Raw genomic sequence first — 53,546 nt, forward strand, 5'->3', positions numbered from 1 at the left:
TCGGACTTGCCGGCCTCGGTCTTCACTTCAAAGCCGTCGATGTAGCCTTCGTCCTTCAGGACCTGTGCAATCGCAGCCTTCACCTTGGAAGACGGGATCGACACAGTGGGCTTCGCCACCATCTGCGCGTTACGGATACGCGTCAGCAGGTCGGCAATGGGATCACTCATGCTCATGTTGTTTGCTCCTGCCTGGCTTACCAGCTGGCCTTGGTGACACCAGGGATGTCGCCATTGAAAGCCAGTTCGCGGATCTTGGCGCGGGCCAGACCGAATTGACGGAAGGTGCCACGAGGGCGACCGGTGATTTCGCAGCGGTTGCGCTGACGCGTGGGGTTCGCGTTGCGCGGGAGCTTTTGCAGGCCCAGGCGGGCAGCAGCGCGCTCTTCGTCGCTCTTCTTCAGGTCGTTGGAAATTGCCTTCAGTTCCGCGTGCTTCGCAGCGTACTTGGCGACCAGCTTGTCGCGCTTGAGTTCGCGTTGGATCAGGGATTGTTTAGCCACGGTTCGCCTCAGTTCTTGAACGGGAAACGAAAACCAGCGAGAAGCGCCTTGGCTTCTTCGTCGGTCTTGGCCGTCGTCGTGATGCTGATGTTGAGACCGCGCAGGGCATCGACCTTGTCGTATTCGATCTCGGGGAAAATGATCTGTTCCTTGACGCCGATGTTGTAGTTGCCACGGCCGTCGAACGCACGGCCGGAGATGCCGCGGAAGTCGCGAACACGCGGCAGCGCGATGGTCACGAAACGGTCCAGGAACTCATACATCTGCACGCCACGCAGCGTGACCATGCAGCCGATGGGCTGGTTTTCGCGGATCTTGAAACCGGCGATAGCCTTCTTCGACTTGGTGACCACGGGCTTCTGGCCGGCGATCTTGGTCAGGTCGGCGACAGCATTGTCGAGAACCTTCTTGTCGGCGACAGCTTCACCCACACCCATGTTCAGGGTGATCTTGGTGAGGCGGGGGACCTGCATCGGCGACTTGTAGCCGAACTTTTCCGTCAGGTCTTTCGCGATCTTTTCGCGATAGTGTTGTTGGAGACGTGCCATGTGAGTACCTCTTAGGCGAACTTGATTTCGTCGCCGCTGGACTTGAAGACGCGAACAGCCACGCGCTTGCCGTCAGCACCCTGGGTGATCTTGATGCCCACGCGATCGGCCTTGCCGGTCGCGGCATTGAAGATCGCCACGTTGGATTGGTGGATGGGCATGGTCTTCTCGACGATGCCGCCGGTCGTACCCTTGAGGGGGTTCGGCTTGGCGTGCTTCTTGACGATGTTCACGCCCTCGACGACGAGGTGCGAATCGTCCTTGCGCAGCGAGACGACGCCGCGCTTGCCCTTGTCGCGCCCGGCCAACACGATGACCTGGTCGCCTTTGCGAATCTTGTTCATGGCGTTGTTGTCCTTACAGAACTTCGGGGGCCAGCGACACGATCTTCATGAACTTTTCGGTGCGCAACTCGCGCGTCACCGGTCCGAAGATGCGGGTGCCGATCGGCTCCAGCTTGGCGTTGAGCAACACGGCTGCGTTGCCATCGAATTTGACGAGGGAGCCGTCGGCGCGACGGATGCCCTTGGCGGTGCGGACCACCACTGCACTGTAGATCTCGCCCTTCTTGACGCGACCACGCGGAGCGGCTTCCTTGATGCTGACCTTGATGACGTCGCCCACGCTGGCATAACGCCGCTTGGAGCCACCGAGCACCTTGATACACAGGACGGACTTCGCGCCTGTGTTGTCGGCCACTTCGAGCCGGGATTCAGTTTGGATCATTGCTAGTAGTTCCCAACTTGTACCGATGCGCCTCCAGGAGGGAGACGCTGCGGTCAGTCTTGGGCCCGTCGTCTGCACCTCGAACCACTCGAGGCACTTCCGCTTTGGGCTGAAAGCTTCGCCTTTTTGAAGCGAAGCCAGCGATTGTGGCACGCAGGCAAAAGGCTGTCAACTGCCTTGTGGCCCGGAAATGCGCTGGAACTAGACTTGGCGGCGTGCGCACCTTTATTCCAGAGCTCCAGGAAACTACGTCGGCCGGGCGGCGCCGGCTGCTGCTGCTGGCTGGCGCAGCCGCCGCTTTGGCAGGCTCGGGACTGGGGGGCTGCGGAAGTCCGGCAGCGCCGCTGCCGGGGGCAGGACGACTGCGCCGCATCGCGGAGGCCCAGTGGCTGCACCGGCTGAATATACAGGGCACCACGGCGGGCGGCCTTTCCGGTGTGGACTACGACGCAGAAAAAAGCGAGTACTTGCTACTCAGTGATGACCGATCAGACTTGAGCCCCGCACGTTTGTACACCGCCTCTTGGCCCGCGCCTTGGGCCTAGGCGCCCGCCCCGCGAGATGTGGTTCAGCTGCAACGACCCTGCGGCGGCCCTTGGTCCGATCAGCGCCGCGCCGGGCGGGGCACCCCTGTGGCAGACCCCGAATCGCTGCGCCTGCGGCCAGGGGCCGGCACCCTGCTCTGGGTGAGCGAAGGGGAGGTGCTGCGCGGATTCGGTCCCGCCCTCTATGAATCGGCACGCGATGGCCGCCTGGTGCGCGAATTCGCGCTGCCGGCCATGTTCACCCCCGATCCGGCCCGGCAACGCGGTCCGCGCGACAACCTGGGTTTCGAAGGCCTCGCGGTGACACCGGACGGCCGCCATGCCTGGCTCGCGATGGAGAACGCCCTGATCCAGGACGGCCCGGCTCCCACCACCCAGGCGGCCGGGGGCCCCTGCCGCCTGATGCTGGTCGACCTGGAAACCGGCCGAGCCGTTCGCCAGATCGCCTACACTCCCGACCCGATTCCGCTGCAACCGCTCCTCCCCGGGAGCCATGCCGACAACGGCATCAGCGAGATCCTGATGCTCGATAGCAACCGCATGCTGGTGCTCGAGCGCGCCTACGCCACCGGCGCCGGAAACTCGCTGCGCCTCTACGAGATCGAAACCCGCGACGCGACCGATGTGCTGAATACCAGCGTGCTCGCGGCGGGCAATCACCGGCCCGCCGCGAAAACGCTGGTTGCCGACTTCGCCTCGCTCGGCCTTTCGCGCCTGGACAACACCGAAGGCCTTTGCTGGGGCCCGGCCTTGCCGGACGGCAAGCGCATGCTGGTCGTGGTGAGCGACGACAATTTCAACCCGCTGCAGACGACCCAGTTCGCGGCATTCGAATACACCGACCGACCATGACCATCGCCGTCACTTTCCTGCCCCGCACCGCGCCGGCACCGCTTCCTCCCGTCGCCTTCATCGGCGGCGGCAACATGGCCAGCGCCATCATCGGCGGCCTCATCAAGCAGGGCACGCCGGCCGACGCGTTCGAGGTGGTCGAACCCTTCGAAGAAGCCCGCCAGAAGCTGGCGCAGTCCTTCGGCATTGCCGCGAAGGCCGAGGCGAGCGAAGCCCTTTCGCGCTGCGCGGTGGTGGTGTGGGCGGTCAAGCCGCAGACCTTTGCGGAAGCCGCCCGTCCGGTGCGCGCCTTTGCCGAAGACGCCTTGCACTTGAGCGTTGCGGCGGGCATTCCTTCGGACAGCATCGCACGCTGGCTCGGCAGCGAGCGCGTGGTGCGCGCCATGCCCAATACGCCGGCGCTGGTTGGCCAGGGCATGACCGGTCTCTACGCGCGGCCCGGCGTGGACGCTGCCGACCGCGCACTGGTCGCGCAATTGCTGGCGCCCACCGGCGAGCTGCTCTGGGTCGACGACGAAGCCGCGCTGGACGCGGTCACGGCCATGTCCGGTTCGGGTCCGGCCTATGTGTTCTATTTCATCGAGGCGATGGCCGAGGCCGGCCTCGAAATGGGCCTTTCGTCCGACCAGGCCCTGCGGCTGGCAGTCGGCACCTTCACCGGCGCCTCGGCGCTGGCGCACAGCGCCACCGAGCCGCCATCGGTGCTGCGCGAGCGCGTGACGTCGAAGGGCGGAACCACCTATGCGGCCCTCACGTCGCTCGAGGCAGCCGACGTCAAGGCAAAGTTCAAGACCGCCATTCGCGCGGCCCAGCAGCGCGCAGCTGAGCTGGGCGAAGAATTCGGCAAGGCCTGAGCGGCCCCGCTTAACGATCGCGCTATCTCAGCGCGTAGCCGGCCGCGATGCCGGCGAACACCGTGAAGCCGAGCCAGTGGTTCAACCGGAAGGCCTTGAAGCAGCCGTCGCGGGTGCGGTCGCGAATCAGCCGCCAGTGCCAGCCCGCCTGCGCCGCGGCAATGGCAATGGCTGCGAAAAACACCGCGCCCAGCCCCCGGCTGGCACCGGCCCAGGCCCAGACCGCCAGGAACAGGCCGTAGCTCGCCATGACCGCGGCCACGTCGAAGCGGCCAAATGTGATGGCCGAGGTCTTCATGCCGATCTTGAGGTCGTCGTCGCGGTCGACCATGGCGTATTCGGTGTCGTAGGCCAGCACCCAGAACAGGTTGCCGGCGAGCAGCCAGGCGGCGAACACCGGCACGGTGGACTGCACCGCCGCAAACGCCATCGGAATACCGAAGCTGAAGGCAATGCCGAGCACCGCCTGGGGAACCGAGACGAAACGCTTGGCAAACGGATAGGCCAGCGTGATGGCCAGCGCCGCGAACGACCACAGCACCGTCACGCGGTTGGTCGTGAGCACCAGCGCAAAGGCCAGCAGCGCCAGCACCGCGCCCAGCACCAGCGCCTCCCTGACCGAGACCGCCCCGCTGGTCACCGGCCGCTGCGCGGTTCGCTTCACATGGCGGTCGAAGTCGCGATCGGCCACGTCGTTGACGCAGCAGCCTGCGCTGCGCATCAGGATGGTGCCCAGCACGAACACGGCCAGCAGGTGCCAGCCCGGCCACCCTTCGGCCGCAAACCAGAGGGCACCCAACGTGGGCCAGAGCAGCAGCAGCCAACCGGCGGGGCGGTTCCAGCGAATCAGGTCGAGATAAAGCGCAAAACGGCGGGCGAGCATGCGGCAGGCAAAAAAAGAGCGGCCATTGTGCCGCTCTCGGGGTTCGGGTTTGCGTGCCCGCTCAGTCTTCGAGCAGCGAACGCAGCATCCACGCGGTCTGGTCGTGCACCGTGCAGCGCGCGGTCAGCATGTCGGCCGTCGGGTCGTCGCCGGCCTCTTCCGCCACCGGAATGAACTCGCGCGCAATGCGCGACACGGTTTCGTGGCCCTTCACCAGGATGCGCACCATCTCCATTGCCTTGGGCGGGGTCAGCGGCACATCGGGCACGGTGGCGATCTTGCTGAATTCGGCATAGGAGCCCGGCGCATAGTGGCCGAGCGCGCGAATGCGCTCGGCAATGATGTCGGTTGCGCCCCAGAGCTCGGTGTACTGCGTCATGAACATGGCGTGCAGCGAGTTGAAGTGCGGGCCCGTCACGTTCCAGTGAAAGTTGTGCGTGGTGAGATAGAGCGTGTAGGTGTCGGCCAGCACGCGGCTCAGGCCCTCGGCAATGGCGGCGCGGTCCTGGCGCTCGATGCCGATGTTGATGATCGGCGCATTGCGGCTGCCCGACTCCTGGGCCACCAGGGCGTCTCCCTTCTTGGGCACCTTGCCCGATGAAGAGGACGACGACGCTTTCTTCGAATCTTTTGCCATGGCGTGAAACTCTTTCTTCAAGTTTTAGGGACACCGTTATTCTGAAAGCCGGCCCGCGGCTTCGCAACAGCGTCACTCTATCCCAGCGATGAATGAATTCGAATGGCCTCCACGTAGGCCAAGTTCGCGAGTTTGCTCTCTCTTGCGGCAGGCTTACGACAGCCGCTTGACGCCCGGCAGCTCGCACGCATAGATGGCATTGCGCAATGCGGCGATGGCCTCGTAGCGCGTGAACGTGCGGCGCCATGCCAGCACCACGCGGCGCGTGGGCGGGTCGCGGTCCTGCGCGTCGCGCACCGGCAGGTAGCGCACCATCTGTTCGGGCTCCTTGCGTCCCTTGAGCTTGGGCTTGAGCGCTTCGGCCGGCACCGAGAGGCGCGGCACCAGCGTCACGCCCATGCCGGACGCCACCATGTGCTTGATGGTTTCGAGCGACGAGCCCTCGAAGCTTTTACGGATGCCCTCGGCATTGCTTGAGAAGCGAGCGAACTCGGGGCACACCTCCAGCACATGGTCGCGAAAGCAATGGCCGGTGCCCAGCAGCAGCATGGTTTCGTTCTGCAGCTCGTCGGAGGTCACCGATTCCCGGTCCGCGAACTTGTGCTTCACGGGCAGCGCCGCCATGAACGGCTCGTCGTAGAGCGGTGCCATGGCCAGGCCTGTATCGGGAAATGGCTCGGCCATGATCGCGCAGTCGATCTCGCCGGCGCGCAGCATTTCGAGCAGCTTGGCGGTGAAATTCTCCTGCAGCACCAGCGGCATCTGCGGCGTGCGCGCAATCACCTGGCGCACCAGATCGGGCAGCAGGTACGGGCCGATGGTGTAGATCACCCCCAGGTTCAGGGGCCCGGCCAGCGGGTCTTTTCCGCGCTTGGCAATTTCCTTGATGCTGGCGGCCTGGTCGAGCACGCTTTGCGCCTGCTGCACGATCTGCTCGCCCAGCGGCGTGACGGTCACTTCGCCCGCGCTGCGCTCGAAGAGCTTGACCTCCAGCTCGTCCTCGAGCTTCTTGATGGCCACCGACAGCGTCGGTTGGGAGACGTAGCAGGCCTCTGCCGCCTTGCCGAAGTGCCGTTCGCGGGCTACTGCAACGATGTATTTGAGTTCTGTGAGAGTCATAGCTTGCGTCAATTATGCGCAAGGGTCTGTGACCAGGCACTGTCTGGGGTCGCCTTTCGGGCGAGCAGGCGCCACCGGCTGCCCCGCCGGCGCCATAAGCTGGCCTATGCCTTCAGGTACTCGGCCTTGGTGCCGAGCCAGCGGTCGATATGCCGCTGCGCCAGGTCCGGGTGCTTTTCAAGCATGACGGGCGCGAGTTCGCGCGCCCAGTCGAGCAGCATCACATCGGTGGTCAGGTCGGCAAAGCGCAGCAACGGCGCGCCCGACTGGCGCGCGCCCAGGAACTCACCGGGGCCGCGAATCTCGAGGTCGCGGCGCGCTATCTCGAAGCCGTCGCTGGTTTCGGCCATGGCCTTGAGCCGGGCGCGCGCCGCCTCGCCCACGCGCCCGCTGTCGCCCGGCGCATAGAGCAGCACGCAGGCCGATGCCGCGGCGCCACGTCCCACGCGGCCGCGCAGCTGGTGCAGCTGCGAGAGGCCGAAGCGCTCGGCGTGCTCGATCACCATCAAAGAGGCGTTCGGCACGTCCACCCCCACCTCGATCACCGTGGTGCTGACCAGCACCTGGATTTCGTTGACCGTGAAAGCCGCCATCACCGCTTGCTTCTCGGCGGTGGGCATGCGCGAATGCAGCAGCCCGACGTTGACCGCCGGGCCCAATGCATCGGCCAGCTCGTCGCGCGTCTCGGTGGCGTTGCGCAGGTCGACGGCTTCGCTCTCCTCGATGAGCGGACACACCCAATAAACCTGCCGCCCCTGTTCGACCTGGGCCTGGATGCGATCGATCACCTCGTCGCGCCGGTGGTCGGCCACCAGCTTGGTGACGATGGGCGTTCGCCCCGGCGGCAGTTCGTCGAGCGTGGACACATCGAGGTCGGCGTAATAGCTCATCGCCAAGGTGCGCGGGATGGGCGTGGCGCTCATCATCAGCAAGTGAGGTTCGAGGTGCCCGACTGCCTTGCCGCGCAGCGCGAGCCGCTGAGCCACGCCGAAGCGATGCTGCTCGTCGATGATCGCGAGCGCCAGGTTCTTGAAGCGCACCTTTTCCGAAATGACGGCATGCGTGCCGATCACCAGGGCCGCCTCGCCGCTTTCCACCGCGGCCGACATGGCGTCGCGCTCCTTCTTTTTCTGGCTGCCCGTGAGCCAGGCCACGCGCAAGCCCCGCTCCGCCAGCAGCGGATCGAGCCAGCCCACCAGCTTGCCGAAGTGCTGGGCCGCAAGGATTTCGGTCGGCGCCATCAATGCGCACTGAAACCCCGCGTCGATGGCCCGCGCTGCGGCAAGCGCCGCCACCACCGTCTTGCCCGAGCCCACGTCGCCCTGCAGCAAGCGGTGCATCGGAATCTCGCGGCCCAGGTCGCGCGTGATTTCTTCTCCCACGCGCTGCTGAGCGCCGGTCAGCCCGAAAGGCAGCACCGCGAGCAATTGCGCATGCAGCGAACTCGGCTCCGGCTCGGTCGAAGAGGGCAGCGCCGGTGCGCGCTGCGCCGCCCGCTCCAGCCGCGCCTGCAGCTGCGAAAGCTGCTGCGCCAGCAGTTCCTCCGCCTTGATGCGCTGCCAGGCGGGATGGCTATGGTCTTCGAGCGTGGCCATGGCCACGTCGGGCGTGGGGTAGTGCAGAAAGGTCAGCGAACTGCGCAGATCCCAGGCGCCTCGCAGGCCGATCTGCACCGGAACCGTCTCGTCGAGCACCGCGCGCGCCAGGCCCGAACGCACCTCGCGCCGGAGCACCGGCTGCGGGAGTCCGGCCACGGTCGAATACACGGGCGTGAGCGCCTCGGGCAGCGAAGTGCCCGCCGCCTTGACGGTCGGATGCATGATCTGCCGCCCGACAAAGCCGCCGCGCACCTCGCCCCGCACGCGCACGCGCGCACCCACCGCAAGCTGCTTCTGCTGCGAAGGATAGAAATTGAAGAAGCGAAGCTGGCAGGTGTCGCTGCCGTCGTCAATGGTGGCAATCAATTGCCGGCGGGGGCGAAACACCACCTCGCACTCGGTCACCACGCCTTCGACCTGCGCCATGTCGCCGTCGCGCGTGTCGGCCAGCCGCACGATGCGGGTCTCGTCCTCGTAGCGCATCGGCAGGTAGAGCGCAAAGTCGATGTCGCGCACCAGGCCGAGCTTGCGCAGCGCGCGCTGCACGGCGCTCAGGCCGGCGCCGGGCGCGGCTGGGGCGGCGGCGGGCGGGCTGGAGGCCTTTTCGGTCGGCACTGACTTCGCGGAAGCGGGCATGGGACAATTCTGCCCGGCTCCGGCCACGCTTTTACTCATCTTCCACGCCTTCTTGGCACGGGCCCGTCCGGCCCTCAAGCACCATGCGCGCCTTCACGCTTTCCGATTTCGATTTCGACCTGCCCACCGAGCTGGTGGCGCAGCACCCGGCCGCCGAACGCACTTCGTCCCGCCTGCTCGACGGCACCGGCAGCGAGCCGGCCGATCGCATCTTCAAGAGCCTGCCTTCGCTGCTGCGTGCGGGCGACCTGCTGGTCTTCAACGACACCCGCGTGGTCAAGGCACGCCTCTTCGGCGAGAAGCCGACCGGGGGCAAGCTCGAACTGCTCGTGGAGCGCGTGCTGCAGGGCCACGAGGTGGTTGCGCACATGAAGGTCAGCAAGAAGCCGCCCGTGGGCACCACGCTGCAGATGGTGGGCGGCTTTCGTGCGACGCTTCTGGGGCGCTGGCCGGAAGAAGACGGCGCGCTGTTCCGGTTCGGCTTCGAAAGCGACGCGGGCGAAGACCCCTATGCGCTGATGGCCCGCTGCGGCCACGTGCCGCTGCCGCCCTACATCACCCACACCGATTCGGCCGACGACGAGAGCCGCTACCAGACCGTGTTCGCGCGCGTGCCCGGCGCCGTGGCGGCACCGACGGCGGCGCTGCACTTCGACGAAGCGCTGCTCGACGAGCTCGAAGCCCGCGGCGTGCAGCGCGCCAACGTCACGCTGCACGTGGGCGCCGGCACTTTCCAGCCTGTCAAGACCGAGAACATTGCCGAGCACACGATGCACGCCGAGCGCTACGAGGTGCCCGAAGCCACGCAGCGCGCAATTGCCGAGTGCAAGGCACGCGGCGGCCGCGTGGTCGCGGTCGGCACCACCACCGTGCGCACGCTCGAGTCGTGGGCCAAGAGCGGCGAGTCGAGCGGCGACACGCGCATCTTCATCACGCCGGGTTTTGCCTTCGAGCATGTCGACCTGCTGGTCACCAACTTCCATTTGCCGAAGAGCACGCTGATGATGCTGGTCTCGGCCTTTGCGGGCTACGAGCGCGTGATGGCGCTGTATGCCCACGCCATTGCCCATCGATACCGCTTCTTCAGCTATGGCGACTCCATGCTGCTTAGGCGCAAGAATCCCCAGTTTAAGCAGTCAGAATAGATCGCAAATCATTTGATGCAACTTCGCATGCGCCCAAAATTGGCTGAACAGCCTAGGAGAACGAGATGCTCACCCGCTTAAGAGTCGCAGGATTCAAGAATCTGCGTGACGTCGATGTTCAATTCGGCTTGTTCACCTGCATCGCTGGCGCCAATGGCGTCGGAAAATCTAACTTGTTTGACGCCATCACTTTCCTCAGTGATCTAGCGTCGATGCCAATCATCAAAGCCTGCAGCAACGTGCGCGGAACGCATGGTCGTGCATCGGATTTTGCAGCCCTGTTCTTTCGAGATAAAAGCTCGAAAGACTTACGCATGGAATTTCTCGCGGAGCTGATCATTCCTAATGAAGTAGTTGATGACTTTGATCGCAAAGCGCGACCAACTGCAACCTTAGTTGAATATTCACTAGTCTTGCGATTGAATCTCGACGCAACGTCAGGGCCCTCGAAAGATCCGGTTTACATTGAGAAGGAAGAGCTCCGCGCCAAACCATCCAGTGAGGCGCAGAAGTTTCTGCAGTTTGATGGGGGTAGCGAGCTTGCAAAAAACAAGAAGATTATCTTCGGCCCTGGGCCTCGCACCTCTCCGTTTATCGAAACGGACGATAAAGGCTCAGATGTCGCAATTCTTCTGCGCGGAGACGGCGGTGGGCGAGGCAATCCACAACGCATCTCCGCCCATAAAAGTCCGCAAACAGTGCTCTCCGGGGTTAACTTATCCTCTCATCCCACAGCTTTGGCCGTGCGACGGGAGATGCAATCTTGGCGAATGCTGCAGTTGGAGCCCACTGCGCTACGTGCTCCTGATGACATTTTTGGAGAATCCTCGTTGTCTCCAACTGGCGAGCACTTACCCAATACTCTGTTTCGGCTTGGTCGCTACGGTGACATTGCAAACAGACTTGCAGATCTGATCCCCGGGGTCGAGGCACTTGACGTTGATACAGATCAGACCAGACAACAGCGCACGCTATCTGTGACGATGAGCGACAAGCGCCCCTACTCGGCGAGTTCTCTTTCCGACGGAACATTGCGCTTCCTTGCACTAGCTGTGTTGTCGAGTGACCCAGATGCAAGCGGACTCGTTTGCTTGGAAGAGCCTGAAAATGGAATTCATCCACAGCGGATTCCCGAAATGCTGCGCCTTGTGCGCGAGTTGTCAGATGCTGACCTGTCATCGCAAGAGCTAGCAGATCAGCTAAAGCTCCGACAAGTCATCATCAACACGCACTCTCCATTGGTTGTGGCGGAGTTGCTTGACGACGAACTTTTATTTGCCGAAACGATCCGCTTAAGAGGTCAATCTTTTGCGAACTTCAAACCTATAAATGGCACGTGGCGAACAAAATCCGCTATTACGCCCCCGTCGAGCATCATCACTCGCGGAGAGCTGCATGCTTATTTGTCGGGCAATCGGCTTCCAACGAAATCCAAAGGGTCTAGGCTGGTTAGAGACCACCTTCCTGAAACGGCTGACTTGCTCCAAGGCTCTTGAAGAGCGAAGCGCCCTCAATGAAAATTCTTACTGCAACGTTGGTTGCCGATGGAACATCGGATCGAACACTGCTACCTGTTGTTCAGTTCTTGCTCGATGAATGGAGCCCTTGGCCGCATCGCATTTTGTTCGCCGAAGGTGTGCACAACGGACCTTTGGCAGTACGGCTACCGCGCGCGTTGCAGCTCTACCCCTGCGATCTTCTATTCGTCCATCGAGACGCGGAGTCAGCCGCAGCTGCGACTCGACAGCAAGAGATCGAACTAGCAAAAAGGACGATTGCAGAACCACCTTCGCACATTTGTTTGGTACCAATTCGGATGACTGAGAGCTGGTTGTTACTCGACCAGCAGGCGATACGGACAGCTGCTGGAAATCCTCACGGGACGACAGCCCTACAGCTGCCACCTGCCAAATCGATTGAAAAGCTCGTTGATCCCAAAGCCAAGCTTTTCGAAGCCTTGATCGCGGCATCGGATCGGGCAGGAAGGCGAAAACGCCAGTTCAAGCCAGAAGCTGCGAGGCATCGCGTCGCCGAACTGATGGACCTCTCAAGCCTTCGACAGATTTCGTCTTTCGCCCATGCAGAGACACAGGTCAAACAGTTTTTTGAGAATCATGAATAACGGGCTGAACTTCGAACTTCTCAAGACCGACCCCGACAGCCACGCGCGCCGGGCCACGCTCACGCTCAACCACGGCGTGGTGCAAACGCCGATCTTCATGCCCGTGGGCACCTACGGCACCGTCAAGGGCGTGATGCCGCGCAGCCTCGAAGAGATGGGCGCGCAGATCATCCTGGGCAACACCTTCCACCTGTGGATGCGGCCCGGCCTGGACGTGATGGCGAGCTTCGGCGGGCTGCACCAGTTCGAAAAATGGAACAAGCCCATCCTCACCGACTCGGGCGGCTTCCAGGTCTGGTCGCTGGGCGCAATGCGCAAGATCAGCGAAGAGGGCGTCAAGTTCGCATCGCCCGTCAATGGCGACAAGCTGTTCCTCACGCCCGAGGTCTCGATGCAGATCCAGACCATTCTCAACAGCGACATCGTGATGCAGTTCGACGAGTGCACGCCCTACGACACCAAGGGCCACATCACGACGGAGGCCGAGGCGCGCATCTCGATGGAGCTGAGCCTGCGCTGGGCCAAGCGCTGCCAGCATGAATTTGCGCGGCTCGAAAACCCGAACGCGCTCTTCGGCATCGTGCAGGGCGGCATGTTCGAGAACCTGCGCGAAGAATCGCTCGCCGCGCTGGTGGACATGGACTTTCCGGGCTACGCCATCGGCGGCGTGAGCGTGGGCGAGCCCAAGGAAGAGATGCTGCACATCATGGGCCACACGCCGCACCGGCTGCCGGCTCACAAGCCGCGCTACCTGATGGGCGTGGGAACGCCCGAGGACCTGGTGCAGGGCGTGGCGGACGGCGTCGACATGTTCGACTGCGTGATGCCGACCCGCAACGCGCGCAACGGCACGCTGTTCACGCGCTTCGGCGACCTGAAGATGCGCAATGCGCGCCACAAGAACGACCCGCAGCCCATCGACCCGAGCTGCACCTGCCATGCCTGTGCGGGCACGTCGGGCGTGAGCTGGAACGACGGCGGACGCGAGGGCTTCAGCCGCGCCTACCTGCACCATCTGGACCGCTGCGCCGAGATGCTGGGGCCGATGCTCACCACCATCCACAACCTGCACTACTACCTGAACTTGATGCGCGAGATTCGCGAATCGCTCGAGGCGGGCACTTTCACGGCTTTCAGGGCCCGCTTCAAGGCCGACCGCTCGCGCGGCGTGTAGCCGCCGCACCGGGCCCCGGTCGAACCGGCTCGCTCTACTTTGCAGCGGCGGGCGCCTTGACGGCAAGCGGCGTGGCGTACGGCTCGATGCGCAGCAGATCGTTCTTGAAGACGGCCACCTGGCGCAGCGGCGCCTGCACCAGCGCACCTGCGGCATCTTTCTGCGATGCGTATTGCCAAAGCGTGAGCTGCCCCTTGGCCGCCAGCAGTTCGGCCAGGCCCTGCACGCCGGGGCCGGCCCCGGTGCCGAGTTGCGCCGCCTCCACCCCGACGATGATTTCGTCTTTGGGCGAAACCAGCTTGAAGAGCTGGATCGGCGCCGGCGCTTGCGCGCGGGCGGGCCGCACGGCGGCTGCCAAGGGTAGAAGCGCCAGAGCGGAAAGGCCGCTCAGCGCGCGGCGACGGTAGGAAATGTTCATGGGCGACAAGCCTACCCACGCAGGCGCCCGCTGCCCACATGCCGGAAGCCATACGCCACGTACACCGGAGGTACGCAGGACTAAACCGGGTTCGCCTGCAGACGTACATCCGCTACGCTCAACGCCATGACCACCGCTTCTTCATCACCACCTACCGCATACACCGCCCGCTATCCCTCGCTGGCCGGCCGCACCGTGTTCATCTCCGGCGGCGCCACCGGCATCGGCGAAGCGCTGGTGCGGGCCTTCCACCACCAAGGCGCGAGGGTCGGCTTCTGCGACCTCGATGCCGCAGCGGGCCGTGCGCTCGCGGCCCAGCTCCAGGGCGGCAACCCGGTGCTGTTCTGCGAATGCGACGTGACCGACACCGCGGCCCTCAGCGCCGCCATTGCCGCGGTGCGCGCGCAGTTCGGCCCCATCGGCGTTTTGCTGAACAACGCGGCCAACGACCGCCGCCATGAAATGGCCGACGTGACCAGCGAAGATTTCGACCGGCTCGTGGCCGTCAACTTCAAGCACCAGTTCTTCGCCGCGCAGGCGGTCGCGGACGACATGCGCGCGCTGGGCGGCGGCTCGATCATCAACTTCGGCTCGATCAGCTGGATGATCAAGGGCCGGGGCTACCCCGTGTACCAGGCCTGCAAGGCAGCCGCGCGCGGGCTCACGCGGTCGCTGGCGCGAGACCTGGGCAAGGAGAACATCCGCGTCAATTCGATCGTGCCGGGCTGGGTCATGACCGAGCGGCAGATCAAGCTGTGGGTCAAGCCTGAGTCCGGGGCCGAGATCGATGCCGCGCAGTGCCTGCCGGGCCGCGTGATGGCCGAGGACATTGCCGCCATGGCCCTGTTCCTGGCGGCCGACGACTCGCGGATGTGCACCGCGCAGGATTTCGTGGTGGACGCCGGGTGGACCTAAGCCCTGTTGCTGATTCTTCAAAGCAAAAAGCCCGGCATGCCGGGCTTTTTGCTGGGTTGACGACGATGCTCAGTCGCGCAGTTCGGCCGGCACCTTGCCGCCGTTGGCAGCCAGCTTGGTCATGACCTGGCGGTGCAGCCAGATGTTCATCTTCGCGCTGTCGCTGGTGTCCGGGCCATAGCTGAGTTCGGCCGCGAGCTGCTTGCGCGCGTCGAGGCTGCTGTCCAGGCCCAGCAGCTTCATCAGGTCGACGATGGAAGTGCGCCAGTTCAGGCTGCTTGCGCCGGGCATGCCGTCGAGCAGTGCCTCGACGTCGACCACGGTGATGGCCGGCGGCGGTGCCGCGGCGGCGGGTGCGCCTGCGGGCGTCGGTGCTGCCGGAGCAGCAGGGGCGGTGGCGGCGTTCGCGGAGGGGAAGATCTTGGAAAGAATGCTGCCGAAAATGCTCATGCGTGTGCTCCGTCAATGTTGAGGACTGAAAACCTGCGGCCACAGTTGTGTCGCCGCCGGACGTTGTAGCACGGCCCTGCGGCGCGCCCGCTACACGGCAGGCCGAACCGCCGCGCCGGATGTGAACGAATCCGCAGAGTCCGCGGCCGATGCGAACGGCACCCGCGGCGCGGCGGAAGTACCGCAGGCATGGCAGAACTTCGAGAACGCGCTCTTGCGGGTTTCGCACTGGCCGCAATGGTCGAACAGGCCGATGCCGCAATGCGGGCAGAAGTCGATCTCGTTGTTCTTCAGGTCCACCGGCCGTTCGCAGCCGGGGCACACGTTCTTGCCGAGCCGCGTGAGCGCGGTGTCGTAGCTGAGCTCTTCTCGCCGCACCTGGTCGGGCTGCTGCTCGGCCAGCTTCTGGCGGGCAAGGTAGCGGTTCAGCGCGACGATGGCGTAGCGCCCCACGAGCACCGTGACCAGGATGCCCACCACGTAGCGCACGTAGCCGCCGTAGCTCGGCATGTAGGGCACCAGCTCGACGAAGAAAGCGAACAGCGCAAAGAAGATGAAGCCCCAGACAAAGGGCCAATAAGTGCCCTTGCGCTTCTTCACGAACAGCCAGCCCGCCACCGCCAGCAGCGGCAGCGTGAGCGCAAGCCGGTAGCCGAACACACGCAATTCGACGCGCCGGTACTCGGCGTCCAGCTTGTCCTGGGCGTCGCGCTCCAGCACCGCGAGCGATTCGCGGGCACGCTGCTCGCCCTGCCGCGCATCGACCACGATCTGGTGCTGCGCATCCACCTTGCGCTGCACGGCGTCTTCCTTGTTCTTGAGCGCGTCGAGCGCCTTGGTGCGCGCGATGAGCTCGGTGTCCTGGTCGGGCTGCGCGGTGGCGCGCCGCGTGGCAATCCAGTTGCCGAAGGTCTCGCGGGCATTGGCGCTGGCTTGCTGCGCGGCACTGAGCTGCAGGCTGATCTGCTCGAGCTCCCGCGACGCGGCCAGTTCGGTCTTTTCCGCCGCCTTGATCGTCTCGCGCAGCGGCGCGGCCGCGGCGCGGTCGATGAAGTCGTCCAGTTCGAGCGCCCGCTCGACCCGCGGCAGGTCGCCCACGACGGTGCCGCCGAGCCCGATCAGGAAACTCGCGAACACCAGGGCCACCAGCCACAGGCCGCGGCGAAACCACTTCTCGGACAGACGCAATGACTTGCTCATTTCTTTTTTCCTCTTTTTTCTTCTGAAGCGCGCACGCTCCCGTTGCAACTACAGCTTGAAAGCCACCGGCGCCGCACCCAGCCCCGCGCGCGGCAGCCATGCGAACACCGAATCGACCGTGACCGTTTCGATGCGGTCCGAGAACCGCTTGTCGTTCGGGTGATCGTCGAAGGCCACATTGGCCGACCCCACGCGGCCGCCCAGGCGAGTGAGCGGGCCGAGCCGCAGTGTCGTCGGTTCGTAGCCCTTGAACTGCATCCACGCCTGCGCCTGCCCGCGGCTGCCGATGGTGGCGGGCTCCATGGCCGCGGCCAGCGCCTCGACGGCCCACTGGTTCGACTGCTGGTACTTCTGCCCCCACACGTAGCTCACGATGCTGTAGGGCGCCGCGTTCAGCCGCACGATGCGGGGCGGCGGCTCTTGCAGCGCGGCCAGCAGCTGCGCCTGCACCTGCGGCGTGGGCACCACCCAGGCCGCCTCATAGCGCCAGAGGTCGTCCAGAAAGAACTCGCCGAGCCCCTGCCGGTACACCGCGGCCACGGCCGTGCCGCACTGGTTGAGCTTGTGCACCACGCGCCACGGGCCTTGCTCGGTCTTGTAGGCGATGCCCAGGTGCGAATAGCGCAGGCCGTACTTGCTCAGGTCTTGCCCGGCCCGCGCCAGCAGCACGACGCGGGCGCCGCTCGCATCCAGTTGCTGCGACGTGCGCTCGGCCAGCTGCATACCCTTGACGATCAACTCTGCCGTCGGCTTGGCCTGCTCGCAGGAGCGGCCGGCCTGCGCTTGCAGCGGCAGCGCCGCTGCAAGCGCCAGGAGCGCCGGAAAGAGCGCCTGGACGAAGGCGCGCTTCATGACAGCCTCTCGCTGTACAACAGGGCGCGGCCGATGGCATTGGGCACAAAGGCCAGCACCTCGCCCGCGGCCGACAGCACGATGCCGCTGCCGATCACGCTGACCAGCACACCCGTGCCGACGGAGGCGGACACGCCATTGGCGGCGCGGCCCATGACCTTGACGCTGGCGCGTGCGCCGTCCGAAGCGCGCTCCAGCACGTAGACGGTGCCGTCGGCCGAAGCCTCGACCGCCACCACGGTGAGCACCGAACCGCCCACCGAAAGCGCGGCCGGCACCGCGACCACCGCCGTGGCGGAAGCTCCCACGGCGGATGCGGCTCCCACCACCGAGGCCACCGGCAGCAGCGAGAGGGCGGCCGAAGCCTCGGAAGCGTGGTTCTGGGCCCGGGCATGAAGGGGAAGCGCGGCACCTGCGAACGCGGTGCAGGCAGCGACGATGAGAGCAGCAATCGACTTTTTCATGACGATCTTTCGTTGGTTGAAGTGCGGGTCAAGGCAAAGTGACGGAGCCGCGCTCATTCGGCCGAGCCGGCGGCGGCCGCTTCCTGGCGCGCGGCACGGCGGCCTTGCAGGCGCGCTTCGACAAGGTCGGCCTCGTGGCGGTCGCGCAGCGTCTTGGCCAGCGTGAAAGCCGAGCTGATCAGGAACAACCAGCTCACACCCAGGAAGGCCTTGTAGGCGTCGTTGATCTCCATGCGGATCAGACCCCAGCCGGTCAGGCCCATGGCCGTGAAGAAGCTGCCCCAGACCACCAGGCGCCACATCGGCACGTCGCGGCCTGCGGTGCCGCCGGCGTCCGCGTGTTGGTTGTCGCGAATGAACTTGGCCAGCATGAAGGCGGTGCTCAGGCAGAACACATAGCCCATCACCATGAACGCACGGTCCAGTGCCTCGCCCGGCAGCCAGCTCAAGCCGGTGGCGCACAGGAACACGGCAATCGCGAAAGAAGCCCAGACCTGGAGCTGCCAGGCCCGCGTATCGCGCTGGATCGAAACGGTGGTGGAAGGGAAGGGTTGCATGAATGCCTCGCGGCGTAGTGAAGGTGGGCGAATGATGGTTCGCCCCCGCGCCGCGAGGATCAAATGCTTCGACCAGTTCTGGTTTGAGCCGCTTCCGGTATCCCTAAAAGATACTTTCCGGCGCCTTGCGCGCCGGCGAGGCCGTCCTCTGCGTGTCAGGCGGCCAGCAACCCGCTCACGCGCTGCTGCAGCGCCTCGGGCTGCACTTCGACCGGCGGCACCGCATGGCCCACGTTCAGCCCCACGCGGCTGAAGAAACCGCGGCGGAAGGGCTTGGCCATGGCCACGTTCTGTCCGCCGCGCAATTCGATGCGGCTGAAGTACGAGCCCCAGAGATTGGTCAACGCCATGGGAATCACCGGCGGCTCGATGCCTTCGGCGCGCGCGCTTTCGATGATCTTCATCACGCCGCCCTTGAACGGCTGCAGTTGGCCGTCGCGGGTGATGGCGCCCTCGGGAAAGATCGCGAGCAGGTCACCCTCGCGCAGCACCTGCAGTGCGCGGGCAAAGGCGGCTTCGTAGGCGGCCGGGTCTTCCTTCTGCGGCGCGATGGGGATGGCCTTGGCCAGCTTGAACAGCCAGCCGAGCACCGGCACCTTGAAGATCCGGTGGTCCATGATGAAGCGGATCGGCCGCGGGCTTGCGGCCATCAGCAATATCGCGTCGATGAAGCTCACGTGGTTGCACACCAGCACCGCCGCGCCTTCGGTGGGAATGTGCTCGTCGCCCTTGATCTCGAAGCGATAGACGAAGTGCGACAGCATCCACGCGATGAAGCGCAGCAGGTACTCCGGCACCAGCATGAAGATGTAGAACGCCACGAGTGCGTTGGCAATGCCGGTGAACAGGAAGATCTGCGGAATGGTGAAGCCGGCGCCCAGCAATGCGCCCGCGAGCACCGAACTGCCGATCATGAACAGCGCGTTGAGGATGTTGTTGGCCGCAATGATCCGTGCGCGGTGCGTAGGCTGGCTGCGCAGCTGGATCAGCGCGTACATCGGCACGCTGTACAGCCCCGCGAAGAGCGACAGCAGCGCCAGGTCTGCCATCACGCGCCAGTGCGCGGCCTGGCTCACGAAGGCGCCAAGCCCCATGACCGCCGGGGCGGCAAGAGCACCCGCCGCCGCGGGTGCGGGCGGCAGACCGCGCGATGCAAAGTACAGGTCGATGGCGAACACGCTCATGCCGATGGCGCCCAGCGGCACCAGGCCGATTTCGACCTGCCGGCGGCTCAGCGTCTCGCACAGCAGCGAGCCGATGCCGATGCCCACCGAGAACACCACCAGCAGCAGCGAGGCCACCTGTTCGTCGCCATGCAGCACTTCCTTCGCAAAGCTGGGAAACTGGCTCAGGAAGACGGCGCCGAAGAACCACATCCACGAAATGCCCAAGAGCGAGCGGAACACCACGATGTTGCCGTGCGCGAGCTTGAGGTTGCGCCACGTCTCGCTGAACGGGTTCCAGTTGATCACCAGCCCCGGGTCGGTGGCCGGTGCCTGCGGAATGGCCTGCGCCACGCCGCGCCCGACCAGTGCCAGCAGCACGCAGGCCACCGCCACCGTGGTGTGGCCGATCTGCGGCAGCGCCACCAGCAGCCCGCCCGCCACCTGCCCCAGCAGAATGGCGACGAAAGTGCCCATCTCGACCATGCCGTTGCCGCCCGTGAGCTCGCGCGAGTCGAGCACCTGCGGCAGGTAGGCGAACTTGACCGGCCCGAACAGCGTGGAATGCAGGCCCATGAGGAACACGCAGCCCAGCAGCACCACCGCATCGGCGCGCAGGAAGCCCCAGGTCGCAATCAGCATGATCGCGATCTCGAAGTTCTTCACGAAGCGGATGATCTTCGTCTTGTCGAACTTGTCGGTGAGCTGCCCCGCCGTGGCGGAGAACAGCAGAAACGGCAGGATGAAAAGCGCCCCGATCACCAGGCCCGCCATGGCCGGCGGCATCCAGCTCAGCTGGAGCTGGTAGGTCACCATGACGGTGAAGGCGAACTTGAACAGGTTGTCGTTCGCCGCGCCCGCGAACTGCGTCCAGAAGAAGGGCGCGAAACGCCGCTGCTTGAGAAGGGCGAACTGGTTGGCGTGCGCGTTCGCCTCGTGGGGCGCGGTGGCGGCAGTCGCAGCAGCGGCGGGGGTTGTCATTCGGAACATCTCCTCTTGTTATCTACACACTGTCCCGCTTCTTCGTGGAACACCGCGGAACCGGCTCTGCCGGGCCGCAGGTGTTGCCCCCGGTAGGGGGTTGGCGCAGCGACACGAAGTGCGCGAAGACTGGGGGCGAGCCCAGGACATCCTCAGGCCGTCAGGGCGGCTGCGTCGGGATTGTGCCGCAGCAGGGTCCCGCGCCAGCTCACGTCGAGCTTCCGGAGCGCCGCCAGCACCGGCAGGCCCGCCAGCGCCGCCACCAGGTGCTTGAGGCTGTGGCCGGAGATCAGTTGCCCGGACGCTTCATAGACCTGGTGGTCCGCCAGCTCGAAGGCCTTGGCCACCGCGTAGAAGAAGATCACCCAGCCCAGCTTGAGGCCGACGGCGCCACGCATCGGCGTAGCCAGCGCAAGCGTCAGCACCAGCGCCATGCCGCCGAACTGCACAAGGGCCCAGGGCAGGACGTTGCCGGTTTCCTGGACCACCTCGGCCGCGAGCAACCCCGTCGTCAGCACGAACCAGGCCGCGGGCCAGCCGGCACGCTGGCTCACGCGTTCGCAGACCGCAATGCCGATCAGCCCCGCAAAGGCCACGGCCATGCCGGCGCGGTCGGCCGCAAGGCGAGGCGCGTCCGGCAGCAGGTGATAGAAGGCCGAGCCCGCCGCGGTGGCGATCAGGCCGGCGAAGAACAGCCAGGCACAGTCCAGCGTGTTGTCCGGCGGATCGCTGGCCGGTGGTGCCAGCGGAAACTGGGCCAGTGCCTGTTGATGGGCCCGGTCGATCCGGTTGAGCCGGTACAGGCCCCAGCAGCCGATCAGCAGGAAGGGCAGGTTGCTCAGCACGTCCATGGCATTGGGCAGGCCGTGCCAGGCACGGTTGTCGGCAAACACCGAGGCAATTGCCACGTCGGCCGCGGGCAGCGCGGGGCCGAACAGGGCCACCAGCGCAAGCAGCGCAAAGGTGAAGAGCAGCCCGCGTTCGCGGCGGCTGAGAGTGGGCAGGAACATGGCGGGCCTCGTTGGTTGGGTGGTACGAGCCGCGGAATTTAGTTGCCAGCCTCTCTGTAGGCATCGAGAATCGATACGAGGTATTAATTCACACCTTTCGGTATCCTTTTTCGATACCCCTCTTCGCACAAGCCACCCTTCATGAGCACCACCGTCGACCTTGTCCAAGCCCTCAAGAACGAACTCAAGAGCGCCCGCATGACCTACGCCGACCTGGCGCGGTCGCTCGACATGGCGGAATCCAGCGTGAAGCGCATGCTCGCCAAGAGCGACATGCCGCTCTCGCGCGTCGATGCGATCTGCCGCGCGCTCAAGATCGACTTTGCCGAGCTGGCGCGTCGCGTGGCCGACGCCCAGCCACTGCTGAAGGAGCTCACGCAGGAGCAGGAAAGGGCGGTGATTAAGGACAAGAAGCTGCTGCTGGTGGCCATCAGCGTGCTGAGCCAGTGGACGCTGGAGCAGATCGTGGCTTCATACCGGATCACCGAGGCGGAATGCATCGGCTTCCTGGCGCAGCTGGACCGCATCGGCATCATCGAGCTGCGCCCGCTCAACCGCTACCGGCTGAAGCTGGCCAAGACCTTCCGCTGGCGGCCGCACGGCCCGGTGATGGAGTTTTTTCGCGAGAACGTGGTGCTCGACTACTACCGCGGCGGCTTCGACGGCCCGGCCGAGGGGCTGCTGCTGGTGCACGGCTCCATCAGCCGCTCGCTGGCGCCGGCATTCCTGGAGCGCCTGCAGCGCGTGGCGCAGGACTTTGCGCAGCAGCACCAAACGGACCAGAAGCTCTCGGCCAAGGACCGCGAGGGCTACACGCTGCTGCTGGGCATGCGCAACTGGGAGTTCGAAGCCTTTACCCGGCTCCGCCGCGCCTGAACCTCAGGTTTCAGGGCTTCGCAGCTTCGAGCGCGTCGCGCGTGGTGCGCGCGGCTTTTTTAGCCGCCTCGGCGAAGTCGTCGCCCGACGACGCGTAGATGATGGCGCGCGACGAGTTCACGATGATCGGCGCATCGGTACGCCAGCCCGCGCGCACCGTGGCCACCGCATCGCCGCCCTGGGCGCCGACGCCGGGAATCAGCAGCGGCACCGTGGGCGCGAGTTCGCGCACGCGTTCGATCTCTGCCGGGTAGGTGGCGCCCACCACGAGGCCGAGCTGCCCGTTGAGGTTCCACGGGCCTTGGGCGAGCTTGGCAACATGCTCGTAGAGGAAGGGCTGGCCCTCGATGTCCGCGAGGCGCTGGCCCTGCAGGTCGGAGCCACCGGGGTTGCTGGTTCGGCACAGCAGGAAGGCGCCCTTGCCCTCGTGCTTGAGGTACGGCGCCACCGAGTCGAAGCCCATGAAGGGCGACAGCGTGACCGCATCGGCGCCATAGCGCTCGAAGGCCTCGATGGCGTACTGCTCGGCGGTGGAGCCGATGTCGCCGCGCTTGGCGTCCAGGATGACGGGCACATGGGGCGCATTGCGGCGCATGTGCTCCATCAGTTGTTCGAGCTGGGCTTCGGCGCGGTGGGCGGCGAAATAGGCAATCTGCGGCTTGAAGGCGATCACCAGTTCGGCGGTCGCATCGACGATGCGCGCGCAGAAGTCATAGATGCGGCTGGCGTCGCCCTTGAGTTGCCCCGGGAACTTGGCTGGCTCCGGATCGAGCCCCACGCAGAGCAACGAACCGTTTTTTTGCTGTGCGGCGGCCAGCTTGTCGAGGAAAGTCATGGGGCCCGATTTTAAGGACCCCCGGGCCGCCGCTTAATTCGATGGCGTTTGCTGGTCGGCCGCCAGGCACAGGTCGGCCCAGGCGCGCGCCTTGTCGGCGGGGTTTCGCAGCAGATACGCCGGATGGTAGGTGGCGACCACCGGCACGCCGTTGACCGAGTGCAACGGCATGGCGCAGCCACGCAGCTTGCCGAGCGGATCGGTGCTTTGCATCAGGCTTTGGGCAGCCAGCGGCCCCATGGCGAGCACCATGCTGGGCGCCAGCGCGGCGGCATGTTCCTCGAAGGCCTCGGTCATGGGACGTGGGCTGCCGGGCTGGCCGGCGGCCACGCCGCGGTGCGTGCGCATCAGGTGCACCGGCGTCCTGCCGTCGTGCAGCTTGAGGGCGCGCAGCATGTTGTCGAGCAGCTTGCCGGCGTCGCCCGCAAAGGGCTCGCCGTGGCGGCCGTCGGCCTCGGGCGGCATGTCGGCCACGACCAGCCAGCCGCCTTGAGCCGGTCCGGTTCCGGCGTCGGCGTAAAGGCGGCGGGGCGTTTCGACCAGCACGGCGGCGCCGTGGGCAAGCGGTGCTGCGGCTGCGGGCCGCGCCACGGGCGGTTGCGCCACGGCGGGGCGTGCGGCCGGTGCATGGGCGGGCGGATCAACGCGCGCCACCGGTGTTTCGGCGGCGTACGGCTCGCGCTCGTCGACAGGCGGTGGCTCCGGCATCACCGCCTCTGCAGCGACAGGGGCCGCCTCGACGGCTTCGGGCATCGGCCACCAGACCTTCACGCCCATTTCGTCGAGCATCGCGCGCTGGCGCGCATCGAGCTTCAGTGTCTGTACCGCACTCATCGCAAGGCTCCCCAGGCGGAGCCTGTTTCGTTCAATCTCAGGCTCATGACCACGGCGTCTTCGCGCCTGCCCTCATGCGCCGGGTAGTAGCCCTTGCGCACGCCGACGCTGCGGAAACCCTGGCGCACATAGATGTCGAGCGCGCGCTGGTTGCTTTCGCGCACCTCGAGCCACAGCCATTGCGCGCCTTCGCCGCGCGACCACCCGGTCAGCGCCTCGAGCATCAACGGCGCCCAGCCCTGGCGCTGGAAAGCCGGCGCCACGGTGATGTTGAGCAGATGCACCTCGTCGACGCCTTTCATGGCGACGTAGTAGCCGATCAGCGTTTCGCCGAGGCTGGTGACGGGCGTGGCCAGGTTCGGCAGCGACACCGGCGCGAGCAGGCATTGGCAGTGGTAGCCAACGGCCATGGAATCGATGAAATTCCCGCGCGTCCAGGGATGGCTGTAGGCCGTCTGCTCCACCGCGCACACAGCCTCGAGCCGCTCGATGGTGAGCGGTTCGAGTCGGGCTTCGACGGGCTGGAGAACGGCACTCATGGGTGGGTCACACTGGTGAAGTCGCAACCGCGGCCGCCTTGATGGCGGCACGCTCTTCCGTGGTTTGCGCCACTTTATCGCGAACATACAGCGGCCAGGCATGTGCTGCATCCACAGTGCGTCCGGCGGCCAGCAGCGCCGGCGCGAGCCGGAGCATGGCCGTGGCGGTCGGCAGCACCTCGTGGCGCGCCGCGGCGGGCGCCAGGCGCGGGCCGTAGGCGGCAAAGGCGTTGCCGGCGAGCGACCAGCCGGCGGGCACTTCGAGCGCCTCGGGGGCCAGCAGCAGCGGCTCATCGTCATTGCTGCCTTGCAACGCACCGAGTTCGCCCCCGCCTTCGAAGTCGTAGCGGGCAGCATACAGCTGGTCCATGCGCGCGTCGAGCACCGCAACCACCTGGTGGGCGCCGAAGGCGTGGCGCGCTTCCTCGGCCACGGCCAGCAGCGTGTCGACCGGCAGCAACCGCACGCCGGAGCCGAAAGCCAGCCCCTGCGCCACCGAGCAGGCGGTACGCAAGCCCGTGAAGGAACCCGGGCCGCGGCCGAAGGCGATGGCGTCGAGTGCGGCCAGTTCGAGCCCGGCCTCGGCCAGCAGTTGCAGGATGAGCGGGATCAACGTGCTCGACGCCTGCGCGCCGCCCGCGCCGCTGTGCGTGAACAGGCGCTCGCCGTGGCGTACCGCGACCGACAGGTGCTCGGTGCTGGTGTCGAAGGCCAGGAGCTTATGCATCGCGGCGTCCCATGGCGGCGGCCGGCATCGCGGGCCTTGCGGCCGCGCGGCCCGCGGCTGCTTTCTGCACGCCGAAAAGGATGCCGGCGGTCACCAGCAGCAGGCCGGCAATCAGGTTCCAGTACAGCGGCTCGTCGAGCCAGATCACCGCGCCGAAGGCCGAGAGGCCGGGCACCAATGCCGTGATCATGGTGCTGCGCACTGGCCCGAAGTACTGGATCATTTTCGTGAAGGTAATGCCCGAGATCACCACCGAGCCGACGCCCTGGAACAGCATCTGGAACGCCACCTCGCCCCAGGGCGCGGTGCCGATGTGGCTCACGACCGCGCCGCCCGCCACCAGCAGGCTGTACACAGGCACGTAGGTCAGCAGCGCAAACACGGTAATGGCGATGGTCGCGCGCACCGCGTCGAGCCCGTGGCGGCGTGCCACCACGCTGTAGCAGGCCCAGCAGAAGGCCGCGCCCATGAAGAGCAGGTCGCCCTTCCAGACCTCGCCGCCCTCGAAGGCGTGCAGCAGGCTGCGCCCGCCGACCATGAGGTCGCCGGCAACGATCAGCGCCAAGCCGAAGGCCCGGCCCGGCGTGATTCGGTCGCGCAGCACCAGGGCGGCCAGCAGCGTGGTCCACAGCGGCAGGCTGCCCGGCATCAGCACCGCGGCATGGCCGGCGGGCGCAAAGAAGAAGCCGCTGTACGCAAGCATGGCGTAGGCCAGGCCGCCGAAGACGCCGGCGGTGGCGGTGACGCGCAGAGAAAGAGGCGAAAGCCCGAACAGCGACGAGGCCGTGCCACCCTGTTGCTCGCGGCGGCTCTTCATGACCAGCCACGCACCCCATGGAACCAGCACCATGCTGGCGCCGCAGATGCGCGCCAGGGCCAGGTCGAAAGGCGTGAGAGAACGGCCGGCCGAGGCGCGGGCGATGACGATGAAGGCGGTCCAGACCAGCACGGTGACCGCGGCCGCGCCGATGCCGAGCGTGCGGGGCGAAAAACGGGGCGTGGCAGGCATCCCCCGATTATCGAGGGCTCGCCGCCGCCCCGCCGGCCAGGGGCGAATCAGCCGCCGTCGCTGCGCAAGACGGCCAGCCCCGCCTTGCGCAGCGCCGCCAGCGCCGAGCCCGGCGCCTCGGGCGACACCAGCAGATGGGCGGCGGCCGAAACCGGGTTGATCACCCAGGCCGAAGCGGCGCCGATTTTTTCCGAAGAGGCCAGCACCACCGTCTCGGCCGCCGCCGCCATGAGCGCGCGCTTGATCGCGGCCTCCTCGTCATCGCCGGTCGTCAGCCCGGCCTCGGCCTGCACGCCGGTCACGCCCATGAAGAAGGTGTCGGCATGGATGCGCGAGATGGCGTCCATGGCCGCGGCGCCCACCGCCACCATCGAATGCCTGAACAGCCGCCCGCCGATCAGCACCACCTCGACGGCGGCGTGGCCAGCCAGCTCGACCGCCACCGAGGGGCTGTGCGTCACCACGGTGGCACGCAGGCTTTCGGGCAGGTGCCGCGCCATCTGAACGGCCGTGGTGCCGCCGTCGATGAACACCACCTGCCCTGGCTGCACCATGCGTGCGGCGGCTCGGCCGATGGCCACCTTCTCCGCGGTTGCGAGCTGCAGGCGGCCTGCGAAGTCGGCTTCGGCCCTGGCAAGCGGCAGCGCCCCGCCGTGCACGCGCTGCAGCAGGCCCTCGGCGGCAAGCTCGCGCAGGTCGCGGCGGATGGTGTCTTCGGACAGCGCGAGTTCCTCGCTGAGCGACTTGGCGACGACGTTGCCATCGCGCTGGAGGACCGAGAGGATGTGTTGCTTGCGCTGGCGGGTGAGCATCGGGCGATCGTATCCGGCCAAGCCGCAGATTGCACGAATTTTCTTGTTTTTGCACGAATTCCCGCATATGCTTTGCGCCATGACCCTTCAAGACCGCGTCCGGGTGCACGAAGCCACCCTGCTTTCCGACAACTGGTACACGCTGAAGACCACCGCCTTCGACTGGCGCCGCAATGACGGCAAATGGCAGCGCATGCACCGCGAAACCTACGACCGGGGCAACGGCGCCACGCTGCTGCCCTACAACCGGGCGCAGCGCACGGTGCTGCTGACGCGGCAGTTCCGCTACCCCGCCTTCGTCAACGGCCACGACGACCTGCTGATCGAAGCGGCCGCCGGCCTGCTGGACAACGCGGCGCCCGAGGAGCGCATTCGCGCCGAGGTGGAAGAAGAACTGGGCTACCGGCTCGGCGCGGTTCAGAAGATCTTCGAGACCTTCATGAGCCCGGGCTCGGTGACCGAGAAGCTGCACTTCTTCATCGCCGAGTACGAGCCTTCGATGCGCGTGGGCAATGGCGGCGGTCTGGCCGACGAGGGCGAGGACATCGAGGTGCTCGAACTCGGCATCGACGAGGCGCTGGCCATGGTGGCGGACGGGCGCATTGCCGATGCCAAGACCGTCATGCTGCTGTACCACGCGCAGCTGCATGTTTTTCCGCCGAGATAATCGGCCGATGGTTCTTCCTCGTCTCTCCTTCCTCCAGCCCGTCTGTGCGCTGTCCCTCGTCACGCTTTTCGCCTCCGGCGCCCACGCGCAGCAAGCCTTTCCGACCGAAGTAGAGACCGCCCTCGCGCGCGCCAAGGTGCCGCGCGATTCGGTGACCATGCTGGTGGCCGACGCCGAAGGCCTGCGCCCGCCGCGCCTGGCGTGGCGCTCGCAGGTGCCGGTGAACCCGGCGTCGATCATGAAGGTGGTGACCACCTACGCGGCGCTCGACCTGCTCGGCCCGGCCTACAGCTGGAACACGCCGGTCTACGTCGACGGCACGGTGAGCAACGGCGTGCTCAACGGCAACCTCTACATCAAGGGCCAGGGCGACCCCAAGCTGGTGCTCGAACGCGTGTGGCTGCTGCTGCGCCGCGTGCAGGGCCTGGGCATTACCACCGTGGGCGGCGACATCGTGCTCGACCGCAGCACTTTCGAAAACACGGCCGAGAACGACCCGGCCGCCTTCGACGGCGAGCCGCTGCGGCCCTACAACGCTTCGCCCGACGCGCTGCTGGTCAACTTCAAGTCGGTCAACATGACCTTCACGCCCGAGCGCGGCGGGCAGTTGGCGCGCATCAACTACGAGCCCCCGCTCGCCAGCGTCTCCATGCAGCCCACGATTGCGCTCGCGCCCGGCGAATGCGGCGACTGGCGCACGGCGATCAGGCCAGACTTCAGCGACCCGAACCGCATCCGCTTCAACGGCACCCTTCCGGCGGCCTGCGGCGAGAAGAGCTGGGCCGTGGCCTATGCCGACCCGCGCACCTACGGCCTGCGCGCCATTGGCGGCATGTGGGCCGAGATGGGCGGCCGCGTCGGCGGGCAGATGCGCGACGGCCGGGTGCCGCCGGGCCTGAAGCCGGTGTTCGAGTTCGGCTCGCCCCCGCTGGCGGAGGTGATCCGCGACATCAACAAGTACAGCAACAACGTGATGGCGCAGCAGGTGTTCCTCACGCTCGGCCTCACGCAAAAGAACCGCGGCACGTTCGAGGCTTCGCGCAACGCGCTGGGCCAATGGTGGCGCGACCGCATCGGCACGGGCGAGGGGCAGCCGGTGTTCGACAACGGCTCGGGCCTGTCGCGCGAAGAGCGCATCAGCGCCGCGGCGCTCGGCAAGATGCTGCAGGTGGCGTGGCGCTCGCCGGTCATGCCGGAGCTGGTGTCGTCGCTGCCCGCCTCGGGCGTGGACGGCACGCTCAGGCGGCGCGCGCTGCGCTCGGGCGGCGCGGCGCACCTGAAGACCGGCACGCTGCGCGACTCTTCGGGCGTGGCCGGCTACGTGCATGGCGCGAGCGGGCGGCGCTACGTGCTGGTGGCCATTGCCAACGGCGAGAACGCGGGTGCGGCGCGCGCGGCGTTCGATGCGCTGGTCGACTGGGCATACCAGGACAACTAGGCGCCTGGCCAGCCGCACTGTGTACAGAAAACTTCTGTAGGTGATAGCCGCTTGCGCGCGGCAGGGGCGCTGCACAGAATCGGACGCCCGTTCGATTCGATACCCGTGCAACACAGGAGATACGCCTTGAAGACACCGCAACAACCTTCCCGCCTCTCGATGCAAAAAGGGGCGGCATCGGCGGCACTCGCCGGCGCCGCGCTGCTGCTCGCGGCCTGCGGCGGAGGAGGCGGTGGTGGCGGAGGCGGCATCGGGATCGGGCTTCCGCCACCCACGGCAGACACGGGCCGAGGCTCCGTCGTGACGGACCCGCCCGAGCAGGCGTCGAAGTTGACCGCCGACCAGTTCAGGTCGCTGCTCGAGGCCGATGCTTCGGGCAGGGCGCTGCTTCAGGTGACCGGCACGCCCAAGTGCGGCATCGAGACGCGCTATCTCGAATACCGCACCATCGGCGGCAAGAACGAAGCCACCAACGCCACGGCCGCGGTCATGGTGCCCTCCGGCGCGGACGTGGCCTGCAACGGCGCGCGGCCGGTGGTCTTGTATGCCCACGGCACTACCGCCGCGCGCAACTTCAACATCGCCAAGTGGACCGAAGCCGGCCAGCCGGCGGCCGGCGAAGGCCTCTTGGTTGCCGCCATGTTCGCGGCGCAGGGCTACATCGTGGTGGCCCCCAACTACGCGGGCTACGACAAGTCGACGCTGCCCTATCACCCGTACCTGAACGGCGACCAGCAAGGCAAGGACATGGTCGATGCGCTCACCGCGGCGCGCAAGACCTTCGCGGGCATCAACGCGACCGATGCGGGCTCGCTGCTGATCACCGGCTATTCGCAGGGCGGCTACGTGGCCATGGCGGCGCACCGCGAGATGCAGGCCACGGGCAAGGCGGTAACGGCGTCGGCGCCGCTCTCGGCCCCGTCGGCCATCGGGCTGCTGGCGGACTACACCTTCCAGGGCTGGCCGGCGCTGGGCAGCACGCTCTTCGTGCCGCTGCTTTCGGCCAGCTGGCAGCAGCAGTTCGGCGACGTCTACGGCAGCACCAGCGACATTTACGAATCGCGGTACGCCGCGGGCATCGACACCCTGCTGCCGAGCCTGACGCCCATCGCCACGCTTTTCGCGAATGGAAAGCTGCCGCAGCTCGCGCTCTTTCCGGCGGGCGCCACGCCAGGACCGGTGAGCCCCGACCTGTCGATCTTCTATGGCGCCAACAACCTGATCCGCCAGAGCTACCTGACGCAGGCGGCCAGCGACATCCAGGCGAACCCCTGCCCCGGCAATGCGCTGCCTCCCACGGAGGGTTCATTCAGCACGACTTCGCCGCTCGACTGCCGGCCGGCCGTGGGCTTCAGAAAGGCGGCGCGCGCCAACGACCTGCGCAACTGGCTGCCGACCCGGCCGGTGCTCATGTGCGGCGGCGCCAACGACCCGACCGTCAACTTCCTGAGCACCCGCGCCACCGCCGGCTACTTCCGCGCCCGGGGCATCCCCGCCGCCGCGCTGACCGTGATCGACCTGGAAGACAACGCCACCACCGACGCCTATTCCGCCGCCCGGGCCGGCTTTGCGCAGGCCAAGAGCACCCTGGCGCAGAACAGTCCGGGCAGTGACGCCGACAAGGCGCGGGCGGTCACCCTGGCCTATCACGGCACGCTGGCGCCGCCGTTCTGCCTGGCTTCGGCGCGCGGCTTCTTCCAGGGCGTGCTGGCCGCCGGCGGCTAGCGGGGGCTTGGGGCTTCTTCCAGAAACACCGCGGAACCGGCTTCGCCGGGCCGCTGGTGTTGCCCCCTGCAAGGGGGTTGGCGTTGCGACACGAAGTGCGCGAAGACTGGGGGTTAGCCCATCGACGCGCGTTGAAGGCGGTCGCGCACGCCTTCCCATTCGGGCATGTCCGGCGGCGTTTCCACCCAGATCAGCTTGACGCCCTGCGCGTCGAACTCGCGCAGCACCGCGAACAGCTGGTGCGCGCTGGCCGCGGCGTCGTCGGGCATGCGCCGCTGCAGCACGCGCTGCGAATGGCTGCGCACTCCGGTGCGCGTCCACACCGCGATGTTCGCGGCGCCGGCGCCGAGCACGTCGAGCCCGGTCTGAATGGCCTTGGCATCCATCAACCGCAGCTTGGCATTGGGGGCGTAGTGCGCCTCCAGCGTGCCGGGGGCGCGCGGATCGGGCGTTTCGAGCACCTCGCGGTCGCTCAGGCGCTCGCCCAGCGCGGCCTCGACCTGCGCACGTGTGATCAGGCCCGGCCGCAGCAGCACGGGCGCGCCGCGGCTGCAGTCGATGATGGTCGACTCGATGCCCACCTCGCAGGCGCCGCCGTCGACCACCGGCAGCGAATCGCCGAATTCGTCGAACACATGCTGCGCCGTGGTCGGGCTCACGCGGCCGAAGCGGTTGGCGCTGGGCCCCGCAAGGCCGGGCACGCCCTGCTCGGCGCAGGCCTCGAGAAGTGCCTGCGCCACCGGATGCGAGGGGCAGCGCAAGCCGATGGTGTCCTGCCCGCCGGCCGCCGCGGCCGCAACGCCGGGCTGGCGGGTGACGATCAGCGTGAGCGGGCCGGGCCAGAAGGCCTGCACCAGCTTTTGCGCAAACGGGGGAAGCGGCTGCGCAAAGCGCGACAGAGCCTCGGTGCCCTTGATGCCGGCCGCCACGTGAACGATGAGCGGATGGTCCGAAGGCCTCCCCTTGGCCTTGAAGATGCCGGCCACCGCCATGTCGCTGGTGGCATCGGCGCCCAGGCCATAGACGGTTTCGGTCGGGAACGCGACCAGGCCGCCCGCGCGCAGCACGCGCGCGGCCTCGGCAATCGCCTGGGGAGACTGGCCGTCGAGAATCATGCGAAGTCGGCCGCCGTGAGCGCCGGCAGGCCGAGCAGGGTGGCGGCTTGCGATGCCGCGGCGCGCACGCTTTCGAGCGTGGCGCCGGTGAAGGTGATGTGGCCCATCTTGCGGCCGCGTCGCGGTTCGACCTTGCCGTAGAGGTGCAGGTGCGCGCCGGGCAGCGCGAGCACGTCGCTCCAGCGCGGCGCCGCCGGCTTGTCGCCGCCCTCGGCGGTGAACCACAGGTCGCCCAGCAGGTTCAGCATGATCGCCGGGCTGTGCTGGCGCGGCGCGGCCAGCGGCAGGCCCGCCAGGGTGCGCACCTGCAGTTCGAACTGCGACACGTCGCAGGCTTCCATGGTGTAGTGGCCGCTGTTGTGCGGCCGCGGCGCCATTTCGTTCACCACCAGCGAGCCGTCGGTCAGCACGAAGAACTCGACGCACAGCACGCCCACGTAGTTCAGCCCGGTGGCAATGCTCTTTGCCGAGTTGATGGCGGCCTGCGCCACGGTCTTGGGCATGTTCTGCGCATGCACCTCGGTCACGGCCAGGATGCCGCCCCGGTGCAGGTTGCGCTGGGGCGGAAAGTGCACGATCTGCCCGTCGCGGCCGCGCGCCACGATCACCGAGCATTCGAACTCGAGCGGCAACAACTTTTCGAGCACGCACGGCACGCAGCCCGCAGCCTGCCAGGCATCGATCAGCTCGGCGCGCGTCGACACGCGCTGCTGGCCCTTGCCGTCGTAGCCGAGGCGGGCGGTCTTGAGAATGCCGGGCAGCAGCCCGTCCTCACCCGCGGCCAGTTGCGCCGCCGTCTCGATGACGGCGTACGGCGCGCAGGCCACGCCGCAGCGCGTGAAATGGGCCTTTTCGGCAATGCGGTCCTGCGCGATGGCAATGGCGGCCGCGTCGGGTGCCACCGGCCGGGCGACGGACAGCTTGTCCAGCGACGGCGCGGGCACGTTCTCGAACTCGGTGGTCACCGCGTCTGCCAGGCCCGCGAGCCGTGCCAGGCCATCCACGTCGGCGTAGTCGGTATGGATGTGGTGATGGCTCACGCGGCCGGCCGGGCTGTCGGCGTCGGGGTCGAGCACCGCCGTGAAATAGCCCATGCGCTGGGCGGCGTGGGCGAACATGCGGCCCAGCTGGCCGCCGCCGAGCACGCCGAGCGTGGCGCCCGGAAGAATGGGAAGGTCGTTCTTGCTCACAGTGCACCCCCGCCTTGCGGCGAAAAAGGCGAAACGCCGCCCGCCTCCGCCGCGGGAGGCGGCGGCAGCGTCATGGCCTCGGCCGCGGTGGTTTGCGCGGTGCGGAAGGCGTCGAGCCGGGCGCGCAGCGCCGGATCGTTCACCGCCAGCATCGCCACCGCGAAAAGGGCCGCATTGGCGGCGCCCGCGTTGCCGATGGCAAAGGTTGCCACCGGAACGCCCTTGGGCATCTGCACGATGCTGTAGAGCGAATCGACCCCCTGCAGGTGACGGCTGGCCACCGGCACGCCCAGCACCGGCACGGTGGTCTTGGAGGCCAGCATGCCCGGCAGGTGGGCCGCGCCGCCCGCGCCCGCGATGATGGCGGTGAGCCCGCGCCCGGCGGCGCTTTCAGCGTACGCGAAGAGCGCATCGGGCATCCGGTGGGCCGAGACCACCTTCGCTTCGTGCTTGATTCCGAATTGCTGGAGAATCTCGACCGCGTTGCGCATCGTCTCCCAATCGGAGCTCGAGCCCATCACTACACCGACCTGAATGGTTTCGTTCATGGTTTCAATTTTACGTTTCACCCCCAGCTGGTTCCGATGATCGACATCACTCTCGAAAATTTTCAGGCCGAACTGATCGAAGGCTCGGTCGCCACGCCGGTGCTGCTGGACATCTGGGCCGAATGGTGCGGCCCGTGCAAACAGCTCGGCCCGGTGCTCGAAAAGCTCGAAACCGAGTACGCCGGCCGCTTCACGCTGGCCAAGCTCGACGCCGACAAGGTGCCGCAGATTTCGTCGCAGCTGTCGGAGATGTTCGGCGTGCGCAGCATTCCGTTCTGCGTGATGTTCAAGGACGGCCAGCCGGTCGACGGCTTCGTCGGCGCCATTCCGGCCGACAAGATCCGCGAATTCCTGGACAAGCACGTGCCCGGCGCCGAAGAGGTCGAGGCCGCCTCCGAGGAAGCCGCGGCCCAGGAAGCGCTGGCCGAGGGCGACACCGAAGGCGCGCTCGAGCGGCTGCAGCATGCGGTGGCCACCGACCCGGCCAACGACGATGCGCGCTTCGACTACATCAAGCTGCTGCTGCAGCAGGGCCGCATCGACGACGCCAAGGTGGCGTTTGCCCCGGTCATCGCCAAGACGACGCTGGTGCGCCGCTTCGATTCGCTGCAGCGCTGGATGGACGCCATCGATTTTGCGGCGCCGGCGGCCTCCGGAGCCGCGCCCTCATTGGCTGACTTCGACGCCAAGATCGCCGCCGGCAAGCGCGACTTCGACGCCCGTTTCGGCCGCGCCCGCCTGCTGATGGCCGAGCAGCGCTGGACCGACGCCATGGACGAACTGCTCGAGATCCTGATGCGCGACAAGAGCTGGAACGAAGAACTCGCGCGCAAGACCTACATCGCGATCCTCGATCTGATCGAGCCGCCGAAGGTGAAAGTGGCCGACGGGCAGATTCCGCCGGACGATCCGCTGGTGGCCACGTATCGCCGCCGGCTCAGCAGCGTGGTGTTGAGTTGAGCGAGTAATTGCTCATTGCAATGAGCAATTTTATAAAAAAGCGACTTGGTAGTCGCTTTTTTATTGCCTTGCTTGGCGTCGTATAGATATCATTACTACTCAATTCGACATAAAAGCGTACGCCAATGATCCAACTCACCGAAGAACTCGAAAAAGCCCGCAAGGCGGCCAGCCTGAGCCAGGAGGCCCTGGCAACCCAAGCCGGCCTTTCGCGCATGACGGTGCAGCGCATCGAAAGCGGCCAGATCGATCCACGGCTTTCAACGCTGCTCGAAATGGCGCGCGTGCTGGGGCTCGAGCTCATGACGGTGCCCGCCGCACTGCGCCCGCAACTGGAGGACTTCGTGCGATCGGGTGGCCGGCTGCTTGGCCAGCCGGCAGGCGCAGGCGCACCGCCCTCCATTGCACAAAGCCTGGCTGACGAAGGCCGGTGAGCACCCGCGCCGCGTTCAACACCGGCATCCGCTACCTGCGGATGTACCTGCATGCGCCCGGCGGACAGGCACAGGCCGCGGGCGCGCGGCGCGCCATCGGCTATCTCTCGCAGTACGGCGACATTCTTCGCGTGTCGTTCGACGAGGCCTACATCGCCGATTCGGCACGCCCCACGCTCTCGTTGGCCTACCGGGGTGCCGACGAGGCCGCTACCCGGGCCATCCTGGCGTCGGCCCGCGACGCCCGGGTGTCGCGCAGCGATGGCCACTGGCCGAGCTATTTTCAGAACCTGCTGCCCGAAGGCCACAACCGTGAGCGCCTGGCCTTGCAGCGCGGCTGCAGCGCGGACGACGAATTCGAGCTCTTGGCCGCCGCCGGCCACGACCTGATGGGCGCGCTCGAGGTCGAGCCCGTGCCCACGGCCGAAGGCATTCCCGACACGGTCAGGCACTGGCACACCGCGCTGGGGCTCGACGTGCTCGAACCCGGCTTCGTCGAACTGCCGGTGGAAGACGCGGCCGCCATTCCAGGCGTGGTGACCAAGTTCTCCGCCGTGCAGGACGGCCGGCGCTACGTGGTGCGGCGCCATGGTGCGGCCGGCTCATTCATTCTCAAGCTGCCGACCACGCGCCACCCCGACCTGGTGGCCAACGAATACACCGGCTATCGCCTGTGCGGTGCGCTGGGCCTCGACTGCGCCGAGGCCAGCGTGATCGAACGCACCGATGCCGACCTGCCCGAGCAGGTGCCGTTCGGGCAGATTCTGGCCGTGCGCCGCTTCGACCGCACGGCCGACGGCGGCCGCATCCACATGGAGGAATTCGCGCAGGTGCTGCAGTACGAGCCGCGCCAGAAGTACGGCCGCGGGCTCCACGTCGACTGGCCCGCCATGCTGCGCGTGCTGGACCGGCTGTCGCCCAACCCGGTGGCCGACGTGCGCGAATGCGTGCGGCGCATCGTGGCCTTCATCCTGCTGGGCAACAGCGACGCCCACCTGAAGAACTGGGCATTGCGCTATCCCGACGGCGTGGCGCCGGTGCTGGCGCCGCTCTACGACCCGGTGTGCGTGGCGGCTTTCTTCGAAGACGTGCTGGCGGTCGACTACGCGGTCAACCGCGCCATCGATGCGCGCCTGCGCGCCTTCGACTGGCCAGCGCTCGAAGCGCTGCTGCGCGCGGCCGGGCTGCTGCGGCCCTCCCGGCTCATGGCCATCGCGCGCGACACCGTGCGCCAGGCACAGGCCGAATGGCCCGCGCTGCTCGACGACCCGGCCACGCCGGCCAGCGTGCGGACCTGCGTTCGCGCACGTCTGGCAGGCGGTACGGCATTGGCGAGCTAGGCCGGCGTCGAATACGATTGCGGGCGATTCAACTTGTTGCAATTGAGAAGAAGGAAAAACCGGCCATGAGTTTCCTCGCCCGCCACAGCGCACGCCTCGCGCTCCCCGTTTTAGCGACCGTCATCCTCGGGGCCGCGCTGTCCGGTTGCGGCAGCGGCATCAGCCTCGACGAACCGATCGAGGGCCCGGTGTGGCGCCTCGTGCAGCTGGGCAACGAGCCCGTGGCGCCCGGCAGCGACGCGCAGATCCAGTTCGACCGCAGCAGCGGCCGCGTCAGCGGATCGGGCGGCTGCAACCGCGTGTCGGGTTCGTTCACGCGCAGCGGCAGCACGCTGCGCATCGGCCAACTGGCCTCTACCCGCATGGCCTGCGCCGACCCGGTGCGCGGCGCCAACGAAGCGCAGTTCATCTCGGCGCTGCAGGCCGCCGCCACCTATCGGTTGGCCGGCCCGGGACGGCTCGCGTTGCTCGACGCGAGCGGGCGGACGGTGGCAACGCTGAACTCGGCCAGCCGCTGAGGCCGCCCTCGAGAGGCCAATGCGGCCGCCGCCGGGCCGCCCCAAGGCGGGCCACGCCACCCCCTCGGGGGTGGCGAATTACACGCAGCGAAGCGAAGTGAAAAGCCGGGGGGCCAACTACTTCAGCCGGTGAGGCGCTCCAGCGCCTCACGGTACTTGGCCGCGGTCTTCTCGATCACTTCGGCCGGCAGGCGCGGCGCGGGCGGCGTCTTGTCCCAGGGCTTGCCGTTGATCTTGGTGGCCTCGAGCCAGTCGCGCACGAATTGCTTGTCGTAGCTCGGCGGATTGGTGCCGGCGGCCAGCGCGGCCTGGTAGCCCTCGACCGGCCAGTAGCGCGAGCTGTCGGGCGTGAGCACTTCGTCCATCAGCACCAGCGTGCCGGCTTCGTCCAGGCCAAACTCGAACTTGGTGTCGGCAATGATCATTCCCTTGGTGAGAGCGATCTGCGCGGCGGTTTCGTAGATCTCGAGGCTGGTCTCGCGAATCTGCTGCGCCAGCTTGGGGCCGACGATCTCGACCACGCGGTCGTAGCTGATGTTCTCGTCGTGCTCGCCGGCCGCGGCCTTGGCGGCGGGCGTGAAGATCGGGCGCGGCAGCTTGCTCGCGTTGGTGAGCCCTTCGGGCAGCGGCACGCCGCACACGGAGCGGCTTTCCTGGTATTCCTTCCAGCCGCTGCCGGCCAGGTAGCCGCGCACCACCGCCTCGACCGGAATCGGCGTCAGGCGCTTGACCAGCATCGATCGGCCGGTGACCTGCGGCACTTCTTCGGCCGTGACCACGCTTTCGGGCGCCTCGCCGGTCAAATGGTTGGGGCACAGCTGGCCAAGCCGTTCGAACCACCACAGCGCCATTTGCGTGAGGATTTCGCCCTTGCCCGGAATCGGCTCGCCCATGATCACGTCGAAGGCGCTGAGCCGGTCGCTCGCGACCATCAGGATGCGGTCTTCGCCGACGGCGTAGTTGTCGCGCACCTTGCCGCGCGCAAGCAGGGGCAGGCTCTGGATGGAGGAGGTGTGGACGGTGGTCATGGGGCGATGCTGTGCGGAAACGGGTGACGGGGAAACCGGATTGTGCGCGCAGAAAAAAGCCACCGCGAACGGTGGCCTGCGAATCGCGGAAAAACTTTCTTCTTCTTCAGACCACTTCTTGCGCGAGCTCGCCCTTGGCGTACTTGGCGGCGACCACTTGCAGCGTCTCGCCCTTGATCTTGGCGCCCTGGCCTTCGCAGCCGAACTCGATGTAGCGCTGCTTGCAGATCTGCTTGGCGGCTTCGCGCGCGGGCTTGAGCCATTCGCGGGCGTCGAACTTATCGGGGTTCTCGGCCAGGAACTTGCGCACCGCGCCGGTCATGGCCAGCCGGATGTCGGTGTCGATGTTGATCTTGCGCACGCCGTGCTTGATGGCTTCCTGGATTTCCTTCACAGGCACGCCGTAGGTTTCCTTCATGTTGCCGCCGTACTGGCGAATGATGGCCAGCAGCTCCTGCGGCACGCTCGACGAGCCGTGCATCACCAGGTGGGTGTTGGGAATGCGGCGGTGGATTTCCTTGATGCGGTCGATCGCCAGGATGTCACCGGTGGGCTCGCGCGTGAACTTGTAGGCGCCGTGGCTGGTGCCGATGGCGATGGCCAGCGCGTCGATCTGGGTGCGCTTGACGAAGTCGGCGGCCTGCTCGGGATCGGTGAGCAGCTGTTCGCGCGTCATGGTGTCGTCGGTGCCGTGGCCGTCTTCCTTGTCGCCCTTCATGGTTTCGAGCGAGCCCAGGCAGCCGAGCTCGCCTTCGACGGTCACACCCAGGCGGTGGGCCATGTCCGACACCTTCTTGGTGACGTCCACGTTGTAGTCGTAGCTGGCAATGGTCTTGCCGTCGGCTTCCAGCGAGCCGTCCATCATCACCGAGCTGAAGCCCAGGTCGATGGCGCCCTTGCAGACGTCGGGGCTCTGGCCGTGGTCCTGGTGCATCACCAGCGGAATGTTCGGGTACTGCTCGATCGCGGCCTGGATCAGGTGCTTGATGAAGGCTTCACCGGCGTATTTGCGGGCACCGGCGCTGGCTTGCAGGATGACGGGCGCGCCGGTTTCCTTGGCGGCCTCCATCACGGCTTGGACCTGTTCGAGGTTGTTGACGTTGAAGGCCGGAATGCCGTAGCCGTTGGCGGCTGCGTGGTCCAGCAGTTCGCGCATCGAGACGAGTGCCATGGGAAATACCTCGCGGAAATAGGGGGAAAAGAAGGCGGAAAGACAGGAGAAAACTGCCGCAATTCTATCGAGCCCCCTTGTGGGACGGCACTGACAGGTACCTCAGGGGAACGGGCCGGGCTGCGGCGCGCGCCCCTAGATCGGCAGTTGCGTGGTTGACAGCACCTGCTTGAGCACCACGAAAGTCCGGATCTGCCGCACGCCCGGCAGGTACAGCAGCTGCTCCGCATGCAGCCGGTTGAAACTGTCGTTGTCGCGCGTGCGCACGAGCATGAAGTAGTCGAACTCGCCCGTGACCACGTGGCATTCGAGGCAGCCCGACACCTTTTGCGCGGCCTTTTCGAAGTCGGCGAAGGAGTCGGGCGTGGAGCGGTCGAGCACCACGCCGATCATCACCAGCATGCCGAGCTCGAGCGCGTCGGCATCGAGCAGCGCCACGATGCCCTTGATGAGCCCCGCGGCCTTGAGGCGTTCCACGCGGCGCAGGCAAGCCGGCGCGCTGAGGTTGACCTTGGCGGCCAGCGCCACGTTCGACACCGAGGCGTCACGCTGAAGGGCCCGAAGAATCGCGCGATCGGTGCGGTCGAGCTCTGCGGCAGGCTCGGTCGCCCGTGCCGGCGCGGCATGCAACTTTGTTGTGCTCATCCTTGTCCTGGCGAATCAAAAATCTCAGATTCCCTGATCTTCTCTTTTTTTGCGCCGCAATTCCACTGAAGTTTGCAAGCACGTTTCGGCGGCTTCTTCCTACCATCGATGCATCCTTTTTCTGGAGCAGCACCGATGAACCTCAAGAAATTTCCCCGCCACGCACTCACCTTCGGCCCCACGCCGATTCACCCGCTCAAGCGCCTGAGCGCCCACTTGGGCGGCGAGGTCGAGCTCTACGCCAAGCGCGAGGACTGCAACAGCGGCCTGGCCTTCGGCGGCAACAAGACGCGCAAGCTCGAGTACCTGATTCCCGAGGCGCTCGAAGGCGGGTACGACACGCTGGTGTCGATCGGCGGCATCCAATCGAACCAGACACGGCAAGTGGCGGCCGTGGCCGCGCACCTCGGCCTGAAGTGCGTGCTGGTGCAGGAGAACTGGGTCAACTATTCCGACGCGGTGTACGACCGGGTCGGCAACATCGAGATGTCACGCATCATGGGTGCCGACGTGCGGCTCGACGCCGCGGGCTTCGACATCGGCATTCGCAAGAGCTGGGAAGAGGCCATGAACGACGTCCGCAAGGGCGGCGGCAAGCCCTTTCCGATTCCGGCCGGGTGCTCGGAGCATCCGCGCGGCGGCCTGGGATTCGTGGGCTTCGCTGAAGAAGTGCGGCAGCAGGAAGCCGAGCTGGGCTTCAAGTTCGACTACATCGTGACCTGCTCGGTCACGGGCAGCACGCAGGCCGGCATGGTGGTGGGCTTTGCAGCCGACGGTCGCGCCGACCGCGTGATCGGCATCGACGCCTCGGCCAAGCCGCAGCAGACCTTCGAGCAGATCGTGCGCATTGCCAAGGGCACGGCCGAGCTGGTCGAGCTGGGCCGCGACATCACCGACAAGGACGTGGTGCTCGACCGCCGCTTCGGCGGCCCCGAATACGGGTTGCCCAACGAAGGCACGCTGGAAGCGATTCGCCTCTGCGCGCGGCTCGAAGGCATGCTGACCGACCCTGTGTACGAGGGCAAATCGATGCATGGAATGATCGAGAAGGTGCGGCTGGGCGAATTCCCGGCGGGTTCGAAGGTGCTGTACGCGCACCTGGGCGGCGTGCCTGCGCTGAACGCTTACAGCTTCCTGTTCAGGAACGGCTGAGCGGGCTCAGCTGGCCCTGCAGATCTTGAGCATGTTGGTGCCGCCGGGGGCACCCATCGGCTCGCCGCAGGTAATCGCGTAGACGTCGCCGGTCTGCACGATGCCGCGCTTCTTCAGATGGGCTTCGGCCTGCTCGAGCGCGGTGTCGCGGTCGCTTTCCGAATCCATCAGCAGCGGTCGCACGTTGCGGTAGAGCGCCATTCGGCGTTGCGTGGCAAGGCGCGAGGTCAGCGCGTACATCGGAATGTGCGCGCGGTGGCGGCTCATCCACAGCGGCGTGGAGCCCGACTCGGTGAGCGCCACGATCGCCTTGGCGCCCAGGTGGTGCGCCGTGAACAGTGCGCCCATGGCAATCGACTGGTCGATGCGGCTGTAGGTCTTGCCGCTGAAGTCGGCGTCGAGCGTCTTGTCTTCGGCCGCTTCGGCGGCTTCGCAGATGCGGCTCATCTCCTGCACGGTTTCGAGCGGGTAGCGGCCCGAGGCGGTCTCGGCCGAGAGCATCACCGCGTCGGTGCCGTCGAGCACGGCGTTGGCCACGTCGCTCACCTCGGCGCGCGTGGGCACGGGGTTGGTGATCATCGACTCCATCATCTGGGTCGCGGTGATCACCACCTTGTCCATGTCGCGCGCCATGCGGATCATTTTTTTCTGCAGCGCGGGCACGGCGGCGTTGCCGACTTCAACCGCCAGGTCGCCGCGCGCCACCATGATGCCGTCGCTCGCACGCAGGATTTCTTCCAGCTTGGGAATGGCTTCCGCGCGCTCGATCTTGGCGATGAGCCCGGGCTTGTGCCCGTACTCGGCCGCGGCCACATTGCACAGCTGGCGCGCCATTTCCATGTCGGTGGCGTTCTTCGGGAAGCTCACCGCCACGTAGTCGGCCTGGAAGCTCATCGCGGTCTTGATGTCTTCCATGTCCTTGGCGGTGAGCGCCGGCGCCGTGAGGCCGCCGCCCTGCTTGTTGATGCCTTTGTTGTTGGAGAGCTCGCCGCCCAGCTTGACGGTGGTGTGCACCGCCTCGCCGCGCACGGCGTCGACCGTGAGCACGATGAGGCCGTCGTTCAGCAGCAGCCTGTCGCCGGGACGCACGTCGCGCGGCAGGTCCTTGTAGTCGAGGCCGACGGCATCGGCGTCGCCCGGCTCGGTGCGCGAGGCGTCCAGCACGAACTTGGCGCCCGGCTCGAGCCAGACCTTGCCCTGCGCGAACTTGCCGACGCGGATCTTGGGGCCCTGCAGGTCGGCCATGATCGCCACCTCGCGGCCGATCTTGCGCGCCGCCTCTCGCACCATGGCGGCGCGATCGATGTGGTCTTGCGCCGTGCCGTGGCTGAAATTGAGCCGCACCACGCTGACCTTGTTCAGGATCATCTGTTCCAGCAGCTCGGGCGTATTGGAAGCCGGGCCGAGCGTGGCGACGATCTTGGTGGCGTGGCGGGGAAGGCGATCCGTGATCATTGAGCTTGTCTCCATTTTGTATCCGCTACTGTATACAGTTTGTGTGACAACAGGAAGCGGGCACCGCGGCGCGGGCGCGAAAAATCAGCCTGCGGCACGCTTGGCAAGGATTTCGAAGGCAGGGAGCGTCTTGCCCTCGAGCACCTCGAGGAAGGCGCCGCCGCCTGTCGAGATGTAGCCGACCTGCTTCTCGATGCCGTACTTGGCAATGGCCGCGAGCGTGTCGCCGCCGCCTGCGATCGAGAAGGCGCTGCTCTCGGCAATGGCCTGCGCAATGGCCTTGGTGCCGCCCGCGAAGGCGTCGAACTCGAACACGCCCACCGGGCCGTTCCACACGATGGTGCCGGCTTCGCGCAGTTGCGCCGAAAGGATCTCGGCGGTCTTCGGACCGATGTCCAGGATCAGGTCGTCATCGGCCACGTTGCTCGCGTCTTTTACCGTGGCGGGCGCGTCGGCCGCAAAGGTCTTGGCCGTGACCACGTCCACCGGAATCGGCACGTCGGCGCCGCGTGCGCGCATGGATTCGATCACTTCCTTGGCCTGGTCGATCAGGTCGGGCTCGGCCAGCGACTTGCCGATCTTGAGACCGGCCGCGAGCATGAAGGTGTTGGCGATGCCGCCGCCGACGATCAGCTGGTCGACGTTGGCCGACAGGCTCTTGAGGATGGTGAGCTTGGTGCTCACCTTCGAACCCGCCACGATGGCCACCAGTGGCCGCTTGGGCAACGCCAGCGCCTTCGAGATGGCGTCGAGCTCGGCTGCGAGCAGCGGGCCGGCCGCGGCCACCTTGGCGAACTGCGCAATGCCGTAGGTGGTGGCTTCGGCGCGGTGAGCGGTGCCGAAGGCATCGTTCACGTAGATGTCGGTGAGGGCCGCGAGCTTGCGGGCCAGCGCTTGGTCGTTCTTCTTCTCGCCCTTGTTGACGCGGCAGTTCTCGAGCAGAACGACCTGGCCGGGCTTCACGTCGACACCGTCGACCCAGTTGGCCACCACCGGAACCTCGCGGCCCAGCAGCTCGCCCAGGCGCTTGGCCACGGGGGCAAGCGAGTCTTCGGGCTTGAACTCGCCTTCGGTCGGGCGGCCCAGGTGCGAGGTGACCATGACGGCGGCGCCGGAATCGAGCGCCAGCTGGATGCAGGGCACCGAGGCGCGGATGCGCGTGTCTTCGGTGATGTTGCCTGCGTCGTCCTGCGGCACATTGAGGTCGGCACGAATGAAGACGCGCTGGCCGGCGGCCTTGCCCTGCGCGCAGAGGTCGGTGAATCGAATGACGTTCATGGTCTGTGTGTGGTGGAAGACAAGTCGCCCCGCATTGTAGGTTTCGCCCAGCGGGGGCTCTACGCGCTTCTTGCGGCTTTCCGATGCTTTGCGTCAACCCTTTGGCTGCGCCCTGGCGAAGCGTTCCAGGACTTCGACAAAGCTCGCGGCGACGGGCGACAGCGTGCGCCGCGCGGCGCTGTAGATGCACACTTCGCGATGGAAATCGGGCGACTCCAACCGCACCATCTGCAGGCCGTGGGCCCGCACCAGCGGCGCGGAATAGGTCGGGCACACGGTCAGCCCCAGCCCCGAGGCCACCATGCCGAGCGCGGTGGTCATGTACGACACCTCCTGAGTGCCCGGTCGCAGCATGTAGTCGCGCTCCGCCGGGGCCAGCTCGGGCAGCACGCGCTGGCGGAAGTCGCGCGTGGGCGCAATGAAGGTGTACGGCCCGAGCTCATGCCAACGCACCTTGCGGCGCCTGGCAAAGGCGTGATCCGGCGGGCAGATCAGCCAGTGCCTGTCGCGCAGCAGCGTGCGGCGGTCGATGGCTGCATCGACCGCCACGTCTTGCCCAACCGCAAGCTCCACGTCGCCCGCTGCAACGCCGGCGAGCAGGTGCTCGGGCAGCGTGTCGGCAAGCCGAACGTCGACGTCGGGGTAGGCCTCGCGATAGAGCGCGATCACCCGCGGCATCAGGGTGCAGGCCATGAGCTGGGGCGCTGCAAGGCGCAACACTCCTTTCTTCTTGTCACGCAAATCCGTCACGCCGGCCACCGCGCTCGTCAGGTCGCCAAGCAGCCGGTGCACCGAGGGCAGGAACTCGCGCCCCGCTTCGGAAAGCTGCACCCGCCGGGTATGGCGGTCGAGCAGCTTCACGCCCATTTCGCGCTCGAGTTCGCGCACCAGCACGCTGAGCGCCGATTGCGTGAGATGCAGCTGCTGCGCCGCGGCAGTGAAGCCGCCGGTTTCGGCCACCGCGGCAAAGGCACGCAATTGGCGCAGGGTCAAATTCATATGTCTATTTCATCAATCGATGAATTAATTTCGATTGCATCATAAGACGCGGCGTCGCCCAATAACGGCTCACCGGAGACAAGAAGCCATGCCGACGACCGACCACACGGCGCCCCCACCCGCCCCGCCAGTGCGCGGACTGCACCACTTTGCCTGGCGCTGCCGCGACAGCGAGGAAACCCGCCGCTTCTACGAAGACCTGCTGGGCCTGCCGCTCGCGCACGTGATCAAGAGCGACCACGTGCCGAGCACGGGCGAGTACTGCCCCTATGTGCACATCTTTTTCCAGATGCGCGACGGCTCTTACATCGCCTTTTTCGACCTGGGGGACGACATTGCCGCGCTGCCTTCGCCCAACACGCCCGCGTGGGTGAACCACATCGCGCTGCGGGTGGATTCGGTGGACGATCTGCTCGCCGCCAAGGCGCGGCTGGAGAGCGCCGGTGTTGAAGTGCTGGGCGTGACCGACCACCACATCATCGAATCGATCTACTTCTTCGACCCCAACGGCATTCGCGTCGAACTGACCACGCCGACCGTGCCACAGGCCGAGATGGAAGCGCATGCGCGGCGCGCCCGCGCGGACCTCGACGCGTGGACCGTGCGCAAGGCCGAGCTGCGCACAGCGAGGGGCACTGCAGATGTCTGAGTTGCAGCTCGCCGTCATCGACGTGAAGCCCGGTGCTGCGATGGAGAGCCAGTCGGGCCTGCAGATGCTGCGCCCGCGCATCTATGGCGCCTTTCGCGCGCCGCAAGGCACCAAGAAGATCGCGGCCATCGTGATGCACCCGACCAGCAACTTCATGGGCCACTACCTCATCGGCCCGCTGGCCGAACGCGGCATCTGCTGCATGGGGCTGAACTCACGCTACGTAGGCAACGATACGGTGCTGCTGATGGAGCGCGCCATCCAGGACCTGGGGGCCGGCGTGCAGTACCTGCGCGCGGCCGGTTACGAAAAGGTGTTCCTGGTCGGCAACTCGGGCGGCGCGGCGCTCGCGAGCTTCTACCAGGCGCAGGCCGAAAAGCTCACGGCCACGCACTTTCCGGACGGCGATCCGACGCATCTTCATTCGGACGACCTGCCGCCCGTGGACGGCATTGCCCTGTGCGCCGCGCACCTGGGCCGCACGCGGCTGATGCGCGACTGGATCGACCCGTCGGTCACCGACGAGCACGACCCGCTCTCGGTGGACCCTGAACTCGACATGTACGACCCGCGCCACCGCGTGCCCTACGAGCCCGAATTTCTCGCCCGCTTCAGCGCGGCGCAGAAGGCCCGGCTCGAGCGCATCGAGCAATGGTGCATCGACCGGCTCGCGCTGCTGCGCCGCACACCGGGCGCGCCGCGCGACCAGACCTTTGTCGTCTATCGCACGCATGCCGACCCGCGCTGCGTGGATCTTTCGCTCGATGCCAACGATCGGCTGCCAGGCAGCGTGTGGGGCGACGCACGGCAGGTGAACTACTCGGCCAATGCGATGGGACGCACCACGTCGCTCACTGCGTTTCTTTCGCAGTGGTCTTCGCGCTCGCAAGCGGACGGGCCCACCAATCTCGCGCGCACCACCGTGCCCAAGCTGCTGCTCACCTACACGGGCGACCAGTCGACCTTTCCGAGCACACGGGATACGTGGATGGCCGCCGGCGGCGCGCGCATCCGCAATGTCGACATCGTCGGCGGCAACCACTATCTCGCGGGGCAACCCGAACTGGTGCCGAAGGCGGCGGACGCAATTGCCGAATTTGCCCACGCGCTGTAGACCAGACATGGAAACCTTTGCATTTGCGCCGGCCTACGAACTGCCAAGCTGGCCCTTCACACCGCCGCCCGAACTGGGCAGCACCCGAATCATTCGCCACCCGATCGTGATCGTTGGCGCCGGCCCTTCGGGCCTCACGTTGGCCTGCGACCTGGCACAACGCGGCGTGCGCGCCGTGCTGCTCGACGAGGACGACACCGTCGGCGTGCGCGGCGCCTCGTCGCGCGGCATCTGCTACGCGCAAAAGAGCCTCGAAATCTTCGAGCGCCTGGGCATCTACGAGCGCATGGCCGCCAAGGGCATCACCTGGTCTTTCGGGCGCACCTTCTCGGGCGAGCAGGAGGTGTACAACTTCAATCTGCAGGCGAACAGCGTCTCCAGGCAACCGCCGTTCATCAACCTGCAGCAGTTCTACGTGGAGTGGTTCCTGGTCGAACGCATCTTCGAACTCGGCTTGACCGACGTGCGCTGGAAGAGCCGCGTGGCCAGCGTCGAGCAGTTGCACGACGGCGTGCGCATCGAGGTCGAGACGCCTGACGGCCGCTACACGATCGAGGCCGACCGGCTGATCGACGCCACCGGCGCCAACAGCCCGATCCGCACGCAACTGGGCATCGATGCCCACTCCTCACGCAGTACCGATCGCTGGTGCATCAGCGACGTGCGCTTCAAGAAGCCGCTGCCGACGGAGCGCTGGACGTGGGTCGACGCGCCCTTCAACGAAGGCCGCGGCGTGTGGCAGCACCTGATGGCCGACGGCGTGTGGCGCATCGACTACCAGATGCCCGAGGACTGTGACACGAGCTACATCAGCAAGCCCGAAGTCGCGGGCGCACGGCTGCGCGAACAGCTCGGGCCGGGCGTGGAGTTCGAGTTCGTGTGGATCGGGCCGTACGGCTACCGCGATCACCTGCTCGACAGCTTTCGCCACGGCAATGTGTTCTTCATCGGCGATGCCGCGCACGTGGTGAGCCCGTTCGGTGCGCGCGGCGGCAACAGCGGCATCCAGGATGCGGCGAACCTCGGCTGGAAACTGGCGCTCCTTGCGCGCGGGCAGGCGAGCGATGCGCTGCTCGACAGCTACGACGCCGAACGCCAGCCCGCCGCGCAAGAGAACCTGCGGGTGACGAGCCGCTCGGCGCGCTTCCTCGCACCGCGTTCGCCGGCCGAGCACACGCTGCGCCGCGCCGTGGTGTCGTTGGCCGCGCGCCATCCGTTTGCGCGAGCGCTGGTGAACACGGGCCGCATGTCGGTTGCGAACGACTATCCACCCACGCCGCAGTTGCCCGAAGGCGGACGCAGCGTACAGAACCTGCCGCTGCGCTGGGCCGACGGAAGCGAGACGACGCTGATGCAGCTGCTGGCCGATGGCACGCAATGCATTGGACTGTGGCTGGCGCCGACACGCGCCGAGGCGGACGCGGCGATGGAAGCGACGGCATCGTTGCCGCGGCGCCTGCTGGCCATCGGCGGCGACAGCGGCTTGCCGACGCTGCAAGCCGACGAACGGCTCACGAACCACCTGGGCCTGCGTGACGCGGGCAGCCTGGTGCTCGTGCGCCCCGATGCCTATTGCGCCGCGACGCTGCCGCACGCCACGCCTAAAGCCATCGCCGATGCGCTGCGCAAAGCGCTTGCCCGGAACACTCAACCATGATCACCGAGCCCCGCATCCCCGATCCCGACGGCTTCTATGCCGCCTTGCTCGCAGCCCACGAGGGCCTGAGCGAAACACAGAGCGCCGACCTCAATGCCCGCCTCGTGCTGCTGCTGGCCAACCAGTGCGGCGACCAGGCCGTGCTGCTCGACTGCATTCGCGCAGCGGCCGAAGACCTCACGACCAATCAAGCCCCATGAACGCCAACGTCTCCTTCGCTTCCGCCTCCGACACACGCGAGCAGAAACCGCAACTGCGGGAACTCGCGCCCGGCGTGTACGGCTACATCAGCGACTTCGATCCGAACTGCGGCTTCGTGGTCGGCGACGAGCAGGTGGTGCTGATCGACACACGGCCCACGCCGCGCATGGCCCGCGACTTTCTCGGCGCTATTCGCACGGTGACCGACAAGCCGATCAAGACCATCGTTCTCACGCACTATCACGCAGTGCGCGTGATGGGCGCGAGCGCCTTCGACCAAGTGCAGAACATCATCGCGAGCAACGGCACGCTCGACTGGATCCGCACGCGCGGACAGGCCGACTTCGATTCGGAGGTCGGACGCTTTCCGCGCCTCTTCGCGGGCGTGGAAGAAATTCCGGGCCTCACCTTTCCGACGATGAGCTTCGAGCGCGAGATGAGCCTGTGGCTCGGTCCACGTCCCGGCCTCGGCCGCGAACTGCGTCTGATGGCGCTGGGCCGTGGTCACTCGAGCGGCGACACCGTCGCCTGGCTACCCGACTGCAGCGTGCTGTTCTCCGGCGACGTGGTGGAGAACCACTGCGGCGTGTACGCGGGCGATGCCTACATCGGCGATTGGGCCGGCACGCTCGATGCGGTGCGCGCCCTCAAGCCCCGCGTGCTGGTGCCGGGCCGCGGCGCTGTGCTGCAGGACGAAGCCGCCTGCGCCGAAGCCATCGAACTCACCCAAGCCTTTCTTGGAACCCTGCTCGGCAGCGTGAAAGCCGGCATTGCCGCAGGCGAAACGCTCAAGGGCTGCTTCGCGCGCGCAGAAGCGGCGATGACCCCGCGCTTCGGCGCATGGCCGGTGTTCCAGCACGTGCTGCCCTTCGATGTATCGCGCGCCTATGACGAGTTGCGCGGCATCGAACACCCCGTGGTGTGGACGGCGGAGCGCGACCGCGAGCTCTGGCAGACGCTGCGCGGGGACTGACCCGCTACCGATTTTCAAAACAAGCAACGGAGACACAAGCGATGAAACGATTTCTTCCCCTGCTGGCAGCAACCCTTGCGCTGGCTACGGCGGTGCCTTTCGCATCTGCCCAACAGGCCGCCTACCCCAGCCAACCCGTCAAGTGGATCGTGCCCTACGTGGCCGGCGGCGGCACCGACAACCTGGCGCGCGCATTGGCGGAGGCCATGCAGCCTTCGCTCGGGCAGCCGCTCATCATCGACAACCGACCCGGCGCATCGACCAACATCGGCGTGTCGGTGCTGATGCAGGCCAAGCCCGACGGCTACACGATCATGCAGGCCGAGAACGCGGCGCTTCTCTTCAACGAGCACATGTTCGCCAAGCTGCCCTACAAGCCCGCGAGCGACTTCACCTACATCGGCACCATCGGCCGCTTTCCGGTGGCGTTGGTGGTGCACCCGGACTTTCCCGCGAAGAATGTGGCCGAGTTCGTGCGCCACGTGAAGGCCAACCCCGAGAAGGTGAGCTACGCCTCGCCCGGCAACGGCTCGCCGCACCACATGGCCATGGAGCTCTTCAAGCAGAAGGCCGGCATCAGCATCACGCACGTGCCCTACAAGGGCGCCGCGCCCGCGATGACCGACGTGATGGGCGGCCAGGTGCCGACGATGATGCTCGATCTGGCCTCGGGCCTGCCGATCATCAAGGCGGGCAAGGTGCGGGTGCTCGCGATTGCGCTGCCGCAGCGTGCGGGCGCATTGCCCGAAGTGCCGACCTTCGTCGAAGCCGGGTTCAGCGACGTGAACGCCTATGCCTTTCACGGTCTGATCGGCCCGGCCGGCATGCCGCCGGAAGCGGTCGCGCGCATCAACAGCGAGCTCCAGAAGGCGATGAAGGCACCCAAGGTGGTGAAGCTGTTCGCGGACTTCGGCTTCGAGCCGCTGCCGGGCACGCCGCAGGAGTTCTACAAACTCTCGCGGGCGGAGAGCGAACGCTGGGGCAAGATCATCCAGGCCGCCGGCGTGAAGCTGGACTGAAAAAGAACTCCCCCCGGCTACCAGCCCAGCCCGAGGTGCAAGGGCAGGTACACCGCCATGCCCGCCAGCATCGTGCCGAGCACGCCGCGCCGCCAGTAGTAATAAGCGGCGCCAACCACCGCCGCGTACAGACGTGCATCGTGCAGCGTGTTGATCAGGTGGCCTTGGGTCATCACGATTTCGGGCGCGATCACGCCTGCCAATGCCGCGGCCGGCGCGTAGTGCAGCGCGCGGTGCGCCCATTCAGGCAAGCCCCAGGGCCGGTCGAGAATGAAGAAGAAGCACCGCGTGAGCACGGTCACCCCGGCCAGTCCGACGATGATCGCGAGCGTCCAGAAATCGGTGGTGCCGCTCATTTGTTGTCTTCCGCATCCGGGTCGAGCCCGAGCTGCTTCTCGAGCCAGAAGCACAGCAGCACCGCCGTGCCGATGGCCACCACGATGTTGAGCTTGAGCGGCAGCGTATAGGCTGCCACCGCGGTAACGCTGGCAATCAGCGCGGCCAGCATGCGCAGCGGCGTGGTCGCCATCGAGCAGACGATGGCCACCAGGCTCAGCACGCCCGCAAAGCCGAGGCCCCAGTTCTGGGGAATGAAGTTGGCGAGCGCAATGCCCAGCAGGCTCATGCCCATCCAGGAGCACCAGGTCACGAAGTAGTTGCCGGTGAGATAGGCCTCCTGGGCCTTCTGCTCGTCGGGCCCGACCGGCGGCGACGCATAGCGCCGGGTGAAGAGCGCATAGCTCAGGTCGGCCGTGAGATAGCCGTGCGTCATGCGGCGCCAGCGCGGCATGTGCATGAGGTACGGCCGCAAGTGCAGGCTGAAGACCACGAAGCGCAGGTTGACGCAGAAGCCCGTGGCCAATATCACCCAGGCCGGCGCGCCTGCGAACAGCAGCGGAATGGCCGCAAGCTGCGAACTGCCGGCGTAGACCAGCAGTGTCATCGCCACCGATTCCAGCACGCTCATGTTCGACTTGACCATGGCAACGCCGGTCATGAGCCCCCAGGCGCCGATGCCCAGAGCGGCCGAGGACATGTCGCGGATGCCGGCGCGGAATTCTGGGCGGCGGCGGATGGCTGCGGACAGGAACATCAGCCGAACACCTGCCCGGGCTTCAGGTCGAAGCCGCGCAGGAAATCGGCCACGGCCAGGCGCTTGCCGCCGGGACGCTGGAGTTCGGTGACCATCACGATCGAGCCGGCCGCGGCCACCGCAACGCCCGCGTCGGTTACGGCGAGGACGGTGCCGGGCGCAGCCGATTGCTCGGCGGGCGCCGCGTAGGCGGCCCAGAGCTTGATGGTCTCGCCGTCGAGCGGGCTGTTGGCGCCAGGGAACGGATCGAAAGCGCGAATGCGCCGCACAATGGCGTCAGCGGGTTGGTTCCAGTCGACCTGCGCTTCGTGCTTTTCGACCTTGTTGGCGTAGGTCACGCCTTCGGCAGGCTGCGGGGTGCGCTCCAGCTTGCCGATGTCGGCCAGGGCCTGGACGATCATGCGGCCGCCCAGTTCGGCAAGCCGGTCGTGCAGGCGGGCGGTGCTGTCGTTGCCGATATCCACCGGCTCGCGCAGCAGCATGTCGCCCGTGTCCAGGCCGGCGTCCATCTGCATGATGGTGATGCCGGTTCGCGTGTCGCCGGCCTCGATGGCGCGGTGGATCGGCGCTGCGCCTCGCCAGCGCGGCAGCAGGCTGGCGTGGATGTTGAGGCAGCCGAACTTCGGCAGGTCGAGCACCCATTGCGGCAGGATGAGACCGTAGGCGGCAACCACCATCACGTCGGGTTTTGCTGCCAACAGGGCCTCGCGCGCGGCCGAGGCGTCTTCAGGGTACTTGCCGCCGAGCCGCAGGCTGCGCGGCTGCGCCACCGGCCATTTGTTGGCCACGGCGCATTGCTTGACGGGAGAGGCCTGCAGCTTCATGCCGCGCCCGGCGGGTCGGTCGGGCTGGCTGAGTACCAGCACCACCTCATGTCCGGCTGCGGCAATGGCCTCGAGCGCGACGCGCGCGAACTCGGGCGTGCCCGCAAAAACGACCTTGAGGGGGTTCAATCCCGGATCCGATCGAGTTCGAGGTCATCCCCCGTGTGATAGCGGCGAACCACGCCGGTGGGGTCGATGTAGATATAGAGCATGCGGCGCTCGTTCACGGCCTTGTAGCGCCAGGTCCAGACGGCTCCGTCGAATGAGCTGACGCGGCTGATTTCATAGGGGCGGCCGTAAAAGGCGATCACGTCGTTCTGGCGCCAGCGATCGACCTTGATGTCGTGGCCGAAGCGCGCCTCGTTGAGCACCTGCGTCACGGACACGACCTTGCCCGAGGCATCGACGTCGATGTCGGTCACCTCGAAGCCTGCGGGCATGCGCGAATACTGCAGGCGTTCGCCGCCGCCCGTGAGCGGATAGCGGCCCGTCGGAGGGCCCAGGCGCTGAAGGGTTTCGGCCGCCGTGGTGCCCGGCACGATGCGTGTCGGTTCGCTGGCGCAGCCGGCCAGCAGCAGCCCGGCGGCAACGACGAAAGCACTCGGCCAGGCGAAACGCATATCAGGCCCTGCCCTCTCGGGCGTCTTCGCGTTGCTGCTTGAGCAGCTTGCTCTTGATGCGGTTGCGCTTGAGCGGCGACAGATATTCGACGAACACCTTGCCCAGCAGGTGGTCCAGCTCATGCTGGATGCACACGGCGAGCAGGCCTTCGGCCTCGATGGTGCGAAGTTCGCCGTTTTCGTCCAGGGCCTGGACCTTGACCGAGGTGGAGCGCATCACGCCGTCGTAAATGCCGGGGACCGAGAGGCAACCCTCTTCGTTCAGCACCTTTTCGTCGCTTGCCCAGATAATTTCGGGGTTGATGAGCACCAGCGGCTCGTTGCGCTCTTCGGAAACGTCGATGACGACCAGGCGCTCGTGCACATCGACCTGGGTGGCGGCCAGGCCGATGCCGTTGGCGTCGTACATGGTTTCCAGCATGTCGGCAACCAGGGCCTTGATGCGTGCATCGACGCCCTGTACCGGCTTGGCGACCGTGTGCAGGCGCTTGTCCGGGTAACTCAGAATGATTCGTTTGGCCATGAAAAACGGGAAAAGTTGTGGCTATTTTCGCCAATTCCGCGACGGGATGAGCTCGGATCGCCTGAAAACGTTGCCCTTTAAAGGGCTTCGGGCGCAGAATTCGTAGCAAATTGTGAGATTCGTATGCGCACCGATACTTTGATGCGCTCACCCATCCAGACATGAAAAAGCTCCGAACCCCTGTCCGCCAGCGCCCGCATCTTTTCGCCACGTTGGCAGCCCTTGCG

General features: G+C 66.6%; 59 protein-coding genes and 1 pseudogene (2 of these 60 only partly in view). 23 read left to right on the plus strand and 37 right to left on the minus strand.

Translation table 11 applies throughout. The features are described 5' to 3' along the window. The 5 genes in view from rpsH to rplN are tightly spaced (at most 20 nt apart) and all read right to left on the minus strand, a layout consistent with a single transcriptional unit that may run on beyond the window. Window positions 1-176 carry the 5' portion of a 30S ribosomal protein S8 gene (rpsH, locus tag EJI00_RS16185; protein WP_093020602.1) on the minus strand. It extends 220 nt beyond the left edge of the window, so the window shows 176 of its 396 coding nt (coding positions 1-176); it begins with the start codon at window positions 174-176; the stop codon falls past the left edge of the window. Between the two features lie 20 nt (window positions 177-196). Further along, window positions 197-502 (minus strand): 30S ribosomal protein S14, encoded by a 306-nt coding sequence (gene rpsN / locus EJI00_RS16190; RefSeq protein ID WP_015867798.1) that lies wholly within the window; start codon window positions 500-502, stop codon window positions 197-199. A gap of 8 nt (window positions 503-510) precedes the next feature. After that, on the minus strand, window positions 511-1,050 hold the full coding sequence (gene rplE, locus EJI00_RS16195) for a 50S ribosomal protein L5 (RefSeq protein ID WP_013544114.1): 540 nt from the start codon (window positions 1,048-1,050) through the stop codon (window positions 511-513). 11 nt (window positions 1,051-1,061) lie between these two features. Continuing rightward, window positions 1,062-1,394: a 50S ribosomal protein L24 gene (gene rplX / locus EJI00_RS16200; RefSeq protein ID WP_126748524.1), complete on the minus strand. Its 333-nt coding sequence runs from the start codon at window positions 1,392-1,394 to the stop codon at window positions 1,062-1,064. A gap of 13 nt (window positions 1,395-1,407) precedes the next feature. Further along, entirely contained in the window at window positions 1,408-1,776 is a 369-nt protein-coding gene (gene rplN, locus EJI00_RS16205; protein ID WP_009124801.1) for a 50S ribosomal protein L14, read from the minus strand. Window positions 1,777-1,991: 215 nt separating this feature from the next. Between rplN and EJI00_RS16210 the strand changes: the two are divergent. Together EJI00_RS16210 and proC are read left to right on the plus strand one after the other, a co-directional pair. Further along, window positions 1,992-3,173 (plus strand): annotated as a pseudogene (locus tag EJI00_RS16210) (esterase-like activity of phytase family protein). Beyond that, entirely contained in the window at window positions 3,170-4,027 is an 858-nt protein-coding gene (gene proC, locus EJI00_RS16215) for a pyrroline-5-carboxylate reductase (RefSeq protein ID WP_126748525.1), read from the plus strand. The pseudogene EJI00_RS16210 and the gene proC overlap by 4 nt, the downstream one beginning before the upstream one ends. Window positions 4,028-4,049: 22 nt before the next feature. Here proC and ubiA read toward each other — a convergent pair whose 3' ends face one another. From ubiA to recG, 4 genes are all read right to left on the minus strand, one after another. Continuing rightward, entirely contained in the window at window positions 4,050-4,910 is an 861-nt protein-coding gene (gene ubiA / locus EJI00_RS16220) for a 4-hydroxybenzoate octaprenyltransferase (protein ID WP_126748526.1), read from the minus strand. A 61-nt stretch (window positions 4,911-4,971) separates the two neighbouring features. Then, window positions 4,972-5,547 carry a Dps family protein gene (locus EJI00_RS16225; RefSeq protein ID WP_126748527.1) on the minus strand — a complete coding sequence of 192 codons (576 nt, stop codon included), beginning with the start codon at window positions 5,545-5,547 and terminating at the stop codon, window positions 4,972-4,974. Window positions 5,548-5,700: 153 nt separating this feature from the next. Beyond that, on the minus strand, window positions 5,701-6,666 hold the full coding sequence (locus EJI00_RS16230) for a LysR substrate-binding domain-containing protein (RefSeq protein ID WP_126748528.1): 966 nt from the start codon (window positions 6,664-6,666) through the stop codon (window positions 5,701-5,703). Between the two features lie 104 nt (window positions 6,667-6,770). Beyond that, window positions 6,771-8,900: an ATP-dependent DNA helicase RecG gene (gene recG, locus EJI00_RS16235; RefSeq protein WP_126748529.1), complete on the minus strand. Its 2,130-nt coding sequence runs from the start codon at window positions 8,898-8,900 to the stop codon at window positions 6,771-6,773. A gap of 83 nt (window positions 8,901-8,983) precedes the next feature. On the opposite strand from recG, the gene queA reads away from it, so the two are divergent. The 4 genes from queA to tgt all read left to right on the plus strand — a co-directional run bounded on the left by queA (window position 8,984) and on the right by tgt (window position 13,341). Next, on the plus strand, window positions 8,984-10,045 hold the full coding sequence (gene queA, locus EJI00_RS16240) for a tRNA preQ1(34) S-adenosylmethionine ribosyltransferase-isomerase QueA (RefSeq protein WP_126748530.1): 1,062 nt from the start codon (window positions 8,984-8,986) through the stop codon (window positions 10,043-10,045). A gap of 65 nt (window positions 10,046-10,110) precedes the next feature. Further along, window positions 10,111-11,541 (plus strand): AAA family ATPase, encoded by a 1,431-nt coding sequence (locus EJI00_RS16245; protein WP_126748531.1) that lies wholly within the window; start codon window positions 10,111-10,113, stop codon window positions 11,539-11,541. Between the two features lie 17 nt (window positions 11,542-11,558). Next, window positions 11,559-12,167 carry a DUF4276 family protein gene (locus tag EJI00_RS16250; protein WP_126748532.1) on the plus strand — a complete coding sequence of 203 codons (609 nt, stop codon included), beginning with the start codon at window positions 11,559-11,561 and terminating at the stop codon, window positions 12,165-12,167. Beyond that, complete coding sequence (tgt, locus tag EJI00_RS16255; RefSeq protein ID WP_126748533.1) at window positions 12,160-13,341, plus strand: tRNA guanosine(34) transglycosylase Tgt; 1,182 nt, start codon at window positions 12,160-12,162, stop codon at window positions 13,339-13,341. Before EJI00_RS16250 ends, tgt begins: the two co-directional genes overlap by 8 nt. A gap of 34 nt (window positions 13,342-13,375) precedes the next feature. On the opposite strand, the gene EJI00_RS16260 is transcribed toward tgt, so the two are convergent. Next, window positions 13,376-13,759 (minus strand): hypothetical protein, encoded by a 384-nt coding sequence (locus EJI00_RS16260; RefSeq protein ID WP_126748534.1) that lies wholly within the window; start codon window positions 13,757-13,759, stop codon window positions 13,376-13,378. Window positions 13,760-13,885: 126 nt separating this feature from the next. On the opposite strand from EJI00_RS16260, the gene EJI00_RS16265 reads away from it, so the two are divergent. Further along, entirely contained in the window at window positions 13,886-14,674 is a 789-nt protein-coding gene (locus EJI00_RS16265; RefSeq protein WP_126748535.1) for an SDR family NAD(P)-dependent oxidoreductase, read from the plus strand. Between the two features lie 69 nt (window positions 14,675-14,743). Here the strand turns inward: EJI00_RS16265 and EJI00_RS16270 are convergent, their stop codons facing one another. The 7 genes from EJI00_RS16270 to EJI00_RS16300 all read right to left on the minus strand — a co-directional run bounded on the left by EJI00_RS16270 (window position 14,744) and on the right by EJI00_RS16300 (window position 21,351). Continuing rightward, window positions 14,744-15,124 carry a DUF3597 domain-containing protein gene (locus EJI00_RS16270; RefSeq protein ID WP_126748536.1) on the minus strand — a complete coding sequence of 127 codons (381 nt, stop codon included), beginning with the start codon at window positions 15,122-15,124 and terminating at the stop codon, window positions 14,744-14,746. Window positions 15,125-15,214: 90 nt separating this feature from the next. Then, complete coding sequence (locus tag EJI00_RS16275) at window positions 15,215-16,324, minus strand: zinc ribbon domain-containing protein (protein WP_126748537.1); 1,110 nt, start codon at window positions 16,322-16,324, stop codon at window positions 15,215-15,217. A 48-nt stretch (window positions 16,325-16,372) separates the two neighbouring features. Further along, the gene (locus EJI00_RS16280; RefSeq protein ID WP_126748538.1) at window positions 16,373-17,176 is read right to left on the minus strand and encodes a DUF2145 domain-containing protein; all 804 of its coding nucleotides are present in this window, start codon (window positions 17,174-17,176) and stop codon (window positions 16,373-16,375) included. Continuing rightward, window positions 17,173-17,640 (minus strand): hypothetical protein, encoded by a 468-nt coding sequence (locus EJI00_RS16285; RefSeq protein WP_148110638.1) that lies wholly within the window; start codon window positions 17,638-17,640, stop codon window positions 17,173-17,175. The genes EJI00_RS16280 and EJI00_RS16285 overlap by 4 nt, the downstream gene beginning before the upstream one ends. A 53-nt stretch (window positions 17,641-17,693) precedes the next feature. Then, window positions 17,694-18,197 (minus strand): YiaA/YiaB family inner membrane protein, encoded by a 504-nt coding sequence (locus EJI00_RS16290; protein WP_126748540.1) that lies wholly within the window; start codon window positions 18,195-18,197, stop codon window positions 17,694-17,696. Window positions 18,198-18,352: 155 nt separating this feature from the next. Then, window positions 18,353-20,341, minus strand: a complete 1,989-nt coding sequence (locus EJI00_RS16295; RefSeq protein WP_126748541.1) for an MFS transporter — start codon at window positions 20,339-20,341, stop codon at window positions 18,353-18,355. Window positions 20,342-20,493: 152 nt separating this feature from the next. Then, a complete protein-coding gene (locus tag EJI00_RS16300; RefSeq protein WP_126748542.1) occupies window positions 20,494-21,351 on the minus strand; it encodes a hypothetical protein in 858 nt (285 codons plus the stop codon). A 141-nt stretch (window positions 21,352-21,492) separates the two neighbouring features. On the opposite strand from EJI00_RS16300, the gene EJI00_RS16305 reads away from it, so the two are divergent. After that, window positions 21,493-22,227, plus strand: coding sequence for a helix-turn-helix domain-containing protein (locus tag EJI00_RS16305; protein ID WP_126748543.1), 735 nt, complete (start codon window positions 21,493-21,495; stop codon window positions 22,225-22,227). A gap of 10 nt (window positions 22,228-22,237) precedes the next feature. Here EJI00_RS16305 and pyrF read toward each other — a convergent pair whose 3' ends face one another. Genes pyrF through EJI00_RS16335 form a run of 6 tightly spaced genes read right to left on the minus strand, consistent with a single transcriptional unit; the run spans window position 22,238 to window position 26,983 of the window. Next, on the minus strand, window positions 22,238-23,062 hold the full coding sequence (gene pyrF / locus EJI00_RS16310; protein WP_126748544.1) for an orotidine-5'-phosphate decarboxylase: 825 nt from the start codon (window positions 23,060-23,062) through the stop codon (window positions 22,238-22,240). Between the two features lie 33 nt (window positions 23,063-23,095). Further along, entirely contained in the window at window positions 23,096-23,896 is an 801-nt protein-coding gene (locus EJI00_RS16315; RefSeq protein ID WP_126748545.1) for a uracil-DNA glycosylase, read from the minus strand. Beyond that, entirely contained in the window at window positions 23,893-24,435 is a 543-nt protein-coding gene (gene rimI, locus EJI00_RS16320; protein ID WP_126748546.1) for a ribosomal protein S18-alanine N-acetyltransferase, read from the minus strand. Before rimI ends, EJI00_RS16315 begins: the two co-directional genes overlap by 4 nt. Before the next feature lie 7 nt (window positions 24,436-24,442). Continuing rightward, the gene (tsaB, locus tag EJI00_RS16325; RefSeq protein ID WP_126748547.1) at window positions 24,443-25,162 is read right to left on the minus strand and encodes a tRNA (adenosine(37)-N6)-threonylcarbamoyltransferase complex dimerization subunit type 1 TsaB; all 720 of its coding nucleotides are present in this window, start codon (window positions 25,160-25,162) and stop codon (window positions 24,443-24,445) included. Beyond that, the gene (locus EJI00_RS16330) at window positions 25,155-26,171 is read right to left on the minus strand and encodes a DMT family transporter (RefSeq protein ID WP_126748548.1); all 1,017 of its coding nucleotides are present in this window, start codon (window positions 26,169-26,171) and stop codon (window positions 25,155-25,157) included. Before EJI00_RS16330 ends, tsaB begins: the two co-directional genes overlap by 8 nt. 47 nt (window positions 26,172-26,218) lie before the next feature. Next, the gene (locus EJI00_RS16335; protein WP_126748549.1) at window positions 26,219-26,983 is read right to left on the minus strand and encodes a DeoR/GlpR family DNA-binding transcription regulator; all 765 of its coding nucleotides are present in this window, start codon (window positions 26,981-26,983) and stop codon (window positions 26,219-26,221) included. A gap of 79 nt (window positions 26,984-27,062) precedes the next feature. On the opposite strand from EJI00_RS16335, the gene EJI00_RS16340 reads away from it, so the two are divergent. The 3 genes from EJI00_RS16340 (at window position 27,063) to EJI00_RS16350 (ending at window position 30,813) form a co-directional block, all read left to right on the plus strand. Beyond that, window positions 27,063-27,650, plus strand: a complete 588-nt coding sequence (locus EJI00_RS16340; protein WP_126748550.1) for a GDP-mannose pyrophosphatase — start codon at window positions 27,063-27,065, stop codon at window positions 27,648-27,650. A 7-nt stretch (window positions 27,651-27,657) separates the two neighbouring features. Then, window positions 27,658-29,088 carry a D-alanyl-D-alanine carboxypeptidase/D-alanyl-D-alanine-endopeptidase gene (gene dacB / locus EJI00_RS16345; protein ID WP_126748551.1) on the plus strand — a complete coding sequence of 477 codons (1,431 nt, stop codon included), beginning with the start codon at window positions 27,658-27,660 and terminating at the stop codon, window positions 29,086-29,088. Window positions 29,089-29,247: 159 nt separating this feature from the next. After that, window positions 29,248-30,813 carry an alpha/beta hydrolase family protein gene (locus tag EJI00_RS16350; protein WP_126748599.1) on the plus strand — a complete coding sequence of 522 codons (1,566 nt, stop codon included), beginning with the start codon at window positions 29,248-29,250 and terminating at the stop codon, window positions 30,811-30,813. Window positions 30,814-30,926: 113 nt separating this feature from the next. Here the strand turns inward: EJI00_RS16350 and EJI00_RS16355 are convergent, their stop codons facing one another. The 3 genes from EJI00_RS16355 to purE are packed head-to-tail and all read right to left on the minus strand — an operon-like array spanning window position 30,927 to window position 33,666. Beyond that, window positions 30,927-31,928 carry an L-threonylcarbamoyladenylate synthase gene (locus EJI00_RS16355; protein WP_126748552.1) on the minus strand — a complete coding sequence of 334 codons (1,002 nt, stop codon included), beginning with the start codon at window positions 31,926-31,928 and terminating at the stop codon, window positions 30,927-30,929. Next, window positions 31,925-33,118 (minus strand): 5-(carboxyamino)imidazole ribonucleotide synthase, encoded by a 1,194-nt coding sequence (locus tag EJI00_RS16360; protein WP_126748553.1) that lies wholly within the window; start codon window positions 33,116-33,118, stop codon window positions 31,925-31,927. The genes EJI00_RS16355 and EJI00_RS16360 overlap by 4 nt, the downstream gene beginning before the upstream one ends. Then, on the minus strand, window positions 33,115-33,666 hold the full coding sequence (purE, locus tag EJI00_RS16365) for a 5-(carboxyamino)imidazole ribonucleotide mutase (protein ID WP_126748554.1): 552 nt from the start codon (window positions 33,664-33,666) through the stop codon (window positions 33,115-33,117). Before purE ends, EJI00_RS16360 begins: the two co-directional genes overlap by 4 nt. Window positions 33,667-33,702: 36 nt before the next feature. Here purE and EJI00_RS16370 point away from each other — a divergent pair, with 36 nt between their 5' ends. The 4 genes from EJI00_RS16370 to EJI00_RS16385 all read left to right on the plus strand — a co-directional run bounded on the left by EJI00_RS16370 (window position 33,703) and on the right by EJI00_RS16385 (window position 36,918). Continuing rightward, window positions 33,703-34,626 (plus strand): tetratricopeptide repeat protein, encoded by a 924-nt coding sequence (locus tag EJI00_RS16370; RefSeq protein WP_126748555.1) that lies wholly within the window; start codon window positions 33,703-33,705, stop codon window positions 34,624-34,626. A 125-nt stretch (window positions 34,627-34,751) separates the two neighbouring features. Continuing rightward, complete coding sequence (locus tag EJI00_RS16375) at window positions 34,752-35,060, plus strand: helix-turn-helix domain-containing protein (RefSeq protein ID WP_126748556.1); 309 nt, start codon at window positions 34,752-34,754, stop codon at window positions 35,058-35,060. A gap of 41 nt (window positions 35,061-35,101) precedes the next feature. Then, the gene (locus EJI00_RS16380) at window positions 35,102-36,400 is read left to right on the plus strand and encodes a type II toxin-antitoxin system HipA family toxin (RefSeq protein ID WP_126748600.1); all 1,299 of its coding nucleotides are present in this window, start codon (window positions 35,102-35,104) and stop codon (window positions 36,398-36,400) included. Window positions 36,401-36,465: 65 nt separating this feature from the next. Continuing rightward, window positions 36,466-36,918 (plus strand): META domain-containing protein, encoded by a 453-nt coding sequence (locus EJI00_RS16385; protein WP_126748557.1) that lies wholly within the window; start codon window positions 36,466-36,468, stop codon window positions 36,916-36,918. A gap of 122 nt (window positions 36,919-37,040) precedes the next feature. On the opposite strand, the gene EJI00_RS16390 is transcribed toward EJI00_RS16385, so the two are convergent. The 3 genes from EJI00_RS16390 to EJI00_RS16400 form a co-directional block, all read right to left on the minus strand. Then, window positions 37,041-37,946, minus strand: coding sequence for a phosphoribosylaminoimidazolesuccinocarboxamide synthase (locus tag EJI00_RS16390; protein ID WP_126748558.1), 906 nt, complete (start codon window positions 37,944-37,946; stop codon window positions 37,041-37,043). Between the two features lie 106 nt (window positions 37,947-38,052). Beyond that, window positions 38,053-39,117, minus strand: a complete 1,065-nt coding sequence (gene fba / locus EJI00_RS16395; protein ID WP_126748559.1) for a class II fructose-bisphosphate aldolase — start codon at window positions 39,115-39,117, stop codon at window positions 38,053-38,055. Window positions 39,118-39,252: 135 nt separating this feature from the next. Beyond that, complete coding sequence (locus EJI00_RS16400) at window positions 39,253-39,762, minus strand: Lrp/AsnC family transcriptional regulator (RefSeq protein WP_126748560.1); 510 nt, start codon at window positions 39,760-39,762, stop codon at window positions 39,253-39,255. Between the two features lie 135 nt (window positions 39,763-39,897). Between EJI00_RS16400 and EJI00_RS16405 the strand changes: the two genes are divergently transcribed. Further along, window positions 39,898-40,914, plus strand: coding sequence for a 1-aminocyclopropane-1-carboxylate deaminase (locus EJI00_RS16405; protein ID WP_126748561.1), 1,017 nt, complete (start codon window positions 39,898-39,900; stop codon window positions 40,912-40,914). Between the two features lie 6 nt (window positions 40,915-40,920). On the opposite strand, the gene pyk is transcribed toward EJI00_RS16405, so the two are convergent. The 3 genes from pyk to EJI00_RS16420 all read right to left on the minus strand — a co-directional run bounded on the left by pyk (window position 40,921) and on the right by EJI00_RS16420 (window position 44,646). Continuing rightward, the gene (gene pyk, locus EJI00_RS16410; protein WP_126748562.1) at window positions 40,921-42,369 is read right to left on the minus strand and encodes a pyruvate kinase; all 1,449 of its coding nucleotides are present in this window, start codon (window positions 42,367-42,369) and stop codon (window positions 40,921-40,923) included. Between the two features lie 84 nt (window positions 42,370-42,453). After that, window positions 42,454-43,647: a phosphoglycerate kinase gene (locus tag EJI00_RS16415; RefSeq protein ID WP_126748563.1), complete on the minus strand. Its 1,194-nt coding sequence runs from the start codon at window positions 43,645-43,647 to the stop codon at window positions 42,454-42,456. 93 nt (window positions 43,648-43,740) lie between these two features. Further along, window positions 43,741-44,646 (minus strand): LysR family transcriptional regulator, encoded by a 906-nt coding sequence (locus EJI00_RS16420; RefSeq protein ID WP_126748564.1) that lies wholly within the window; start codon window positions 44,644-44,646, stop codon window positions 43,741-43,743. Between the two features lie 88 nt (window positions 44,647-44,734). On the opposite strand from EJI00_RS16420, the gene EJI00_RS16425 reads away from it, so the two are divergent. The 6 genes from EJI00_RS16425 to EJI00_RS16450 are packed head-to-tail and all read left to right on the plus strand — an operon-like array spanning window position 44,735 to window position 50,259. Then, complete coding sequence (locus EJI00_RS16425) at window positions 44,735-45,295, plus strand: VOC family protein (RefSeq protein ID WP_126748565.1); 561 nt, start codon at window positions 44,735-44,737, stop codon at window positions 45,293-45,295. After that, the gene (locus EJI00_RS16430; RefSeq protein ID WP_126748566.1) at window positions 45,288-46,409 is read left to right on the plus strand and encodes an alpha/beta hydrolase family protein; all 1,122 of its coding nucleotides are present in this window, start codon (window positions 45,288-45,290) and stop codon (window positions 46,407-46,409) included. Before EJI00_RS16425 ends, EJI00_RS16430 begins: the two co-directional genes overlap by 8 nt. A gap of 7 nt (window positions 46,410-46,416) precedes the next feature. Continuing rightward, window positions 46,417-48,066: an FAD-dependent oxidoreductase gene (locus EJI00_RS16435; RefSeq protein WP_126748567.1), complete on the plus strand. Its 1,650-nt coding sequence runs from the start codon at window positions 46,417-46,419 to the stop codon at window positions 48,064-48,066. Further along, window positions 48,063-48,266, plus strand: coding sequence for a DUF2783 domain-containing protein (locus EJI00_RS16440; protein WP_126748568.1), 204 nt, complete (start codon window positions 48,063-48,065; stop codon window positions 48,264-48,266). The genes EJI00_RS16435 and EJI00_RS16440 overlap by 4 nt, the downstream gene beginning before the upstream one ends. Next, window positions 48,263-49,240 carry an MBL fold metallo-hydrolase gene (locus EJI00_RS16445; RefSeq protein WP_126748569.1) on the plus strand — a complete coding sequence of 326 codons (978 nt, stop codon included), beginning with the start codon at window positions 48,263-48,265 and terminating at the stop codon, window positions 49,238-49,240. Before EJI00_RS16440 ends, EJI00_RS16445 begins: the two co-directional genes overlap by 4 nt. A 41-nt stretch (window positions 49,241-49,281) precedes the next feature. Beyond that, a complete protein-coding gene (locus EJI00_RS16450) occupies window positions 49,282-50,259 on the plus strand; it encodes a Bug family tripartite tricarboxylate transporter substrate binding protein (RefSeq protein ID WP_126748570.1) in 978 nt (325 codons plus the stop codon). Between the two features lie 17 nt (window positions 50,260-50,276). Here EJI00_RS16450 and EJI00_RS16455 read toward each other — a convergent pair whose 3' ends face one another. From EJI00_RS16455 to def, 5 genes are read right to left on the minus strand one after another with little or no spacing between them, the layout of a single operon-like run. Then, entirely contained in the window at window positions 50,277-50,615 is a 339-nt protein-coding gene (locus EJI00_RS16455; protein ID WP_126748571.1) for an AzlD domain-containing protein, read from the minus strand. After that, complete coding sequence (locus EJI00_RS16460; RefSeq protein ID WP_126748572.1) at window positions 50,612-51,352, minus strand: AzlC family ABC transporter permease; 741 nt, start codon at window positions 51,350-51,352, stop codon at window positions 50,612-50,614. The genes EJI00_RS16455 and EJI00_RS16460 overlap by 4 nt, the downstream gene beginning before the upstream one ends. After that, entirely contained in the window at window positions 51,352-52,305 is a 954-nt protein-coding gene (gene fmt / locus EJI00_RS16465) for a methionyl-tRNA formyltransferase (RefSeq protein WP_126748573.1), read from the minus strand. Before fmt ends, EJI00_RS16460 begins: the two co-directional genes overlap by 1 nt. After that, window positions 52,302-52,796 (minus strand): hypothetical protein, encoded by a 495-nt coding sequence (locus tag EJI00_RS16470; RefSeq protein ID WP_126748574.1) that lies wholly within the window; start codon window positions 52,794-52,796, stop codon window positions 52,302-52,304. The genes fmt and EJI00_RS16470 overlap by 4 nt, the downstream gene beginning before the upstream one ends. A 1-nt stretch (window position 52,797) precedes the next feature. Further along, entirely contained in the window at window positions 52,798-53,319 is a 522-nt protein-coding gene (gene def, locus EJI00_RS16475) for a peptide deformylase (protein ID WP_126748575.1), read from the minus strand. Between the two features lie 161 nt (window positions 53,320-53,480). Between def and EJI00_RS16480 the strand changes: the two genes are divergently transcribed. Then, window positions 53,481-53,546 carry the 5' portion of a LysM peptidoglycan-binding domain-containing protein gene (locus tag EJI00_RS16480; protein WP_126748576.1) on the plus strand. Its footprint extends 1,149 nt past the window's final position, so only the first 66 of its 1,215 coding nucleotides appear in the window; the start codon lies at window positions 53,481-53,483; its stop codon lies beyond the right edge, outside the window.

This window comes from Variovorax sp. DXTD-1 (genome assembly GCF_003984625.1).
Taxonomy (GTDB): domain Bacteria; phylum Pseudomonadota; class Gammaproteobacteria; order Burkholderiales; family Burkholderiaceae_C; genus Variovorax.

Excerpts from the sequence above, each read along its gene's own strand:
- EJI00_RS16295 (WP_126748541.1), bottom strand. The coding sequence starts at position 20,341 with ATGACAACCCCCGCCGCTGCTGCGACTGCCGCCACCGCGCCCCACGAG.
- pyrF (WP_126748544.1), bottom strand. The coding sequence starts at position 23,062 with ATGACTTTCCTCGACAAGCTGGCCGCCGCACAGCAAAAAAACGGTTCG.
- EJI00_RS16315 (WP_126748545.1), bottom strand. The coding sequence starts at position 23,896 with ATGAGTGCGGTACAGACACTGAAGCTCGATGCGCGCCAGCGCGCGATG.
- EJI00_RS16260 (WP_126748534.1), bottom strand. The coding sequence starts at position 13,759 with ATGAACATTTCCTACCGTCGCCGCGCGCTGAGCGGCCTTTCCGCTCTG.
- EJI00_RS16350 (WP_126748599.1), top strand. The coding sequence starts at position 29,248 with ATGCAAAAAGGGGCGGCATCGGCGGCACTCGCCGGCGCCGCGCTGCTG.
- EJI00_RS16455 (WP_126748571.1), bottom strand. The coding sequence starts at position 50,615 with ATGAGCGGCACCACCGATTTCTGGACGCTCGCGATCATCGTCGGACTG.
- EJI00_RS16450 (WP_126748570.1), top strand. The coding sequence starts at position 49,282 with ATGAAACGATTTCTTCCCCTGCTGGCAGCAACCCTTGCGCTGGCTACG.
- EJI00_RS16415 (WP_126748563.1), bottom strand. The coding sequence starts at position 43,647 with ATGAACGTCATTCGATTCACCGACCTCTGCGCGCAGGGCAAGGCCGCC.
- proC (WP_126748525.1), top strand. The coding sequence starts at position 3,170 with ATGACCATCGCCGTCACTTTCCTGCCCCGCACCGCGCCGGCACCGCTT.
- EJI00_RS16405 (WP_126748561.1), top strand. The coding sequence starts at position 39,898 with ATGAACCTCAAGAAATTTCCCCGCCACGCACTCACCTTCGGCCCCACG.
- EJI00_RS16330 (WP_126748548.1), bottom strand. The coding sequence starts at position 26,171 with ATGCCTGCCACGCCCCGTTTTTCGCCCCGCACGCTCGGCATCGGCGCG.
- EJI00_RS16380 (WP_126748600.1), top strand. The coding sequence starts at position 35,102 with ATGTACCTGCATGCGCCCGGCGGACAGGCACAGGCCGCGGGCGCGCGG.
- EJI00_RS16285 (WP_148110638.1), bottom strand. The coding sequence starts at position 17,640 with ATGAAAAAGTCGATTGCTGCTCTCATCGTCGCTGCCTGCACCGCGTTC.
- EJI00_RS16355 (WP_126748552.1), bottom strand. The coding sequence starts at position 31,928 with ATGATTCTCGACGGCCAGTCTCCCCAGGCGATTGCCGAGGCCGCGCGC.
- EJI00_RS16385 (WP_126748557.1), top strand. The coding sequence starts at position 36,466 with ATGAGTTTCCTCGCCCGCCACAGCGCACGCCTCGCGCTCCCCGTTTTA.
- EJI00_RS16225 (WP_126748527.1), bottom strand. The coding sequence starts at position 5,547 with ATGGCAAAAGATTCGAAGAAAGCGTCGTCGTCCTCTTCATCGGGCAAG.
- EJI00_RS16275 (WP_126748537.1), bottom strand. The coding sequence starts at position 16,324 with ATGAGCAAGTCATTGCGTCTGTCCGAGAAGTGGTTTCGCCGCGGCCTG.
- EJI00_RS16440 (WP_126748568.1), top strand. The coding sequence starts at position 48,063 with ATGATCACCGAGCCCCGCATCCCCGATCCCGACGGCTTCTATGCCGCC.
- EJI00_RS16265 (WP_126748535.1), top strand. The coding sequence starts at position 13,886 with ATGACCACCGCTTCTTCATCACCACCTACCGCATACACCGCCCGCTAT.
- EJI00_RS16270 (WP_126748536.1), bottom strand. The coding sequence starts at position 15,124 with ATGAGCATTTTCGGCAGCATTCTTTCCAAGATCTTCCCCTCCGCGAAC.
- EJI00_RS16290 (WP_126748540.1), bottom strand. The coding sequence starts at position 18,197 with ATGCAACCCTTCCCTTCCACCACCGTTTCGATCCAGCGCGATACGCGG.
- rplX (WP_126748524.1), bottom strand. The coding sequence starts at position 1,394 with ATGAACAAGATTCGCAAAGGCGACCAGGTCATCGTGTTGGCCGGGCGC.
- purE (WP_126748554.1), bottom strand. The coding sequence starts at position 33,666 with ATGAACGAAACCATTCAGGTCGGTGTAGTGATGGGCTCGAGCTCCGAT.
- EJI00_RS16420 (WP_126748564.1), bottom strand. The coding sequence starts at position 44,646 with ATGAATTTGACCCTGCGCCAATTGCGTGCCTTTGCCGCGGTGGCCGAA.
- queA (WP_126748530.1), top strand. The coding sequence starts at position 8,984 with ATGCGCGCCTTCACGCTTTCCGATTTCGATTTCGACCTGCCCACCGAG.
- fba (WP_126748559.1), bottom strand. The coding sequence starts at position 39,117 with ATGGCACTCGTCTCGATGCGCGAACTGCTGGACCACGCAGCCGCCAAC.
- dacB (WP_126748551.1), top strand. The coding sequence starts at position 27,658 with ATGGTTCTTCCTCGTCTCTCCTTCCTCCAGCCCGTCTGTGCGCTGTCC.
- rplE (WP_013544114.1), bottom strand. The coding sequence starts at position 1,050 with ATGGCACGTCTCCAACAACACTATCGCGAAAAGATCGCGAAAGACCTG.
- def (WP_126748575.1), bottom strand. The coding sequence starts at position 53,319 with ATGGCCAAACGAATCATTCTGAGTTACCCGGACAAGCGCCTGCACACG.
- EJI00_RS16460 (WP_126748572.1), bottom strand. The coding sequence starts at position 51,352 with ATGTTCCTGTCCGCAGCCATCCGCCGCCGCCCAGAATTCCGCGCCGGC.
- EJI00_RS16280 (WP_126748538.1), bottom strand. The coding sequence starts at position 17,176 with ATGAAGCGCGCCTTCGTCCAGGCGCTCTTTCCGGCGCTCCTGGCGCTT.
- EJI00_RS16375 (WP_126748556.1), top strand. The coding sequence starts at position 34,752 with ATGATCCAACTCACCGAAGAACTCGAAAAAGCCCGCAAGGCGGCCAGC.
- EJI00_RS16370 (WP_126748555.1), top strand. The coding sequence starts at position 33,703 with ATGATCGACATCACTCTCGAAAATTTTCAGGCCGAACTGATCGAAGGC.
- EJI00_RS16335 (WP_126748549.1), bottom strand. The coding sequence starts at position 26,983 with ATGCTCACCCGCCAGCGCAAGCAACACATCCTCTCGGTCCTCCAGCGC.
- EJI00_RS16250 (WP_126748532.1), top strand. The coding sequence starts at position 11,559 with ATGAAAATTCTTACTGCAACGTTGGTTGCCGATGGAACATCGGATCGA.
- EJI00_RS16435 (WP_126748567.1), top strand. The coding sequence starts at position 46,417 with ATGGAAACCTTTGCATTTGCGCCGGCCTACGAACTGCCAAGCTGGCCC.
- EJI00_RS16245 (WP_126748531.1), top strand. The coding sequence starts at position 10,111 with ATGCTCACCCGCTTAAGAGTCGCAGGATTCAAGAATCTGCGTGACGTC.
- EJI00_RS16305 (WP_126748543.1), top strand. The coding sequence starts at position 21,493 with ATGAGCACCACCGTCGACCTTGTCCAAGCCCTCAAGAACGAACTCAAG.
- ubiA (WP_126748526.1), bottom strand. The coding sequence starts at position 4,910 with ATGCTCGCCCGCCGTTTTGCGCTTTATCTCGACCTGATTCGCTGGAAC.
- recG (WP_126748529.1), bottom strand. The coding sequence starts at position 8,900 with ATGCCCGCTTCCGCGAAGTCAGTGCCGACCGAAAAGGCCTCCAGCCCG.
- EJI00_RS16230 (WP_126748528.1), bottom strand. The coding sequence starts at position 6,666 with ATGACTCTCACAGAACTCAAATACATCGTTGCAGTAGCCCGCGAACGG.
- tgt (WP_126748533.1), top strand. The coding sequence starts at position 12,160 with ATGAATAACGGGCTGAACTTCGAACTTCTCAAGACCGACCCCGACAGC.
- EJI00_RS16430 (WP_126748566.1), top strand. The coding sequence starts at position 45,288 with ATGTCTGAGTTGCAGCTCGCCGTCATCGACGTGAAGCCCGGTGCTGCG.
- rplN (WP_009124801.1), bottom strand. The coding sequence starts at position 1,776 with ATGATCCAAACTGAATCCCGGCTCGAAGTGGCCGACAACACAGGCGCG.
- pyk (WP_126748562.1), bottom strand. The coding sequence starts at position 42,369 with ATGATCACGGATCGCCTTCCCCGCCACGCCACCAAGATCGTCGCCACG.
- rimI (WP_126748546.1), bottom strand. The coding sequence starts at position 24,435 with ATGAGTGCCGTTCTCCAGCCCGTCGAAGCCCGACTCGAACCGCTCACC.
- EJI00_RS16300 (WP_126748542.1), bottom strand. The coding sequence starts at position 21,351 with ATGTTCCTGCCCACTCTCAGCCGCCGCGAACGCGGGCTGCTCTTCACC.
- EJI00_RS16470 (WP_126748574.1), bottom strand. The coding sequence starts at position 52,796 with ATGCGTTTCGCCTGGCCGAGTGCTTTCGTCGTTGCCGCCGGGCTGCTG.
- tsaB (WP_126748547.1), bottom strand. The coding sequence starts at position 25,162 with ATGCATAAGCTCCTGGCCTTCGACACCAGCACCGAGCACCTGTCGGTC.
- EJI00_RS16340 (WP_126748550.1), top strand. The coding sequence starts at position 27,063 with ATGACCCTTCAAGACCGCGTCCGGGTGCACGAAGCCACCCTGCTTTCC.
- EJI00_RS16400 (WP_126748560.1), bottom strand. The coding sequence starts at position 39,762 with ATGAGCACAACAAAGTTGCATGCCGCGCCGGCACGGGCGACCGAGCCT.
- EJI00_RS16445 (WP_126748569.1), top strand. The coding sequence starts at position 48,263 with ATGAACGCCAACGTCTCCTTCGCTTCCGCCTCCGACACACGCGAGCAG.
- EJI00_RS16425 (WP_126748565.1), top strand. The coding sequence starts at position 44,735 with ATGCCGACGACCGACCACACGGCGCCCCCACCCGCCCCGCCAGTGCGC.
- EJI00_RS16390 (WP_126748558.1), bottom strand. The coding sequence starts at position 37,946 with ATGACCACCGTCCACACCTCCTCCATCCAGAGCCTGCCCCTGCTTGCG.